Raw genomic sequence first — 55,860 nt, 5'->3', positions numbered from 1 at the left:
TGGCTTTCGACGGCGTCGAGCGGTTCCCCGACCGCTACGAACAGCAGGTCTTGGACCTGTTGACAGAGTGGGGTGGCCCGGACTGGCACAGCGGCGAGCGCGGCGACGAACTCCGGGAGCGCATCCGCGAGATCAAGGAGCGGTACCTCCAGGGCCAGGCCGTCGAGTACGACGAACTAACGGCGCTTGGCTACGCCGTCTACCACCTGCCGGACTACTACGCCGTGGCGAAGTACCTCCTCGCGGACCTCGCCGCGGACGGCCTGCTGCCGTCACAGCTTCGAGTCCTGGATGTGGGGGCCGGTGTCGGCGGCCCGGCGCTCGCGCTGCGTGACCTGCTGCCCGACGACGCCCTGCTGGACTACCACGCCGTCGAACCGAGTGCCGCCGCGGACGTGCTGGAGCACTTGTTGGAGGACAGCGGCCAGAACGTCCGCTGGGAGATCCACCGGGCGCTCGCCGAGGAGTTCGACCCGTCGTCGCCGGGAACCGGCGACGGCAGTGGAGAAGACCTTGATTCCGGCGATACCGATGCCGAGGGCTACGACCTCATCATCTTCGGGAACGTCCTCAGCGAACTCGACGACGCGGCGGCGACCCTCTACCGGTACGTCGAAGCGCTTGCCGACGACGGAACGCTGCTGGCGCTGGCCCCGGCGGACCGCAACACGGCGATACAGCTCCGAACGGTCGAGCGCGAGGTAGCCGACGGTGGCCCGGCGACGGTGTACGGGCCGACCGTCCGGCTCTGGCCCCACCAGTCGCCCGACAGCGAGTCGTGGTCTTTCGACCGCAAACCGGACATCGAGGTGCCGACGATGCAGCAACGCCTCGACGACCCCGCGGGCGGGACAGGCGAGTTTGTCAATACGGATGTGCAGTTCGCCTACAGCGTCCTGCGAACCGACGGCAAGCGAAAACACGACGTGACGCCGGACCGGGGCATCCACGCGCCGATGGCCGACGCCGAGAACTACGTCACGGACCGGGTGAACTTCCTGGGTGTCAAACTCAGCCACGACCTCGCCGAACGGGAGGGAGCTAATCCGCTGTATCTGCTGGGGGACGGGAGCCAGCAGGTCGACCACTTCGCCGTCCTCACCGAGTCGTCGATACTGAACGAGGACCTCCGGAAAGCCGACTACGGCGACCTGCTGTCCTTCGAGAACGCGCTGGTGCTGTGGAACGACGACGAAGAAGCGTACAACGTCGTCGTCGACGGCGAAACGGTCATCGACCGTGCCCGGTAGCGGTGGGCTTTTCTCGGGGACGGCCTGACGGGGCGTATGGACGAGCCGACGATTCTGCTGACCAACGACGACGGCATCGAGAGCGCCGGCCTCCGGGCGCTGTACGACGGTCTCTCGACAGTCGGCGACGTGACCGCGGTCGCCCCGGCGGAGGACCAGAGCGCGGTCGGCCGGGCCATCTCACATGAGGTGACCGTTCACGACCACGAGATGGGGTACACCGTCGAGGGGACGCCGTCGGACTGCGTCGTGGCGGGGCTCGAAGCACTCGTCACGGATGCGGACCTCGTCGTCGCGGGCTGTAACCGCGGGGCAAACCTCGGCGCGTACGTCCTCGGGCGCTCGGGGACCGTCAGCGCCGCCGTCGAAGCGACCTTCTTCGACGTGCCGGCGATGGCCGTCTCGATGTACATTCCGGTCCGCGAGGACGCCGCCTTTTCCGACATCGAGGCCAACGGCGACAGCTACGACGAGGCCGCCCGAGCGACGACGTACCTCGCCGACCACGCCATCGACGCCGGCGTGTTCGAGCAGTGTGACTACCTGAACGTCAACGCGCCCGTCGCGGAGTGGGGCGAGGCACCGATGACGGTGACGCGCCCCTCGCACCTCTACGAGATGGACGCCGTCCGGGAGGGCGACGCCGTGACGCTCCATGACCGCATCTGGGAGCACATGGCCGAGGGCGACATCCCCGACCCCGAGGGAACCGATCGCCGCGCCGTCGTCGACGGACAGGTCAGCGTCTCGCCGCTGACCGCGCCACACACCACCGAACACCACGAGGCCCTCGACGCGCTCGCCGAGACGTACGAACCGGAGGACGGTGAAGCAGCGGACGACGAGTCAGCTGACAGCGAGGCCGCCAACTGACCGGAAATGCGGTTCCGCAACGCCATCCTCTTCGTCGCGCTCGCCGTCGCCTGGGGCAGCGCCTTTACCGCGATCAAGGCCGGACTGGAGTACTTCCCGCCGGTGCTGTTTGCGGCCTTTCGCTACGACCTCGCCGGCCTGCTCATGCTGGGATACGCAGTGTACGTGACAGACCAGTGGGTCCCCCGGAGCCGGGCCGACTGGATCGTCGTGGGTATCGGCGGTTCGCTACTGATCGCGGCGTATCACATCTTCCTGTTCATCGGGGAACAGGGGACCACCAGCGCCGCCGCCGCTATCGTCGTCAGCCTCTCGCCGATTCTGACCACCGGGTTCGCCCGGGCGTTCCTCCCCGAGGAACGGCTCACGCCGCTAGGTATCGTCGGCCTGCTCGTCGGCTTCGTCGGCGTCGGCGTCCTCAGCAACCCCGACCCGAGCAATCTGTTGGACCCTCGAACGGTGTCGCTGTTCCTGGTGTTTCTCGCAGCGGCGGCGTTCGCCCTCGGGAGCGTGCTGACCCGCCGGTTCGACGACGACCTCGAAATCGAGACGATGGAGGCGTGGTCAATGCTTCTGGGTGCCGTCCTCATGCACGGCGTCAGCGCCGGCCTCTCCGAGTCAGTCACCGACATACAGTGGACCGTTGAGGCGGGGCTGGCCCTGCTCTATCTGGTCGTTGTCGCCAGTGCGCTGGGGTTCCTGATTTATTTCGACCTGCTGGAACGGCTCGGCCCCATCGAAATCAACCTCGTCTCCTACGCCGCGCCGGTCGTCGCCGCCGCGACCGGCCTCCTCTTTCTCGGCGAGCGGCCGACGTTCTTCACGGGCGTCGGGTTCGCCTGCATCCTCGTCGGGTTCGCCCTCCTGAAACGGGACGCGCTGCGGGACGAGGTCGCGCGGTTCAACGGAACGCCGAGACAGAGCGACTGATACTGTCGGCTGTAACTATTTCAAGAGATTCTTCACCATGGGGCGACGATATTCTTCACAGACATACAGCCGACAGTATGAGCCCCGTTGCTACTCAGACAGGGTGAAGGGCAGCCAGCCGCTTGGCTGGTCCGGGAGGCCGCGGACGCGGAGTTCGCCATCGTTCGCTCCGTTGTCGGATTCTCTGACCTCGATACGCCCGTCGGCGACCTGGCTCAGTGTGTTGACCGCTTTCGTGTCGTGGGTCGTCGGGTCGATAGCGAACACTCCCAGACCGCCGGCGCTGTCGATGCGACCCGAGACGGTCTGTGCAAACTGGAACAGCGCCCGCAGGTCGACGTACATCGACAGCGACGAGAGGCTTATCAGTCCGGTCCGAACGCGGCCCCCCTCGACAGACCCGTACAGGCCCTCGTACAGCGCCGAGAACTTCATGCCGATACCGGTCAGGTCACTCTGTGTCGAGACGTACTTCACCCGGTCACCGAGCGCGGAGTTGCCGAGATCCTGTCCGCTACAGTCGATGACACCCATTCTCGAATCGTCGAAGGGAGTACGGGTCTCGCGACAGGCGTTCAGGAGCTTCTCAGCGGTCATGTTCGTCGAGATGAACAGCATTCCCTCTCTGGCGGGACTTCCGTCCGCGACGAGCGTGCGGGCGAGCCCTTCGGCGCGGCTGAGTGCCGGCCCCGCGACCAGTACCGTCGACCCGGAGCTGATGGGGTTGATCGGGATACCGTCGCCGAACTCGTACCCGCCGCTGGTCCCTGCGGTCATGGCTCACCCTCCGTCCCTTCGGCGATGCCGTCCAGCCGCGAGTGAAGTTCGATGAGGTCCATCGCCACATCGGCGAGATCCTGGAGGTACGCTTCGTCGGCCGCCGAGAACGCCCGAGGCTCGTCGTCGTACACACACAGCGGCCCGATGACCAGGCCGTTCGACGTAATCAGGTTCGCTCCCATGTACGCCCGGATGCCCATGTCGATGAGTGTCTCGCTTCGGGTTTCGAAGCGGGGGTCTTCCGTGACATCCTCGACGGTCATCACGTCGTCGTCTTCGAGAATCGTAAAGGTACAGATAGAGTCCTCGCGGTCCATCGACTCCCAGTCCTGCGCGTCGCCGTAGCAGGCCAGAAAGTCCTGGCTGTGCTCGTTGATGATGTTTATCGAGGCCCGGTCAACGTCGAAGTAATCGGCGGCGAGGTCAGTGATCCGGTCCAGCGACGACAGCAGGTCCGGATTATCGAGGTCGTACGACCGGAGCGCAGCCAGCCGCTCGGTCTCGGTTTGCGGGACCGGATACGTCGCTTGCACTCGCGTGTCGATAGTCGTGCCCAGCAGTTTCGAGAGGCGCTCTCTTCCAAAAATCGAGTCTTTCCCGACGTACTCTGTGATCGAACCCCGAAGCTCCGCCGTGTCGATAGTGTCCGGGTCGGTGTCGGTGTACAGGATACACCCGGCGTCCGGGCAGGCCGTTTGGGCCGTCCCGATGAGGTCGAACCCCGTTCCGTCGGGGAGTTCGTACTCGGTAACAACGGCTGCGGTGGCCGTCGTGAGCTTGCGCTCCGCGTCGGCCAGCGTTCCGGCCGTTTCGAAGCGGAGGTCTCGGTCCGGCAGTTCCGACTGGAGCTTGTCGACTGTCGTTTCACGGACATCCTCGTCCGGGTCCACGCAGAGAATGCGATGTGCCATCGGTATCTGGTTTGAGATTCCTGCCGGGCGGCATGTACGTACTGGCCCAGCTATCAACCGCGAAAACGGGAGCGAGCCAACCGCGAAACGGACGGATTGAGCGCCCGTGTCACCCGTCTCAGTCTACGCTTCCAGGGAGGGCTTCGAGAAAGGCAACGATGTCGTCCCCGTCAGCACCGAGGCCCCCGCCCTGTGCGACGGTCGGCCGACCGCCGCCACCGCCGCCGAACTCTGTCGTCACTCGGTCGACCACTGTACCGGCGTCGACTGCGCCGGTTGTGCCGACACCGAGGTACTGGCCGTCGGCGTCGACCAGCGCGGCCACGTCGATATCGTCGTCAACGACGGACTCCGCCCGGTCAGCCAGCGCGTTCGCGTCGAGACCTGACACGGTCCCGACAAGCCACGTCCGGCCGTCTTTTTCGACCGTGGTCTCCCGCAGGTCCGCGATGCGGGCCTCGACCATTTGCTCGCGGAGGGCCGACACGGTTTCCCGGAGGTCGTCACGCTCCGACTGCAACGCCTCGACAGCCGCCGGGAGGTCAGCGACGTTCGTGTCGAGCGCTCGCGCAGCGGCCCGCGACTGCTCGTGGTCGGTCGCCCGCTGACCGATGGCCCGCGGGCCGACGGCGAACTCGACGCGAGTCAGCCCCTCGCCGGGATTTGACCGACCGAGTACTGTCACCGGCCCGATCTCCCGCGTGTTCCCGACGTGCGTGCCGCCACAGGCCGCCACGTCCCAGTCCTCGATTGTGACGATTCGAACGGTGTCGCCCTCGATGCCCTCCTCCGTCTTCGTGTTGAACGCCACGTCGTCGCGGGCGAGGGCGTCCGCCCGCGGGACCTCAGTCCAGTTCACGTCGTAAGACTCCCAGACAGCGCGGTTCGTCAGCCGTTCGAGTTCGACGAGCGTCGCGTCGTCGATTTCGGTCGTCGTCTCGAAATCCACGCGCACCTTCCCGCCGATAGCCGGCCCGAAGTCGTCGCCATCGGCGTCGTCGTCGTCCGGGATAGAGGCGCTGATGTCGAAGCCGCCGTAGCCCAGCTCCGACAACAGCCGGCGACCGGCACCGTAGAGGACGTGGCTGGCCGTGTGGGCACGCATGCAGTACGTCCGAAACGCCGTGTCGATGTTCCCCTCGACCGTCTCGCCTGGTTCGAACGCCGGCGGTTCAGACAGTTCGTGGACGATTTCGCCGTTTCGCTGCTGCACATCGGCGACTTCGACGCCATCGAGTGTGCCCAGATCGGCCGGCTGGCCGCCGCCTTCGGCATAAAAGTAGGTCTCGGTTAGCACGACTTCGGTCGTTTCGATCCGTTCGACAGTCGACGTAAACGTCGTCACAGTGGGCTCGGCTGCGGCTGTTCCCGTCATGGGGTGGCGCTACACTGGCGTGGATAAAAATAGCTGCCCGTCACCACGAAACGGGTGAGCAGCCGGGCCCATTCGGGTGGTAACGGGTGCAAGGCGATACCCACACGGACAGGCGGGTAGTGAGGGGTGTAGAGACTGACTTACACCGGACCAGGCGGCTACCGAAGGCTCAATCCGCTGTTTCACATTTTATTCACATTCGGTATAGTGCGATTAATTAAATACTAGAAGAGTATTTTATAAATCATGCTCGGGAGTGGGGTCCAATCGGTACTGCTCTGGCTGGTGGTCTGGCTGTTTGCGATTGGGCTGTTCATGACGTTGCTGTACGCGTCCGGCAAGCGAGACCGCCGAAAGCGGACCCGGACGTGACCGGATCGGATGTGGAGGGCAGACGGCGGAAGTGGTGTCTGACGTTCGGCTGACGCCCCTATCGAAACCAGGCCCCAGTCTTGCGGTTTTCACTTTCACTGTAGATTACCCGGTTATATGCCCCCACGCCCCCTGCCGAAACATATGATCAAGCGATTACGCCAGGTCGTCGGGACTCGACAGCGATCACATCTGGAGTGTCGACGCTGTGGGACCACCCTCGAAACAGGTGGGGCAACCTGTCCGGCCTGCGGCTCCGGCGATATCGCGCAGTACGAACTCTGAGCACGGCATCAACTGGCCGATCTTCGGGTCGGACTTCCCTGCGTTTGCAGGTCTAATACGGGCTTTTTGGCTATCTGTACAGCGAGAACAGACCGGCAACGGAAGCAGAACCTACTGCTCGACGGATTCCCACATGTCAGATGAAATCTTCGCCTTCGGGTCATCGGGATGTGTGACCGTCAGTCGGTCCCCGGATTCGATAGCGATGAGATCGACGGTGTTGCTCTCCGCATGATTCCGCGTCGGATAGGTAAACGGCCGTGATCGGGTCGGAAGGTCACTGACCGGCGGGCACTCCGGCGGTGCGACGACATCGTCAGCGAATCCATCGGTGTGGATCTTCGATTGTGGCTTGTCTCGACCACGTGTATCGAGCCATTGGAGGCATTGCTCCCCAATCGAAGTGGTCTCAATGGCTGAGCGCACGCGATGCCTGGCCCGTTCCAGAAGCGAGGGCGACGACACCCCGCCGTCGTCCGTGCTGCTTCGGGCACCCCGTGGCTCATCCATGGGTGTGAGACTCATGGGCACAGCTAGGGAACCACGGTACAAAACCGTTGTGTCGGTCCCTATCAGAGCTCGATTCGCTCGACGATCTGATTGCCGTCTTCCCGGGTGTTGAGCGCGACGATGCGGACGTGTTCCTCCAGACCGGAATCTCTGAGCTTGGCCTTCAGCAGGTTGTCAACCTGGTAGACGCCGGCGGCGTTGTTCATCGCGATTTCGACGAGGACGGGATAGTCGTCGCCCGGGCTCAGCGTCACCGTCTCGATGGCCTGGCTGGAGACGGTGTCGATACCGCGGCCGCCGCGCTTGTAGGGGATCCGCGACCGGCCCCGCTCCATGTCCAGCGCGTCGGCGACGCGCACGACGCCGGCTTCCAGCGTCAGCGGGTTTTCCTCCGTGTGATGACAGAGAATCGCGTGTAACACCTCGCCTTTCACCTGAACGGCCTGTCGCACGTTGTAGAACTCATCGAGCAGGTCATCGAGGATATCGGCCGCGAGCGGAATCGAATAATACGGGTGTGCATCGCGGTGGACGACGTGGCCGATGTCGTGCAGCGTCGTCGCGAGCGCGATGATGACGGCCTCGTCGGCCTCGTCAAGCCCGTGATCGGCCGCGCCGTTGAACTCAACGCCGCCCTGTTTGAGGAGATCATAGAGGCACAGCGCTCGGTTCCGGACGATACCGATGTGTTTCGCGCCGTGGTCGTTGTACCGCTTCCGCGCAACGGGATTGATGTTCTGTGCTTCGAGATACGCCTGGATCTCCTCGTCGGTCGTGACGGTGTCGAGAACCGCGTTCAGCCGCCCGTCCGGGAACGCATGGTCCTCATCAGGATCATAAATGCGGCCGCCGGTGTCGTCTTTATCAACGCTCATACCACAACCCAGACAACCCACGGCGAAAAATCCCCCACCGGCGCGGTCAGGTGGCGGCGTCGATGACCTCGTCGTAGTCCGGTTCGACGCCAGGATCGTCGCTGACCCAGGCGTACGTGACTTCCTCGTTCTCGTCGATAACGAAGACGGCCCGCTTGGCCACGTTCGGTACGCCGAGGGCCTCGAAGTCCATCGAAATGTCGTAGGCGTCGACGATTTCACGGCCGGCGTCGCTGACGAGGTCGAACTCGATCCCGAGTTCGTCACGGAACGCGTTCTGTGCGAACGGCGTGTCGATACTGATGCCGTACAGCGTCGCCCCCGCCTCCGTGAGTTCGTCGAGTCGGTCCTGGAACGTGTTCAGTTCGTGGCTACAGACGCTGGTGAACGCCCCCGGGAAAAACGCGAGGACGATGGGGCCGGACTCTGTCTCCTCGGACAGTGTTATTTCATCGATGTCTCCGTTTGCGACCGGTGCGGTGAAATCTGGTGCGGCGTCTCCGACTGAAACCATATTTGCGACCTGGGACCTGGCCGGTAAAACCCTTTCCGACACGGTCGAGCTTGGCAGTTCTGTCCGGTCAGAACTGCGCGAACTTCGCTGTGACCTCATCGATCCATTCCGGTAGATCACGATCCGCAAGCGTGCCGTCAGCGTCCCGGGTCGTGACGACATCCGCGATCTCTCCCTCGCGCGTGATATCCAGACGCCAGACCCCGTCAGCCTCGATATCGACCCGGACGATGTCCTCCCCGACGGGTTTAATCGGGCGAATCGTTACCTCTTCCCCGCTTCTGACTTCCATCGTATGACTCTCAGCCGGCATTTACTATCCCTGAGTGCCCGACAGTAGTTATAACTCCGGGCAAGGACGTGTTTCGCCCACTCCAGATCCGGTAAGCCGTGGTTTAACAAACGTATAATAAATTGACACGACAGTAAAGGCGAAACTGCGGGTGCGAACCCGTGTGCGGACAACAGAAGTCATCTACCGGACAGCCACCAGCTATCGGCCTGTTCCCGTGGACACGGAGTGACCTGTCTGTCAATTGCAGTGCCAAGCCAGAGACGCCGTACAGCCAAGGATACGGTGTCTCGTTGCCCCCTCCACCCCACATCCCACTCCCCCCGGTCCGGGCTTCGCCGTGGGTTCCCGGCGAGCCCGGTTCTGCGGCTCTGGACGAACAGTGACACTCGTTTTCTGTCTGGGCTCCAGTCATGGATCGTCACTGCCCGTTTCCCGCCGACCTGTTCGTCGGAACCGGTTCAAAACCCGGCGATGGGACGGGGACGCCACTGGAACGCCGTAGCGCAGTCCCGGGAGTAGCGAATCACCTGGCAGCCCCTCCTGAAGGAGGCAAAAAGGTTATAATAGCAACCACGTAACCTTCGGATACAATGTCAGCGACAATCGGAATACTGTTCCCGGGGATGCCCGGGACGACGGAGATGATGGTTATCCTCCTCATCGCCGTCCTGCTGTTCGGTGCGAACAAGATTCCAAAGTTAGCGCGGTCGACCGGCGAAGCCATGGGCGAGTTCCAGAAGGGACGCGAAGAAGTCGAGCAGGAACTCGAAGAGATGCGTGAGGGCGGCACTGCGGAGGGCGCCGACGCATCCACCGTGGACTCGACCGAGTCCACCGAGACGGCGACGGAAACCGAGAGTAACTGAGGTCACTTTTCCGTTTGCAGCGATCTGTAGTGATAACGAAAGGGCTTTTCGCCGATCTATCGACCATCCAGTAGGGCGTGTGGCCTAGTGGACCAGGGCGAGGGGTTCCTAACCCCTAGAACGCGGGTTCGAATCCCGCCACGCCCGCTTCGTGGTTTCTCGCGTCCGCTCGAAACACACTCGCGGCCGTGGCGACCCTCGCGAAACCTTCGGTTTCGCTCAGTCCCGCCACCCCCGTGCAGTGAGACGACGAGCGAAGCGAGTCGTCGAACGAACCGGCATGGCGGGATTCTAATCAGGGAGGTCGCGCGCAGCGAAGCACGTCCGACCGTGGTTCGAATCCCGCGAGACTCGCTGCGGCAAACAAACTGAACCACAGTATCCACAGCACCTGAGATGCCAACGTATAAGTTTAGGCTTGCCTAACTCCGGCTGAGATGGATCGGGAGCCGTCCGAGCGGGCGGACGTGTGTGTTATCGGGGCCGGGCCGGCAGGGGCACTCGTCGCGAGCCAACTCGCCAGCGACGGGCAGAGCGTGGTCGTGTTAGAGGCCGGGCCGCGGTTCGACAGGTCGAAACGCGAGCAGCAGATGGAGCAGACGATTCGGCCCGGCGACCACGGTTCAGTCTGGGGGATGGGCGGCGACCGCGACGCGTTCACTGCGAGCGGCGAGCGGTACTACCCGCTGAACGTCTCCCGAGTGAAAGGTGTCGGCGGGTCGACGCTGCACTGGCAGGGGATGGTGATGCGGCTGCACCCCTCAGATTTCGACGGGAGCCACGACACCGACGACCCGGCGTGGCCGATCAGCTACGACGACCTGCGACCGTACTACGCCGACGCCGAGCGGGCGCTGGGGGTCGCCGGCGACGCGGACAACCCCTTCGCCCCGCGGCGGGACGGCGCGTACCCCCTGCCCGGCTTTCCGCCGTCATACAGCGACTCGCTGTTCGCGGAGGCCTGCGAGGAACTCGGTATCACGATGCACTCCGTCCCCAACGCCCGCAATTCGGAGCCCTACGACGGACGAGGGCCGTGTGTCGGCTACGGGACCTGCCAGCCGGTCTGTCCCTCCGGGGCGAAATACGACGCCAGCGTGGACATCGAGGACGCCGAAGCCGAGGGAGCCAGCGTCATCGACCGCGCCCCAGTCCAGCGCCTCGTTACCAACGCCGATGGGCGCGTCGAGGCGGCCGTGTATGCGACGCCGGATGGGACCGAACACCGCCAGACGGCCCGCGAGTTCGTTATCGCGGCGGGCGGTGTCGAGACGCCGCGGCTCCTCTTGCTGTCGGAGAACGGCGACCATCCGGACGGGCTGGCGAACAGTTCGGGACTGGTCGGTCACTACTTCATGGACCACCTGTTTGCCGGCGCTGGCGGCACGCTTGACGGGGGAACGCGCCAGAACCACATCGGCTTTCTCACGAGCGAGTGTCACCAGTTCTACGACGACCCCGGACAGGCAGTCGAGCGCGTCGCGGACAGCGAGACGGTCGTCGAGGCCACCGACGAGGCGCTGTCGCCGCTGAAACTGGAGTTTCTGAACTACGCCGGCCCGTCGCCGGTCGAACTCGCGCTTTCCGGCGAAGAGTGGGGCGATACGCTCCTGTCGAGCCTCCGCGAGAGCTACGGCAACAGCATCGCGATGGGGGGCCTGGTCGGCCAGCCGCCACGGAAGGAAAACCGGGTCACGCTGGACACGTCGACGACGGACGACCACGGGAACCCGGTGCCGGACATCCAGTGGTCGTGGGGCGACCGGCTCGGGCGGTCGCTCAGTCGTGCGAACGAGATTCAACACGCCGTGCTGTCGGAACTGGGCGTCGATATCTCCTGGACGGTCGGCCCGGAGAACACTGGGCCGGCGTACCACCACATGGGGACGACGAGAATGGGAACCGATCCAGATGAGAGCGTCGTCAATCCACAGCTACGGACCCACGACGTGGCGAACCTCTCGATTGCGTCCTCGTCGGTGTTCGTCACCGCCGGGTCGATGAACCCGACGTTGACCATCGCCGCGCTTGCGCTGAAGTGCGCGGACCACGTTTCCGAGCGGCTTTAATCCGCAGATTCGGTGAACGCCGCCTTGCTCCGGCGAGTGACCGACCGGAGGCCGGGTGCGCCGTGGGCAAGCCACACGGCGACGGCGAGCCCGAACAGCCCAAACTGGAACAGGACGTACGGCTCGACGGAGAGCGAGGCGAACTGCTCGACGAAGGAGGTGTCGTTGGCATATGGCGGCGGAGGCTGGAGCGGCCAGACGAGAAAGCGCAGCCACTGGACCTGCGTGGGGTCGCCGCCAAGCAGCCCCGCCACCGCCGTCGGGCTCATATCAGTCAGCGTGTGTACGAACGCGCCGAGAGTGAACGCCATCGAGAGGTCCGTTCGGCGATAGCGGACAGCGAGCCAGTGCAGGACGGCGGCGAGCAACAGGAGCGTAAACAGCGAGTGAGCTAGCGACCGCCCGGACGGCAGGACCCCGAAGGTCCAGGCGAACGGTTTGTCTATCAGATCCGGGAACTGCGAGCCCACCGCGAGCGCGGTGAGCGTCGCCGCGGTCTGTCGGCCAGCCGGGTCGATACGGGTGTAGACGACGTAGGCGAGGTAGGCGACGGCGAGATGTCCCCACGGCCACATTACGTATTCGCACGGGGGACGGCGATTTGTATCTGCTGATACAGGACTGTGTGACGACCAGCAGCAAAATCGGTGTGTCGGCCGTTCAGTACAGGCCGAGAATCGCGCCGGCGTCGAGCAGGAGCAGGATCGCGACGACAGAGGCACCGAGCAGGAACGGCCGTGCGTTCCGGGCCGGTTCGCGGACCTTCTGCTGGTCGAAGCCGTCGGCAAGCTTCGATGCTCCGACTTCGACGAGGCCGGCGAGCAGGAACCACAGGACGACCATCGTGAGGACGAGGTGGCCGCGGCCGGTCCCCGTCAGCGATTCGGCGGTGTAGCGGGTCGCTGCCAGGTGGCCGCCGGTCAGGAGGAGGAAGAGCGCGCTCGACCGCGAGACCGTCTGGAGCTTGCCGGTAATCGCTGACAGCGGCCCCGGTGAAGAGTCGCCGTTCAGCGCCGTCGGGAGGACGGCGTAGGTCATGAACAACACAGTACCAGCCCACAGCGCGGCGAATATCAGGTGCACCCCGAAGATAGCCGCGTTTACGACACTCATACACGCCGGTTGGACGCGAACCCCTTCAACGTCGTGGGTTCGGTGTTACTCCGAGGTGTCCAGCGCATCCAGCGCGTCCACGTCACCGGACATGTCGAGCTCTGTGACCGCGTCGGTGTCCGCCGAGATGTGGGTCTCGCGGTCCACGTCGTAGTCCAGTTGGTCGATGAGGTGAACGAACGAGCCGGGATCGGGAATGAGGAAGATGCGAAGGGAAAAGGCCACGTCGCTCTCTTTGATGTCGACCAGCGAGTCGAGTACGATAGTCAGCGAGTCCCGGCGGACGTGTGAGAGGGCCTTGTCGGCGATCTCGGTCGCGTCGTCCTGTACGACCGTCGGCGTCCCCATGTTGATGGTCGCGTCAAGCGTGTTCGCGATGCCGTCGATGAAGCCCGAGGTGAGGATGTTACACATCTCCTGAAGGGCGGACTCGTGCAGCTGTGTGAACCCGTCATCGACGCTGGAACCGGTCATCAGCTCGGCGATTTCGGCGGCCGTCTCGGTCTCGAAGGTCATCAGAAAGACGCCGTAGGGCGGCTCCGTCAGCCGGACCCGAGCGCTGTAGATGGTCCCACCGCCCATCTCCGTGGCGATGTCCTCCGGCTGGACGAACGAGAGGCTCTTGATCTCGACGGCGGCGTCAACGCCGGCCAGCGTCGCCAGCGAGTCGGCGACCTGCTCGGCCCCGTCCTGGATGAGCCTAGTGATGAGTGTGAGTTTCCGGATATCGATGAGAAGCGGCATTGGACACAATCATGGTCTACGGTGTGTTACCGTTTTCGGTGAGGACGGATTCCCGAGACTGAACGGCGGCCCACCGTAACGCTCATTACCACTGACTGACACGGCTTCGACGGGGAGCGTGCTATTCCGTGTCTCACCCGTCATCGACGGGTTTTACACGGGAGGCCGCCAGCGAATTTCTGGGCAGTAGTCGCCAGGGAGCCGTGGCCACGCCCGATGTGAGCACGCTTAAGCCGCCCCGTCCGTTTTGCACAGCCATGGAACCACGGGACCTCTCCGCTCACACTGTCTATCGGGCAGGTCGCGGTATCGAGGAAGTCGCTCGGGAGCTCGGTCTCGACCCGGACGACATGGTGAAGCTGGCGTCGAACGAGAACATGTACGGGCCAAGTCCCAGAGCCGTCGAGGCGATCAGCGGGGCGGCCGAACGGATGCATTCCTATCCGAAGGCCTCCCACGCCGACCTCGTCGACGAACTGGCGGACAGATGGGACGTAACGCCGGAGCAGGTGTGGCTGAGCAACGGCGGCGACGGCGCGCTGGACTGCCTCGCCCGGGCCATGCTCGACCCCGGACAGGACGTGCTCGTCCCGTCGCCGGGCTTTGCATACTACGCGATGAGCGCCCGCTATCACCACGGCGAGGTCGAGGAGTACACGCTCTCGAAGGCCGACGACTTCGCCCAGACCGCCGACACCGTCCTGAAGGACTACGACGGCGAGCGCATCGTCTACCTCACCAGTCCGCACAACCCGACCGGCGCGGAGTTCACGACCGATGCAGTCCGAACTATCGCCGAGGAAACCGACGAACAGACCCTCATCGTCGTCGACGAGGCCTACGGCGAGTTTACCGAAACACAGAGCAAGCGGCCGTTACTGGACGACCGCGACGACGTAGCGCTCCTGCGAACGTTCTCGAAAGCGTACGGCCTCGCCGGTGTTCGGCTCGGCTACGCGGTAGTCCCGGAGGACTGGGCCGACGCCTACGCCCGCATCAACACGCCCTTTTCGGCCAGCGAACTCGCCTGCCGGGCAGGGCTAGCGGCGCTTGACGACGACGAGCACGTCGAGAAGTCCGTCGAGACGGCGGCGTGGGCCCGCGAGTACATCGCTGCGGAACTCGATGCCCCGACCTGGGACAGCGCCGGGAACTTCATCCTCGCAGAAGTCGGCGACGCGTCGGCCGTCGCGGACGCCGCACAGGAGCAGGGCGTCATCATCCGCGATTGCTCCTCGTTCGGGCTGCCCGAGTGTATCAGAATCACTTGCGGGACCCGCGAGGACACCGAGCGCGCGGTCTCGGTACTGAACGAGGTCATCGAGGTGGTCGAGGCGTGAGAGTCGCTGTCACCGGCACGCCGGGCACGGGCAAGACCACGGCGACGGAGCGCCTCGACACCGACCTCGACGTGCTCCACCTCAACGAAGTCATCAAAGGAGAGGGGTTCTCGACGGGTATCGACGAGGACCGCGGGAGCCTCGTCGCGGACCTCGACGGCCTATCCGAGTGGCTCGACGGCCGCGACGGCGTGCTGTTCGAGTCCCATCTCGCCCATCACTTCGACGCCGACCGCGTGATTGTCCTGCGTGCCCACCCTGAGACTATCGTCGAGCGGCTTCGGGAACGCGGCGACGACGATTCGAAGGCCTACGAGAACGCGGAGTCGGAAGCGCTCGATGTCGTTCTGAGTGAGGCCGTCGAGGAACACGGCATGGAGTCCGTCTACGAGATCGAGACGACGGACCGGGACCCCGACGCAGTGGCGAGCGAAATCCAGGCGGTCGTGGACGGTGAGCGCGAACCGAGCGCGGGCACCGTCTCCTACATCGACTGGCTATGACACTGGATAAGTTCCGCCCGCTGGCCGACCGCGCGCTCGGCCCGTTCGTCAGCGCCGCCAAGGTCGCCGGCCTGTCGCCCAACGGCGTCAGCGTCATCGCGTTCCTGCTCGCGCTGGGGGCCGGTGGGGTGTACGCCGTCGCGACACGGGACCCGCTGCTGTATCTCGGCGGGGCCGTCCTCGTCTTCCTGAACGGCTGGCTCGACCTCGTGGACGGCGCACTCGCGCGGGAACTGAACGTGGCCTCCTCCGGCGGCGACCTGCTCGATCACGTGCTGGACCGCTACGCCGACATCGGCATCATCGTCGGCCTCGCTGCCGGTGTGAGCCAGTGGGAACTGGGCATCGCCGCCGTCACCGGCGTCCTGATGACCTCCTATCTCGGGACCCAGGCGCAGGCGGTCGGCCTCGACCGCGTCTACGGCGGCCTGCTCGGTCGCGCCGACCGGCTTGCCCTTGTCGGCATCGTCACGGGCATCGCGGCATTCGTCCCGACTGCGCTTGCCGGCCTGACGCTTGTGGGCTGGCTATTGGTCGTGTTCGCCGTCGTCGGCCACGTCACCGCCGCCCAGCGGTTCTATCACGCAATGGGTGCGCTGGAGTAGTCAGCGCACCATTTATACCGCGCCCCGTCCAAGCCGTCGGTATGGTTCAGTGCGAGATGTGCGGAACGGAGGTTTCATCTCCGAACCGCGTCAAAATCGAGGGGGCCGAACTCGACGTTTGCGACGAGTGTACCGACTTCGGCACGGAGGTCAAGACGGAGGAAACGTCGTCCACGTCGACGAAGTACTCAACGTCGTCTTCGTCTTCATCGTCGAGTTCGTCCTCGACATCGAGTTCGTCGGGCGGTGGCGGGTCCGGCGGCCGTCGCCGGGACATGTTCGACGAGATGGACGAAATCGCACAGGATTACCACGACCGAATCCGCAAGGGTCGGGAATCCCAGGGCCTCAGCCAGGAGGAACTCGCCAAGCAACTCAACGAGAAGGCGAGCCTCATCCGGAAGCTCGAACAGGGCAACTCCCTGCCCAGTGACGAGGTGCAGTCGAAACTCGAAAACGCGCTCGATATCTCGCTGAGCGCCGGTGGCAGCGCCGACGAGACCGAGTGGTCCGGCGGCAGCAGTGACGGCGAATACACGCTCGGCGATGTCGTGAAGCGGAAAGACTAGATTATAGCTGCAGGTCGTCTTTCTCGACATCGAGTTCGTCCGCAAGCGACTCGACATTCGCCGAAATGGTTTCGATATCGTCCTGGAGCTCCTGATACCGCGTGCTGTCCTGCAGTTCTTGCTCGGCCTTCTCGACGCGGAGGACGTTGCGCTTGAGTTTCTTCGAGGTGAGCTTCTGGAGGCGCTCGTTGTACTCCCGGATCTTGTACAATCGGTCGACAACCTCCTGAAGGTCGTCGCGGGTGACGGGCTTGACGAGGTAGTCGTCGACGCGCATCTCGATGATGTCGAAATCGGGGTCGACAGCGGTCACCATCGCGACGCGACAGCGAAGGCCCCGCTCCTCGATCTGTGCGAGGACTTCGTTGCCGGAGACCACCGGCATCCGGCGGTCCAGCAGCACCACGTCGATGTCGGACGACAGCATCTCTAATCCCTCTTCACCGCTGTAGGCCGTCTGGACGTGATACTGGTCGCTGAGGTAGTCGGTGTACAGGTCGGCCAGGTGTTGCTCATCCTCGACAATCAGAACGGTCGGTGTGTCGTCATCCCCTGCTGTCACGGCTTGTCTCGTTTCCCCTCTCGTCTGGACAGTAATAATTGTCATCCCCGAGCGGCGGACCGGGACGGGCGAGGCTATGGGAACGTACGCCGCCGCCCCAGCCGCGGCTTCGCAACCTATTTCCCGACAGCAGCCGGTGGCTTCGGTATGTTCGTCCTTGTTAATCTGAAGGCGTACCCGTGTGACCCGGTCGAGGTAGCGACGGCTGCTGCCGACGTGAGCGACGACTCCGGCGTTCGCGTCGCCGTTGCACCACAGGCCGCACAGATCGGCGCTGTCGCGGAGACAGGCGTCGAGACGTGGGCACAGCACGTCAGCGCCGTCGAGCACGGCAGCCACACCGGCAGTACCCTCGCCGAGGCCGCTGCAGACGCCGGCGCTGTCGGGACGCTCCTGAACCACTCCGAGAACCGACTCAAGCTCGCGGATATCGACGGCGCGCTCGACGCCGCCGACCGCGCGGACCTCGAAACCATCGTCTGTGCGAACAACCCTGCACAGATCGGCGCGGCCGCCGCGCTCGATCCCGACGGCGTCGCCGTCGAACCGCCGGAACTCATCGGCACCGGGACGCCCGTCAGCAAGGCCGACCCGGACATCGTGACCGGCGCAGTCGACGCCGCCGCCCGTGTCAACGGCGACGTGGACGTGCTCTGTGGCGCTGGCATCTCGACCGGCGAAGACCTCGTCTCGGCGAGCGACCTCGGCGCGAGCGGTGTCCTGCTGGCCAGCGGCGTCGCGAAGGCCGACGACCCGCGTGCAGCGCTCGAAGACCTCGTCGAACCGCTGCTGTAAAATCGCTGCTATCGCAGTCCTACTGTTTCAGTCGTTGTCTCCGTCCAGAAACGCTGATTCGAGTCGAGAGATAACCGACTCGACTTCGTCTTCCTCAAGCTGGGGGTCGCTCTCCTCTCGGACCAGCGCGGCCAGCCGGGCATCGTACTTCCCACGGCCGACGTGTTCGACCAGCCCGCGGAGACGTAGTTCTCTGTTTCTCGCGTAGGCTGCCGTCCGGTCCCCAGAGCCGCCCGCCGAGAAGTGGGCGTTGAGTGGCGTTCCGGGTCCCTGTTCCCGGTAGTACGCAAGCATGCGACGGGTTTTCCGGTCTAACTCCTCGATGTCATCTCGGAGGGTGCCATAGACAGCGGGGCCATCGAAGTCGTCGCTCTCGTCAGTAGGGGCTTCGGTCTCCCCGCTCGCTTCCTCGGCTTCGACGGCCTCAGCGATGGCCGCTTTCAGCGCGGCGTCGTCCGCGTCAGCGGTGTCCGTCTCAGCCTGTCCGTTTACTGGGACGGCCACCGCACCGTCGTCCGCGCTCGCTCCGTTCGTCGCTACGTCGGCGTTTTCGGCGTGACCGTTCGACGCCGGTTCGCCGTCCACGGGACTGTCGGCCGTCGCTATTTCGTCATCCGCGCTACCGCCGTTCATTGCGGCCCCGTCCGCGGCAAAAGCGCTGAACGCGTCACCGAACCCGCCGCCGGACGTGGCGTCGGCGGTCTCGTCCGGTTCCGAGGGCTGTTCTCCGTCGGTATCCGCGCTGTCGTCCGGTTCCGAGGGCTGTTCTCCGTCGGTATCCGCGCTGTCGTCCGAATCCGACGAGCCTGCAAACCGCTCGCGCTGGCGGCGCATCTTCTCCTGTTCCGTTCGGCCGGGGTTGTAGTCCTCGGCCTGGCTCAACATGGCTTCGGTGAACTGCTCGGCCATCCGCGAGAGGTCCCGGGCGTCCTGTAGTTCGGCCTCCAGTTCGGCGATGCGGGAGTTCTTCTTGTCCAGTTCCTCGCGGAGTTCCTTGATACGGTTCTCCGTCGCCTCCTGTTCCTCGCTGATGGTCTCCAGTTCGGAGACGAGGTCGTCGCTGACGGATTTGAGTTCCGGGCGCTCGAAGTCGTCGAGGCCAGGCGTCGCGCCGGCGTCGAACGTCTGCTTGCGGTGGAACTGCACCCGGCGGACCTGCTCGGCCCAGTCGTTCATCATGAACGCCTCGCCGTCGTCTAAGTCCTCGACGGCATCGGCGTACTTGTTGTCGAGAATACGCCCGACCACCTTCGTGTCGTTGTTCCAGGTCAGGCGGTGCCAGACCAGCCAGTCACACTGGGTGATGTAGTCCTTCTTCACGTCGGCCGGACGCTGGCTGATGCCGACGATGCCCAGCCCGTGTTTCCGGCCGCGTTTCCCGATCTTGATGAGCATCTTCCCGACCTCACCCATCGACCCCTTCTCGGGCATCCACTCGTGGCACTCCTCGACGAGCATCAGGAACGGCTGTTTCTGCTTTTTCGCTTTGGCGAACAGTTGCTTGGCGACTTCCGTCAGCAGCGTCTCGGCCTCCTCCTCGTCGAGGAACGAGGAGATGTCCAGAATGATCGGGACGTTCTGCTCCAGCGCCAGCGAGGCGATCTTGCCGGCGTGGTCTTCCGTGACCTGAATGTCACACTCCTCGTCGCCGCCGACGTGAAGGATCTCGTACTCCTCTTTCAGGCCGTAGTACTCGCCGTCGATATCGACGATGAGCAGGCCAAAGCCGTTGTCCAGCAGTTTCTCGGCCACCACGCTCGCCGTATTCGACTTCCCGGACCCGCTCTTGCCGGTGATGAACCCTCGGCCGGTCAGTAGTTCCACCACCGGGAGATTGACCGTCTCGCCCGGTTCCCCGGTCCCACCCGGCCCCGCGCTCGTTGTCGCGACAGTTATCTGTTCGGTCTCTGCCATGCGTTTCTGTACGGAAGGAGACGCGCAGGCCCCATAACTCTCCGTCAGACGACCATCAACTGTGGAACAGGTTCCACAGCAAGGGCAACGGCTATTGTGGTGGCACGCCTTGACATACACGATTGGTGGCTGGGGACAGATACGAGACGTTCGTCGAGGACGGAACGGTGTACGTCGGGAGTGACGACGGCCCGCTGGAAGTGGCCCCGCTCGACGACATCGTCGCTGCTGCCGGCGGCCCGGCCTGGACGATCACCTACTCCGAGGCCGAGAAGGAGCGCTATGCCGGCATGGACACCAGCGACGAGGGACTGGTGGTCGACGTAGTCGACATGTTACACGCGATGACCCACAGCCAGCGGTTCGTCGAAACGCTGGCAGCGCACCCCACTGAGGTCTCGGCCGAGGACACCATCTCACCGCGAGCGGGTCTGTTCGTCGGGAAACTTCTGGAGAATCTAGAACACGGTGTCGCCTGAGCGAACTCGCCGAAGGAGCCCTTAGAAATCCGCGAGTGTGGTCTGGCCGGACGGGAGCGTGATGTGAGTATCACGGCTGTCCGACCCCTCGTTTGCCGTCTCTCCGGCGGGCTCGCCACCCCCGCCGTTCTCGGCGAACGTCCCGAGACCGACCTGTCCCTCGCCGTCCCGTCTTTCGGCCGTCTCCGCGCCGTTGGTCGCGGTGGTGCTACGGGCCGTCTCCTCGGTTCCGGCGTCACCGCCGAATCCGTCCAGATTGGCCTGTTCGCCGGCCGAGAAATCAAGGTTCGAGACCCGAACCCCGACCTTCCGGACCGGGTCGTCGTCGAACTCTCCGAGCAGGTCCAGCGCGACGCGCCTGACCAGGTCCGGCTCCTCAACTGGGCCGGGGAGCGAACGGGCGCGCGTGTTCACGTCGAACGGTGGCGTCACGACCTTGATACCGATGGTCTGGTAGCGCGCACCCTTCCGCTGGGCGCGGTCGGCGACAGCGTCGGCGAGCGTGCGGACCTGCCGGCACTTGACCTCCGAGTCGGTCGTCGCGTCGGTGAACGCGGACTCCCGCGAGAGGCTCTTGGGGTCGCCTTTCGGCGTCACTGACCGCTCGTCCTCGCCGCGGGCGTAACGGCGTATTTCGCGGCCGCGCTCGCCGAAGCGCTCGGCCAGCAACTCCGGGTCGGCGGCCGCCAGATCGCCCGCAGTCTCGATGTCGAGCGAGTCGAGTTTCCTGGCGGTGACCGGGCCGACGCCGTGGACATCCTCGACGGGCAGGTCGGAAAAGAACTCACGGACGGTCCCGGGTTCCACGACAACGAGGCCGTCGGGCTTGTCCCGGTCGCTGGCTACCTTCGCGGCGCTCATCGTCGGCGCGACGCCGACGCTCGCCGCCACGCCCACCTCCGACTCGATGCTGTTTTTCAGGTCTTGTGCCCACGACTCGACTGTCTCCCAGGCGACGTGCTCGGTGACATCCAGATACGCCTCGTCGATACTCACCTCGCGGACGACATCCGCCTCTGCGTGGAGGATTTCTCTGACAGTCGCGGCGACGGACTCGTAGAAGTCCATATCTACCGGGCGGTAGTACCCGGCGTCTTCGACATCCAGGTCCGGGTCCTCGACGGCCTCGACTTTGCGGGGGAGCCGCTCCAGCGCTTCAGAGATCGCCATCGCCGATTCGACCCCATAGGCCCGCGCCTCGTAGCTCGCGGTCGCGACGGCCCCGTGGGTTGCCCCGTTCTCGTAGCCCATCCCCACGACGAGGGGTTCGCCCCTGAGTGCCGGCTCCCGCCGCTGTTCACAGGCGGCGTAGAAACAGTCCATGTCCACGTGCGCGACGATCTGCTCGGGGCCGCTGGTCCCGGGGAGCCGCGCGGCGTCCATACCCGAAGCTACGCGTACTGGTAGAAAACCCCTCCGGCCTCGCCGGGACTGTCACGTCAGTACCGACCCAGTGTGTCAAAATACGGCGAAAACGGAGGCAGGGAAGGTAGTGGGGTGGGGGTGTCAAATGCTCCGTGCGCCGTTGGTTTACGAAACGATGCGTAATCGGTGGAGTGGCCATTGCTCCACCGACTAGTTGTCGTCCGCCGATGCCAATCCCGGATGGTACGACGGTCGTTCCCGCCGGGAGCGTCGGAAGCTCCATGTTAACAAAAGACATGGTAACACTTCAATGTTGTCCGACATCACAATTGAATTACATTTCTCGGCGACACCAAGGCGTACTCGTGCTCGAAACGCTTTCGGTCCCCTCTCCACGACTACGACGTAATGACAGAGCTGACGGACTCGCTGCCGGACAGACCACTCTCGACGAGCGAGATCTCGGCCCTCGAAGCCCAGCACGACGACTACGGGTTCGCGCCGGTCGGGTTCTTCCCGGACCTCGATGTGGTGGCCGCGTTCGTCGTTATCATCAACGACGACCGGGGGTACAGCCTCGGCTACGACCGCGACGGCGACGGCTGGGTCGTCGTCGAATCCTTCGAGGATGGCGAGGACTTCGCCGGCGTCACTGATCGTCTGCAAGAGTGGCTGGGCGACGACTGGGCGGAGTTCGACCAAGCCGCTGTCGAGTCGGCATAACGGCGTCTGGTGGCACGATGCCGGCCAGAGAACGGACGCAGAGAGCTTCAAGAGGCCGGATCGCCTAGGGACTGGTCGATGTTGTTGACGGAGACTGCGGCAGCCGGGATTTGAACCGAACCAAGACGGTTGTACTCGCTCACTTCATTCGCTGCGTGCACTGCGACTTGTAGGGTTCAAATCGCCGGATTGAGCATCCGCTCGTCACGTACGTTCCTCGCATGATGCGGCGACCGGGATTTGAACCCGGGCCATGAGCTTGGAAGGCTCAGGTCCTCTAATTGCCGTTTTTCGGCCTGCATCCGGCAACATCACCCTCTTTCTTCCTGTCCGAATACCGATATACACATCTACGTTCGACTCACGGTTTAAAGCTTTGGTCTACCCCACCGTATGATACATAGAGAATCCTCGCATAAACGCCAAAACTCCATGCATTGAGTCGTCTGCTATCACCAAAATGGTCCTAACTACAACCAACAGTCACCTCGTTTAAATACCTGACAGTTGAGTAATATTACATAGAATTTTACCCTCGAATCCTTACCTTACTTCAGTACGAAATGAAGCAAATCAAAGAAGATCCCAGGCGTGACAATGAAGATCGACAACACGCCTCTACCGTATTGGGTGCATTGAGGGAGAATTAGTATATCGAGAAGAACAGAACATTAACCGAATTCCCAGCCCCGAGGGAATATCGGTTGAACCAACTTTTTAATACCTGACTGTCTCAGAGGGGGTATGGTTGATACGTCGGCATTTCTTGAGGCCCTCCACGGAATCGGTTCCCGCCTCGATGCAGATATGAGTGAAAAGGACGTTGAAAATGCTTTCCTCAACGAAAACTTCTACAAGCTTCTTGGGTACGGTGGTGCGGGGTTTGATCTCCGAAGCGAATGGTCGCTCCCTGACAACAAGCGTCCAGACTACGTCACTCTTGATGAAAATGAAACAGTCACCGCAGTCTACGAGTTCAAGACCACCGGTGAAAGTCTCGGATCTCACGAGGACCAACTGTTCCACTACGTCGATGAACTGAAAGCTGACTATGGCGTTCTGACAAATGGTGAAGAAATACGACTGTATCGTCGTGACGGTCATTCTCGACTTCTCACCACAAGTCTTGAAGATGCTACGCAAGGTGATTCTGCAGATCTCGAAGCGGCACTTCGGAAACCAGAATGGGACATTACTGACCCAGATAGTGTTAACGACTTTCTCAGCCGTCTTGATGAAGTGGAACTTGATAGCGAACTCGGGCGGGACCACTTCTTCGATACGTTCCGGTTAGAAGAGGACAGTCCCTTCGCAAATCTTGTGACTGCGATGATGGACCTCCTCGAAGAACTCCGCGACGAACAACATGCCAAGTTCGTGGAGGGCGCGTACGACTTCTGGGAAGCCAGCTACGCCAGCGAGCCTGACGAGACACCCGACTCGTGGGAGTCGTTCATCGACGGGAAGCAGTCTCTCCGTGACTTTATGTTCTGTCTGGAATCCGGACACGCCTTACTCGCTCGTCTCCTCTTAGCAAAGGCAACTGACGATCACGACTTCTTCCCGACAGAAAAGGGCCTCCGGAGGTATTTCGATGAACTGGGAGGGTTCAATGGGACAATCGATCTCGATGCCTACCCGATTGCGGCGAACGGAATGATCGAAGATATGCGGAACCAGCTTGTTCAAAGTCTCTTCGAGGACGATATATTCATTTGGTGGGCAGACGGTTATGGCGAGCAGACCGCCAGCCAACACAAGAATCCCTACAATCGATTCGAGACGGTCGCCAAGGAAGGAAGCGAAGTGAGTCGCGTGACGCCGGCGACACGGGAACGGTTCAGTCGTGCTATCGCACAGGTTTCCTTTGCGGTTCTCAAGTTCGACTTCTCACGGATTGAGGGCGATCCGCTCGGGAACCTATATCAGCGGTATTTCGACCCGGAGACACGGAAAGCTCTTGGGGAGTTCTACACGCCTCAACCAGTTATCGATTACATTATGGACGGCGTGGACTACAATGTCGGCGTTTCACAGGAACGCCTCATCGATCCATCCTGTGGGTCTGGTACGTTCCTCGTAGAAGCAGTCAACCGCTATCTCGAAGATGTGCGACGGTACAATGACGATCCAGACTGGGAGGAGCACCTCACCGAACTCTGCACCACACCCCATATCGTCGGCCTCGACATTCACCCATTCGCGGTGTTGATGGCGCAAATTCGATTTATGGTCGCAATCCTTCCAGAGTACCGGGAAGCCAAACAAGCTAATGATGATTTCACTATTCGTCGGCTCCCGATCTTCCGGACCGACTCCTTGCGAAACGAGCGTGAGCTAACGGGAATTGACATTGGTGATAACGAACAGACGCAGATGACACTGGACTCAATCACCGAGGACAGCCAAGATGTTAAGATTCCCGTACCGCTCCCAATTGAGGTAGATGAAGAAGAAGTAGCTGACACTGAGTTGGAAGATGGATTCCTCGTTCAGCGAGTGCGGATGCCGAAGTACAACACGGCGAAAGTGAATGCTGGAGTTCGTAACTTTGGGGAATATTATGCGGCCTTACAGGGCGTGTTGGACGTGGTGAAATTCCATATGCACGAAAATTGGTGGGAGTACGGTGGCGGTCTCAAAGAGGGTGTACACCGCTACACGACCCGTGAGTATGATGGTGTGGAGGATTTCTTTGAGCCGTATGTCAACGATATTCTCGGAACTGTGCGTTACCTTCGAGAAGACCACGGCGACGGACGGCTGTTCAAAATATTTGAGGATACCGTTCTTGCACTTGTCGTTAAGAATTACATGGACTACGACTACGTTGTTGGAAACCCACCATATGTCAGGGTTCAGTATTTGCCCGACCGTCAAAAGCGATTTCTTGACGACTTATATGATTCAGCGATAGGAAACTACGATTTATATTGTCTATTTACTGAACGGGGGATTGATATGCTATCTGAAGGAGGGCGTCTCGGATATATCACACCCAATCAGTTCATGAATACAGAGTATGGAGAGGGGATGCGACATGAAATCCTCCAAAAGACAAAATTGGAGGAAATGTATGACTTCCGTAATTCAGGTGTTTTTGAGGACGCAATGAATTGTCCTACGATTTTTATTTTGGAGAGAGAGGACTCTCCAGAAGAACGTCAAAATAATGACGTTCGATGCATTCGAGTTAAAGCCAATGTTGACGAGGAGAGTGGAAACCAAGTCGATAAGAACATAGTAAATGCAGTTAGTGAACACCGAGGAACCCCTGGATATTCCGACCAATATATTGACGTGTTCGATTTTCCTCAATCAGCTCTTGACGGGGGGTTCTGGTCTCTTATGCCTGAGGATGAACTGGCAATATTCAAGAAACTCGAAGCAAATTCTAATCAAACAGTCGGGGACGTAACTGATGCAGTATTCCAAGGTATCCGTACCAGTGCCAACAAAATATATATCGTAAATGTGCAGGATGCTGATCGTGTTGAGTCAGCAGATACTGGCGATATAGTGACTGTAGTCCCTCTCGGTGAAGAAAAAGAATACGAAATTGAAACCGACCTTCTCCGACCATTTTTACAGGGAGACGAGGTGCAACGATGGAGGGGAGAATGGTCGGGACAGCACGTTATCCACCCATACTATGCTGAAGATTCAGACGGTGATTCCGGACTTTATTCTCCAGAATACCTCAAAAAAGAACTCCCCCTCACGTGGGAATATTTCAACACACACAAACAGGAATTAGAGGATCGTGAAAGTGGTCGAATGAGAGACAAGCCGGATTGGTATGGATATATTTATCCCAAAAACTTGGATAAATTTGAACAGCCAAAGATAATTCAACCCGCAATCTCGAAAGGACGCTCCTCATTTATGTTAGATGAGTTTGGTACTTGGTATTTTACGACTGCATACGGTACGGACTTAATAGAGTCTTATCAGGACAAAGCTGAGATTATTGCATCGCAACTAAACTCAAAACCGGTGGAATTCTACTTTAAACACATTGCCGCACTGAAGATTTCAGGAGCACACGAATATCGGTCACAATTTGTCGAGAAGCTTCCCGTAGTTACTGCAGTAGAAGATGGGAGTCAGGAAATTTTGACGAACCGAGTAAATAAAATAGTCAGTTCAATAGATCTGAGAAATAGGACAGAGCGGTTCCCTGAGGCCTATCTTGGGGAATTCGACGGCGATCTTAGATATATAGATTACGAGTGGCAGACTCGGCGCTATCCAGTCAACGCGGATATACAAGAAAAAGGGACTGGGGGTCGGTTCGCTGTTACGGCTGGACGCTCTGACGAGATTACGAATCCTCTGATGGATAGAGGAGATAGAAAAGAAAGGAAGCTTCGAGCGCAGTACGTCCACGCTACAGTTGATGGACGAAACATGAAGAAGGGCGAGGAACAGACGATCCCCATTCCTCAGTCTCGTGACGGAGTGGAACAGCTCATGGAGGAATTAGAAGACGACCAACAGACTATCGAAGACACCAATATCGAAGACCTGGAAGCGGAGATTGACCAAACGGTATATGACCTATTCGAACTTAGCGAGGATGAGCGGCAAGTCGTTGAAGACTACCTCGAAGTATTCTAAAAGTCTCACCTAAAACCAGGATTGTACTTCTTATTATAATAAGAAATGCATTGAGTCGTGTTAGAGACTAATACATAATATTATTGAAAAGAAACTGATCGGGATTTGAATAGGGTACAAAATAGGTCACCAATTTAGCCGCGTCAATGAATTAATATTAGAACTACTATTTGACGATGTTTTCCGAAGTTCTACGTATGTATATTGTACGTGAAATATTGGAAAAGATTAGACTACTTCACCGTATTCAGCTAATGATTCCAATTTCACATTCGACCAATGATACGCATTCCCACGGCCAGCACGGCAATGTGACACATATCCTTCTTCGTCTAATTCCTTCATCAAATCACAGACCTGTTTCTTGCCGATTGAAATCCCTTCTGCAATCTCTTTGTTCGTCCATTCTCCATTCGGCCACTTCTTTGAACTTTTGATTGTCTCCACAACTTCCTGCATTCCATTGGACCAAGTTGTCACCTCCAAGTATGTTTCAGGATTCACCCATTCAGGGAGTCGAGAAGTGTGAACGTACACTGTCGCTCCATGAACTGGTTTATCCGGGGTTCGTCCAAATCGCATCACGGCTTGTAGAACTTCGTATTGGACAACATCTTGAAAGAGGGCATTTCCAAGTGGCCCGAGATCGAGGTCAACTCCACGAAGGTCTTGACCATCTTCATCCGTTGCCCGTTCTACTGATTCCCCATCAAAAGCGGCCCACCGTTCGACAGCTTCGTTTTCTGGAGGGTGTGGACTACCAATGACGATTGCGAGGTCTGTGTCTGCAAAATCATTACTTCCTTTCAAATCGCCATAATGGCCTATTCTTTCAATATAGTCGTCCAATCCAGAGGACCTATAGATCTCTTTGGCTGTTTTTGATGTGATTACGGCAGGTCGTGTTCCCTCACGTTCCGGAACACTTTCCAAGAGTGCGCCGTCGGATTGGGTATTGACGTGAACTCCACTTTCGTATGGTTTCGTACCAGCGTCGGTTTGGATGATTCTGAGGCCAAGAACTTCGCTAAGATATGTTCGTTTCTCCTGATCATCCTCAAGGACAGTCTCGTGATTTACCCAATCACCTCCAAGGACGAGTCGCCATTTGTTGATCATGGGTGTGCCATCAAGCGCAACTACGCTCTCTGCCGCGTAGAACGGCGGTGGGATGAGTACTGTCCACTCATCTTCTGGACTACGAACCGCCTTGCGACCTGAACCCAGTTCCGCATATTCCCACTCGTTCCCTAACAACTCAAATTCAAGCCCGGCGTGAGTCAACAATGGTGCGTGAGCGTGAAAACCAGGGTTCTGCTGTAGCTGGACACGTGTGTCCCGGTGGGAATAGAAGCCGAGTTCATCCTTCCACTCCTCTACTGTATCTTCATACTCGTCCTTGTGTCGCCTGTAACGCAGGTCTTTCCAGTTTTCGAAGGGAAGATTATCTTCGGCTTTCAGATAGTTGCTTACAGCTCTCGTAGCTTCGTTGTGTGTCGGATCAAAAAAGTAAGCATCACTGGGAAATTCGTCTATGGCGACATAGCGATCTTCGAGATAGTCTCGATTGTGTGCCTGGAGATAATGACCAATCAAAACATCGTAGTCTTCAGGATTAAATTCCCGCGCATCCATGTACTGACAGGGACCATCGTGCTGGCAGGGAAGTTTGCTCCCAAAGTACTGTTTGGACTTTCGATGGATTTCTGCTCCTGAAATCCCTGCATCATAGACTTCACTCACATCATTCTCGATGGAATAACCTTCACCCATGGTATCACACAGATGGTGAAAAGCAGGTAGAACGTGGAAATCCAACTCCCGATTTATGCACCACTGTTCATACTGTCCGTAGAGTTCACGACGTGATGTGAAGACTGAGAGGTGCTTCCCGGTTGTCTCTGCCCACTTGATTGCGTGATAGCTTTTCCCCATCGCAGGAAGTGCTTCAACGAGAGTTGAGCCGTCTTGCTCAAACGCGGTATGAATAGTACTTTCGAGGCGATCTCGAACATCATCAATGCTAAGCTCTGGTGCCGATTTCGTCAACAGACTATCGTTGGAGATACTATACTCAAAGGAAGGACGTACAAATCATTGCTGGGTCGCAAGCCGAATCAGATGATATTCAAGCGACAGTACATACCAGTGCCACCAGGTTTTCTTCCATGCTCTCTCTTTTAAAATACTCTTCACATCTAATGTAAGCCTTCTAAGCTACCTCCAACTTCTCACTTCTAACCGAATATATCTGAAAGAGACTTGTCTACCTATTTCGTAGCCAGGTGCGGCGAATATTCCAACCGAAATAATAGCTCATTGACTTCCTCCACGTACGATCTATACATAATGATTTAACTTTGTGGTTAGATTGAACTTTTTACTCCGTTACCGACTACGAATCACCCCCTGATTTCGTGTGGAATGTTGACGCGGAGTCAAAGCTGGTAAGATCGTCAATGCGTTGTTCCAGTTCTTCAATCTCCTGCTGAAGTTCGTCGGTATTTTCGTCTGTCGCCGCAAGTCTATCTTTCAGTCCTTGGAGTCGAGACTCTTTCTCGTCCTCGTCTACCTCAGCTTTGCGAACGTATTCACTCTCCTCGATCTCATACACATCCGATTCCGCGATCTCCGTCACCTCCAAGGCTTCATCAACCTTGCTGGTGTCCACACTGGTCACGCGCTTCCGGTCGATACCCGCATCTTTCAGTGTCTCAAGCACTTCATCCTCGTCCCTCAATGAACGGTTACGTCGAGACGTGCGCTGAACTGAGCCGTACTGACCGGACACTGGTTGGTCGTGATGGAGACGGCTGAGCAGAACGCTCCGAACATCTTGTCGCAGGTCATTAGCATTCCGTTGTACGTCGGAGAGAAGTGTGTAGAGGTTCACCAGTGCGGGTGTTTCCATCCCTTCCAAGTCGGTCGGATCATGGCGTTCGAGCGCGTCAATGAGTAGTAGTGCGTCAGCATAGACTGGAATATCAGGTTCTTCTCGCTGACTTTCGTCACTATCTACCTCGTAACCATCAACCAGTGGCGAACCTGTTGGCGTGTCACTCTCTGTTAGCGTCCCTTTCCGATCATCAATCTCAAACCGTGGGTGGAGACTCAGTACAGTCGCGTAGGGTTCGGCGTCCGGTGGGAGTCGGTCAAGATCGAAGTCACCATTGCTATCCTGGACACGCTGAAATAACGTCTCAAACTGATCACGCTGGAGTGGGATGGTTTCGTCACCATCCCGGAACGAGATGAGTATACGATGCTCCTGAGCGGCTGATACACGGAAAGGCTTTCGTGAGAGTGGAGCCAGGAGTGTCGCGTCAGAAGGGAGTTCATCCACGTTGTCGAGAAGATTATGCCAGGTTGGACTGAATGACATATCTGATCTTCCTCAGCACAAGGGCAAAAACTCATGGACGGCTGAGATGGAGAGGGGAAATACGAGTAGTCAATTCACCCCCTATTCCTGACCTTAGACGAGAAATTTCTCAGACGAAGCTACCTATATGTGAGCTGTGGAGATGGTACGAATGTTTTAACCCCTCTACTTAAACACTAAAATATCTGGTGTGTTCCTTATAACATAATATATATTATATTATGACATTGCGAGACTCATTACGGTCATAAATCCCACTAATACTAAAAGCTCCTCAGTTAGTCCATATGAGGTTTTTCGTCCAACATGACCAAGGGCACTTGGAAGATTATAAAACACACTCAGGACTGTGTCAGATGCCTTAGAATCTACCGTGGCTATATTACTCTGCCCCTTTGCTCCAAGCATTCTAAATGCATTGTTTTGAAATATGTATCATAGTATTTCATTCTACTAATTGAATTAGAGAATTCTAATGCATTGAGGGTGTTAGAGTTGGTTAAGATTATTCTGTAACTCTAATGCATTGAGTCCCGCTGTAGTGGTAGCTGTTGCTGTGCGTTGCTGTAGTGGTAGCTGTTGCTGTAGCGGTAGCTGTTGCTGTGCGTTGCTGTAGTGGTAGCTGTTGCTGTAGCTGTAGTGGTAGCTGTTGCTGTAGCGTGTGACGCTCGCGTGTGGCGCATGAAGACTGCGGATGGTTTGGTCACCAGAGTATAAAACATAATATTCCAATGTATTACTAAAGTCTGATAAGAAACGGCCGCCACTCAATGAAGATCAGCTTACCACTTCTCGTTCGCGTGGTTCTTGTTAGTCCGGTCGTTGGTCCGTAGGTAATTCTTCGTCGTCTTGAGGTTGGAGTGTCGAACCTGCTCCGCCGCTTTCCCGATACCCTCCTTCTCGGTCCAGAGTGACGCTACGCCATGACGGAAGGAGTAGTACGAGAGATTGCGATTACCTTCTTGGAGATCGGCTTCTTCCATGAGCTTGTCCAGCACCTTGTTGAGAGAGCGAGAGTTGTACTGGTTGCCGTACTTCGTCAGCCAGAGGTAGTCACTATCGTCGTACTTCTCATACGACTGCCGCTGTTGCATCCAGTTCTCCAGCGCGTTGCGCGTGGTGGATGAAATCTCACAGTTCCACGACTCCTTGTTCTTCGTGGAATCCTTCGCGGGGATGTTGATTTCGTTGTGTGGCAGGTTCACCCAATCGGCTTTCATCTTACCCACCTCAATGGGTCGAAGCCCCAGGTCGGAAGTTACGGCGATGATTGAGGGATACTTCCACGACGAAGCCTTTTCGAAGTGTTCTTCGCCTACATCTTCGATGTTAACCCCTTGCTGTTGGGAGACGAAACGCTTCAATTCTTGCCGCTCGTCAGGATTCAGACTCCAGTAGCTCCGTATCGAGTAGACTTGTATGCTGATTTCGTACAGGCGATTCATCTCCTCGGGATAGAAGCGGTCTTTGATATGCTCGCTACTGTCGGACCCTCGGGACGGTTCGACGGGAATGTCATGCTCCCATTCATCGAGGGGGCGGTTTTTGTGTTCGCGGAGGTACTTGTAGAGTCGGCGGATTGCTTTTTCGACGTTCCAGATGTAGCTATCGGGATAGTCCGTGTATTTCATCAGGTCGTCAAGTAGCTCGGTCGCGCGGTCTTGTGGGATGAACTTGGTGAACTCCCCATCTTCTTCCCACAGCCAACGGAAGGCGGATTCGAGCTTGTAGTGGGTGGTCTTGACGGTGGATTCCGCGAAGCCTTCCTGACGGTAGGTGTCCTTGCCGCACTCAATGAGCCAGTGTAGGAAGTCTATCTTGAACTGCTTGAAGTCCTGCTGAACCATTGGAGAATATGGTTCAAGCGCGTCTTTGGTGTCTTCGGAGATCGGCGGAACGGGCAGTTCGGTGGTCTGATTTACGCTTTTGTCGATGTTCATTGTGGTAGTGTTTTTGACAGTTGTAGCAATCAGCCCGCCGTCTTGCGATTTGGCTTATTGTGGTTAGGACTGATTTACTTCTATTTTCTTTCTTAGGTATTCAGACCGGAATTACCCGTTTTCGGGGAGTAGAAGGTTGTATGCGGCGACCGGGATTTGAACCCGGGCCATGAGCTTGGAAGGCTCAGGTCCTACCACTAGACCACCGCCGCTCACTCACTGCGTTCGTTCGCGGCGTCGTTCGCAAATCCGACGGATTTGCTCACCACCGCCGCTCACTCGCACGGACACAGACCAGAAAGGACTGTGTTTCGCCCGAGTGCGAACGTACACGTCCATAGATGGAAGGCAATTAAGTGCGTTTCCCTTCCGGCTCGACGACGCCGTAACAGTTGCCGCTTGACAGCTCTAGCGAGACCAGCCGAAGGTCGCTCTCGGCGACATCGCGCTCGAACTCGGCCGGCGCGTAGATGTGATAGAACCGCGGGACCGTCTCGCCACCGGGAAGCGTCCAGTCGACGGTCGTATCGAACCCCTCGTGGGCGTCGGGACTGGCGTCGAAGCGGTCGTGGGCCGTGCTCCACGCGCTGACGAGCGCCCGGCCGTCCGGTGTAAGCACGCGGGCCAGTTCGTCCAGACTGGCGCGGCGGGCGGACTGGGACGGGAGGTGATGCAGCGTCGCGACGTACACCGCGAGATCGACGGACCCGGCCACGAGCGGTAGTCGGGTCGCATCGCCCTGCAGCAGCGCCACGCTGTCGCCGACGCGGTCGGTCGCCGCCTGCAGGAGCGCACGGCTGGCGTCAAGGCCGACGACGGTGTCAGCGACCCCTGCAAGCAGTTCCGCGTGGCGGCCGTTGCCACAGCCGATGTCGAGTGCCGTCTCGACACCGCCGGACTCGTCGACGAACGATTCGACCTCCGGCCAAGCGTACTCGCGGGTCTTCGAGAAGTGGTCGCCGATGTCCTCGTAGGTCCGGCGGACGGCGGCCCGCGAGCGCGCCGGGTCGTCACTGTCGGCGCTCGGGTCGGGGGACGGCATCGGTCGACCGCCTCACTCCGCGCCGTACTTCTCGGGGTAGGCCTCGGCGAGCAGCTCCTCCTCGTCGGCCAGGTGCTCCCGGACCGGGTCGATAGCGTCCGAGATGGCGCTGGCGGCGGCGGGCTTCAGATCGGCGGGGTGGAGTTCGCCGCTGAGGAAGTCCGCTTCGACCTCGTCGTAGCTCTCGTAGATGAGGTCGCCGCCGTACTCCTCCGGGCGCTCGACGACGAAGGACTCGCCGCGAACGTCCAGAATCGGGAAGACGAGGTGATCGAGGTACTCCAGCACGCCGTTCTCCTCGACTTCGCCGGCCGGGCAGTACGCCTGCCCGATCTTTTCGTCGACTTCGTCCGGGCTGTCGGTGAGGTTGACCTTCGACGCTTCGTCGGAGGCACTCATCTTGCCACCCGCGAGACCGGACAGCAGCGGCGCGAACAGACAGATCGGTGACTCGCCGCCGTGGTCCGGGAGGATCTCACGCGAGAGCATGTAGATGCCGCGCTGGTCGACGCCGCCGTAGGCGATGTCGGCGTCCAGTGCCTTCACGTCGAGCGTCTGCATCAGCGGGTAGATGAGTCCGCCGAGGTTCGGGCTCTCAGACTCGCGGACGACCTCGCTGGCGGCGCGCTGGGTGCGCGAGATGGTTGTCTCGGCGGCCATCCGGTACATCTCAAGCGTGTACTCCTCGTCGAGCTGGAAGTCGGTGCCGCGGACGAAGGACACGTCCTCGGGGTCCGCACCCGCCGCTTCGATCATGCCCTCGATAGCCGTCTCGTAGTAGGCCGAGCGGGCATCCAGCAGGTCAAAGGGTGATTTGTTGTCGTCGAGATGGGCGTGCAGGTCGGCGATGAGGACCGTCACGTCGACGCCGGCCCGCAGGAAGTCCGCGAGCTTTCGCATCGTCGTGAAGTGGCCGATGTGCATCTCGCCGGTCGGCGCGTAGCCGATGTACGCCGACGGGTCGCCCTCCTCGAACAGCGTCCGCAGTTCCTCCTCGGTGACGACCTCTGTGGTGTGTCGCGTCACCAGATCGAGTCGCTCGGCGATATCCATACCGATGTGTGGCCGGTCCGGCGATTAAAACGTTCCTGTCCGGTGTGACGGTCTGTCGGGGTTGGCCGTACTATTTTATAATAGTTGCCGGCCAGCTACCGCTCTCCTGCGATGGGTCCAAATACGTCCGGCCCAACTGTCTCACATGTACACGGGGAAGACGGAGAAAGCCTGCTGTCTGTGTGGAAACCCGGACACTGCGACCCGTCTGGACCTGCCGCCGCGGGCGGTCCCGCTGCTGAAACACGCCGACCCCATCGCCTGGCAGGACATCGTCGGGGAGGTGTCGATTTACTTCTGTGATTCGGACTGGGAGACGGTGCGTGACCTCGTCTTAGAGACCGGGATGAGTCCGCTGTCTCGGTGCAACGCCGCCCGCGCCTCCTTCGACCTCCGGGAAGACTTCGAAGCGCTGCTGAACGACATCCGAGACGAGCCGGACCACACGGAAATCGAAGCCGAGATGCGGACCGAGGCCGAGGAGGCGCTGGCGAACCGCGACGACCCCTACGTGGAGGAACGGGATCTCGTCGAGGCCCGTGTCATCGAGTGGGTGTTCGAGGACACCGAGGCCGAGTAATCCTATGAAGGCAGCGGGATCGGTCCGTATCCAAACTGTTTTGACCACCCACAGCCGTGTGTCAACCGATGACTGTACGCGTAGGTGTGCTCGGTGCGACGGGCGCAGTCGGGCAGCGACTTATCCAACTGCTTGACCCCCATCCCGAGTTCGAAATCGCCGCATTGACCGCCAGCGCATCGAGCGCCGGCGAGACGTACAAGGACGCCGCCAAGTGGCGCGTCGACTCCCCGATTCCCGAAGACGTGGCCGAGACCGAAGTCCGGGCGACCGAGCCCGAGTCGGTCCCGGACGACGTTGACCTCATCTTCTCCTCGCTCCCGTCGAGCGTCGGCGAAGCCGTCGAGCCCGAGTTCTGTGAGGCCGGCTACGTCGTCTCCTCGAACTCCTCGAACGGCCGGATGGACGAGGACGTACCCCTCGTCATCCCCGAGGTCAACGCCGACCACGTCGACCTCATCGAGGTCCAGCGCGACGAGCGCGGCTGGGACGGCGCGCTCCTGAAGAACCCGAACTGCTCGACGATCACGATGGTCCCGCCGCTGGCGGGCCTCGACCGCGAGTTCGACCTGACCGACGTGCGCGTCTCGACCCTGCAGGCCGTCTCCGGCGCGGGCTACTCCGGCGTCTCGTCGATGGAAATCATCGACAACGCCATCCCGCACATCGGCGGCGAAGAGCAGAAGATGGAGAGCGAATCGCGCAAACTGCTCGGCTCGTTCGACGGCGCGGAGGTCCATCTCAACGAGATGGACGTTGCCGCGTCCTGTAACCGCATCCCAACGCTCGACGGCCACCTCGAGAACGTCTGGGCCGACACCGCCGAAGACATCTCCACGGCCGACGCCGAGGCCGCGATGGAGTCGGTTAGCGGTGTCGATCTGCCGTCCTCGCCGGAGAAGCTCATCACGGTGTTCGAGGAACCGGACCGCCCGCAGCCCCGCCTCGACCGCAACATCGACAACGGCATGGGCGTCGCAGTCGGCGGGTTCCGCGAGACGACCGACGGCGTCCAGTTCAACTGCCTCGCGCACAACACGATGCGCGGTGCTGCCGGCGCGAGCGTGCTGAACGGCGAACTGCTGAACAAGCGCGGCTACCTGTAACGGTCGCAGTCACCGACCGCTGTTCATTTCAGACCGTAGGGAAACTCGTAATCAGTCCGATATTTTTTCACGCCCAGACTCGACTTCTGGCACATGGTCTCCCGCGATACGAAGCTTCAAATCGGGCTGGTGAGCGTGGTCCTAGTTCTCTCAATGCTCAGCCAATTCGTGGTTCCGCTCGGACGGCTCAGCTCACTCGCGTTTTTTGCAGGTACGTATTTCCTCATCTTCGGCGGTGTACACCTGTACCTCGCTCTTGTGGGTGATGGCGAGACGATCCCGGTCGCGGCCCGCTGGCGGTTCGTCGGACTCGCGGCGATGATTGCTGTGGGTTTCGTCTTGCAGGAAACCGTCGGACAGACTACCGTCGGGGGCGTCACGGTCGTACAGCTAGTGGGAGCGGTGTTCGCTGTGACGCTGGTATTCTATCTGGTGTACGAGGTACGGGCTGGCTATCTCGCCAGCCGGCAGTAATCAAAGGTCGATCTGGTTCCTGAGCCCGTCCCACTCGCCGGTGCGTTCAGCTTGCCGGACGTTCTCGGCGACGATATCGGCCAGTCGCTCGTAGTAACTGGGCGTGTGACCGGCGTTGTGCGGTGTGATGAGGACGTTCTCGAAGTCCCACAGCGGATGGTCGACGGGCAGCGGTTCGGGATCGGTCACGTCTAGGGCCGCGCCGTCGATGTGGTTGCGCTGGAGCGCACCGACCAGCGCGTCGGTGTCGACCACCGGGCCACGAGCGACGTTGCTGAGTACCGTGTTGGGGTGCATCGTCTTGAACACCTCTTCATCGATGAGGTGGTGCGTCTCGTCAGTGAGCGGACAGGCGAGGCCGATGTACTCCGTGTCCACTACGGCCTCGTGGATCTCGTCGAAGCCGTACACCTCGTCGGTCGGCCCGCCCTTCTCCGGCGAGTAGCGGACGCCGACGGTCTCCACGTCGAATCCCTGGAGACGGTCGACGATGGCCTCGCCGATCTCGCCGAGCCCGATCACACAGACGCGGCTGCCGGCAAAATCGTCGGTGTGGAACGACTGCCAGACGTGGTTGCGCTGGTGGCGGTGGGCGGTGAGGAAGCCGCGGGCGAAGGCGAGCCACGACCCGACGACGTTCTCGGCGACGTTCGGACCGTGGACGCCGGAGGCCGTCGTCAGCGCGATGTCGCGGTCGGCCAGTTCCGAGAGCGGGAGGTGGTCGTATCCAGCGTATGTCCCTGCAAACAGTTGCAGCGAATCGGCGGCATCGACCAGTTCCGGCGAGAGATCGTTGCCGGTCAGGACCGTCGCGTCCGCGATCAAGTCCCGCTCGGCTTCGGGCGTCTCCGCGAGGGCGATGTCCCACTCCGGCAGTCGCTCCCGAAGCGCTGTCACGTACTGGTCGACCGGCATTCCGTGGACATCGTATCGCGTCACGACGATGTCAGCCATCGAACCCCTCCTGTAGCGTGGGAAACCATATCATCTGATCCACACGGCGGCCCCAAAACAATGCCGGCGTCGTCGCATGGTAGGCTACTGATTAGCGCCGTGACATCTAATTCGTGAATCCTGTCCGCAGTGTGTAAGTATCACGAAAAGTGCACTACTGAAATAGTTAATATATTTGTATGACCTCACTGTAGGGCACGCAAGGAATGGGGAACGGAACGACTGTCGCGGTAATCGACGACAACAGGGACTACAGACAACTGTACAAGCTCTGGCTCCCAGAAGAATACGACGTTGTCGAGGCCGCGGACGGCCTCGAAGGATTACAGCGAATTGATGACTCAGTCGACGCGGTGCTGCTCGACCGACAGATGCCGGAACTGGACGGAGCGGCGGTTGCCTCGAAGCTTCAGAGCCGGTCGGTTACGCCCGGTCTCGTGATGATAAGTGGCATCAAACCGGACGTTGATATCCTCGATATTCCCGTCGATACGTATCTCAGGAAGCCGGCCGACCGAGACACGCTGGTGGCCGCGCTGTCGATGGTTCAGGACCGGTGTGAGTGCGAGCCTGAGCGCCGGGAACTGCTCGGACTCGCGGACCGGCGGGCCACGGTGGCCGAGACCGTGCGGGCGATGGCGCTGGCCGAGAGTGAGGCGTACCAACGGGCCGTCGAAAGACTGGAACAACACGGTATGGCCTTCGCTGATACGGTGACCGAACCGTAACTCGGAGAGGACCCCAGTCCGGTCACGCCAGGGAGTCAGACCGTTGATTCGACCGAAGACAATAGGTTTTAGCGGGCGCGGGACACCGTAGCGGGTATGGAACACGTAGATGTCGCCATTGTGGGCGGCGGCCCGGCCGGGTCGTCGGCGGCCGAGGCTGCAGCCGACCACGGGGCCGACGCCGTCGTCCTCGAAAAGGGGGTCCCTCGGGCCGACCGCGAGGGGACGGGGCCGGACTCGACGGACGCCGCCGGACTGTTGGACTACTGGTTCGACATCATGGGTATTCCGCGGTCGGAGTTCCCCGAAGACGTAGTGCTGAGCGAACTCGACGGGGCGAAGTTCTACGGCCCCTCGACGGAGATGACGCTCACGGAGACCGGTATCGGTTCCAGCGCCGACGGCTTTGGCATCACGTTTCACCGAGCGCGGTTCGACGACTGGCTCCGCGAACGGGCGACAGATGCAGGTGCGGACTACCGCGTCGGCGTCAGCGTCACGAGCGTCGAATCCGACCTGACGAGTTCACCCCGCCACACCGTGCGCCTGGCCAACGGCGAGGACATCGCCGCCGAATACGTGATTCTCGCCGATGGCCCACAGCGGACCGTCACCGGCGGCACCCTCGACCAGTTCCTCCCGGCCGGACAGACAATGGGCGACATCATGCCGTCGAATACGGTGAACCACATCGCCTATCAGGAGCACCGCCGTATGCCCGAGGAGCTGTTCACGCCGGAGTTCATCGAGTTCTGGTGGGGCCTCATGCCCGGCCACACGGCGTACCCGTGGATCTTCCCGAACGACGCCCCCGTCGCGCGCATCGGCCTGACGATGCCCATCGGACTGGATATCGACGCCTACGACCCCAGCGAGTGGGACCTGCTCAGAGAGAGCGACGACAGTATCCCGCAGGGCAGACAATACATCGAGCGGCTGCTCGAACGAGAGTTCCAGGCGTACGACCTCGACGACTTCCCGCTGGTCGAGGACCGTGGGAAATCGAAGGGAACGGAGACGTATCCCATCTCCTCGACTCGACCGATCGAGTCGCCGGTGGGTGCTGGCATCGCCGTGGCCGGCGGCGCGATGGGGACCACCTCGGCGTTCCACGAGGGCGGCGATCACGTCGCCGTTCGCACCGGGCGAATCGCCGGCCGCCTAGCCGCGACTGACCGCCTCGAACGGTACAACGACGCCTGGCACGACGCCATCGGCGACGAAATCCTCCGGAACGTCACCTTCGCGGACATGGTGCGGGACTGGCGACCTGACGACTGGGACCGGGCCTTCACCACCGCTAACGACCTGATGGACGCCCGCGGCATCAAGGCCGACGCGGCGCTCCGGGGCGGCCTCAACGGCATCAAGATGGTCCTCACTTACAAGCGGGGGAAGTTCTCCTACCGCAACGGCAAGTACGTCCAACTGCGCGAGGACGACTACGCGGTCTGAACGTCAGCCTTAGGTGTGCGAGCGGCGAACTACGGATGCGTGCCTTTAATCCCCGGCTGAGACCCGTTACCGGGACGATGACGACCCGGAGAACCCGGGCACGCGACATGACCGCGGATCACACCGCATCTGGTCGCCGTATCCGGCGACCCGCGCTCGCGGCTACCGCCGCTCGCGCACTGAGTCGTCATACCTGACGACTCGCCAGACGGTGACACCGTCTGGGCGTTCGGTGATTACGCCGTAATCACCCGCCCGGCACGAGGGTTTGCCGGCTGACGTGGCACACCGCCGAGGATGATGCCGGACGTTAGTGTTCCGGGCGTACATTTCGGAGAAACGGTTAGTCGACGGGCTATCGGACCGGCAGAGCGAACGAGCGGACTGGCGGGTGTTTCAATCGGCCGCCGGGGCGGGTGCCGATAACGTTCACACTCCGAGAGTGTCAAGACACCAATGGGACTATGAAATGACGCCTCGAAGCGAGAGTGAACGCGTGATGGTTCTATCGACAGTACGACAGTTCTCTCGGAGGAGTCGATGAGTGAGACAGCGTCGACGGCGAGTTCGGTCCGGAATATCGAGGGGATCGGGGAGCGATCCCTGCATTGGCTCGTCTTGAGCGGGAATCGGATCGTCGTCGCTGGCGCTCTCGTCGGCGCTGTCGCGGCGCTGTTTTTCACGCTCGCCGGGCTCGGACTGGTGGCTATCGGGCCAGACAGTGCCGCCGCGTCAGCCTTCGCAAGCGGATTCGTCTCCGGGACGGTGACACTCGTCACCATCGCGCTCTCGATCAATCAACTGGTCCTCTCGCGCATGTTCGGGTCCCCCGGGGAACTGTTCGACCAGATGGACGGCACGCGTGACCTCCGCCGTCGGGTCCGTGAGCACGCCGGCGAGTCGTCGGTGCCGAACGATCCAGCGGATTTTCTCGGGCTGATCGCCGAGACACTCACCGAACGCGCGAACCGCCTCGATGCAGCGTTGCGGTCCGGTGACGACACGCCCGCGGAGGCCGAAGAGTACGCGGAGGGTATCGCCGCGTACGGCGAGAGCATCGCCGACAAGATAGAGAGTCAGACGGCCATCGTGAACGTTCTGGCGGTCGTTCTGGGTACCGAATACGCACAGAACATGACCGCGACAGAGCACCTACAGAACGAGTACGACCAGCTCCCCCCGTCAGCCGAGTCGGAACTCGATGCGATAGACGACCTCTTAGAGACCATCGCTGTCACGCGCCAGTTCTTCAAGACGCTCTCGCTCCAGCAGGACTTCGCTCGGCTCTCCCGCGTGGTCGCGTACAGCGGCCTCGTCGCCCTCGCCACGAGCGTCGCGATGGCCCTCGTCTACCGGCCTGATTCCGTCACCGTTCCGGAGCCGTATCTCCCGCTGGTGTTCAGCCTCGCCCTCGGAATCATCATCACGCCGCTCGCTGTGTTCATCGCGTACATGTTCCGGGCGGCCACCATTGCGCGCCATACCGTCTCAGTCGGCCCGTTCGTCCCTCCCGAGGACCGAACCGACAGTGAGTGATCCTCCAGCGGTTCGGCTCCGATACTTGTGTCGAGGGGACTTACGGTTCCGCCGACGAGAAGCCCGTAGAGAGAGACCGAATCACATGCCACCCGAAACTGCATCATGACACGGCTCTCGAAGGAGTGGATTCAGTACAATCAGGTCGGCCTGTACGCCGTGGCCGTCCTGCTCGCGATCGGTGTCGGACTGGGACAGCCGGGGGCAAGCACCGCGCTGGAGACGCTCATCAATCCGGTCCTGGCGGTGCTGCTGTACGTCACCTTTCTGGAGATTCCGTTCGTCCGTATCCGGCGGGCGTTCCGGAACAGACAGTTCATGCTGGCGGCGCTGGGGCTGAACTTCCTCGTCGTTCCGGTGGTCGTGTTCGGACTCACGCGGTTTCTCCCACAGGAGCCGGCGATTCTCGTCGGCGCGTTCATGGTGTTGCTGACGCCGTGTATCGACTACGTCATCACGTTCACCGAACTCGCTGACGGTGACGCCGAGCAGATCACCGCCGCGACGCCGGCGCTGATGCTCGTCCAGTTGCTCCTGCTCCCGCTGTATCTCTGGCTGTTCATGGGCCAGCGGGTCGCCGAGTTCATTGAGGCCGGGCCGTTCGTCGAGGCGTTCGTCGTCATCATCGCCCTCCCGCTGACGCTGGCGTGGGGTACCGAACTCTGGGCGGACCGGTCCGAGCGGGGCGACCGGTTCCAGCAGGCGATGGGGTGGCTCCCGGTGCCGATGATGGGCGCGACGCTGTTCGTCGTCATCGCCTCGCAGCTGCCGCGCGTGCAGGACTCCATCGGACAGATCGCCGTGGTCGTGCCGGTCTACGTCGCCTTCCTCATCATCATGCCAGTACTCGGGCGGGCCGTGTCCGGATTCCTGGGGATGGAAACCGGCGCGAGCCGGGCGCTCGTGTTCACGTCCGTGACTCGGAACTCGCTGGTCATCCTCCCGCTGGCGCTGGCCCTGCCGTCCGGGTACGCGCTCGCACCGGCAGTCGTCGTCACGCAGACGCTCGTCGAACTGTCAGGGATGGTCGTTCTCACGCGAGTCGTCCCCGGCTGGCTGGTCCAGGACAAGCACGCGCGGGCGTCGGGTCCGACCGCGGAGGGAAGCAACTGAGCCGCCGAAAGGCGGTCACCGCGTCGCTCGCTGCTGGGTGCCGCCTCATCGGCGTCGCTGCCACCGGGAGGCGTTTTTCGAACCAAAACCAGACAGGTCGGCCGGAATTACGGCGTCAGCGGCCACTGAATCTGTCCGTCGCGCCGGTCCAGTTCGTGTTTGAGCCAGCGCGTGAGCTGGTCGACAAAGGCCTGTTCGTCCGGTCTGAACGGGTCCGACCGGGGCTCGCGGGCGAGGAAACAGACTGTCCCGAACAGGTCGCCGCTGACTTCGAGTGTGGCACCGAGGTAACAGCCGAGACCGTCTCGCTGGTATGCGGGATCATCAGCGAGGTCCTGCGTCTCGGCGTTGTAGATAGAGAGCATCCCGTCGGATTCGATCGTCCGTCGGCAGTACGTCTCCGAGAGCGGAGTGGTGTCACCGGGCGAAACAAGAGACGGATCACCGCTGATGGCGATTATCTCGTGTGTCCCCGCCTCTGGGTCGACGGCGGCGAGGTGGCCCTGGTCGACGCCCAGATACTCGACGCCGAGGTCCAGCGCATCGATCACTCGCTGTTCGAATCTGCGGTCCGTATCGTTCATGACCTCGAAGAGTTGCTCCCGATAGCGTTCGTTCCGGGCCTGGAGGCGTTCCCGCTCGATCTGGTCCGTGATGTCTTTGGTCACCTTCGCGAAGCCGCGGATGTCGCCGTTTTCCCGGAGCGCCGTAATCGTCACGTCGGCCCAGAACGTACTCCCGTCTTTTCGAACCCGAAGCCCCCTGTCGGTCGCCTGCCCGGTCTCTCTGGCTTCGCGTAGCAGTCGCTCCGGGATGCCGTCGGCCACCTGTTTCTCGGTGTAGAACGTCGAGAAATGCTCTCCGAGGATCTCGGACTCCTCGTACTGCTTGATCTGTTTCGCGCCGGCGTTCCAGGACTGGATCCGACCGTCGGGATCGAGGACGAACATCGCGTAGTTCTCGACCGCATCGACCAGCAGCCGGAACCGCTCGCGCTCGTGTCGCAGTTGTGTATCGAGTTCCTCACGGCCAGTCCGGTCGCGAACCACACAGACCGCACCGTCATCCCCGATGCTCCCGACGGTGTGTTCGCCGACGAACTGCGTCCCGTCGGCGCATTCGAGCAGTGTCTCGCCCGTCCACGTCCCGGTCTCTCTGACGGCCGGCAGTATCTCGTTCTCGACGGTGTCGAGGCTTTCCGCCGAGTGAATCGTCTGCCAGTGCTCGCCCAGAAGCGCGTCGCGTTCGTAGCCGAACGTCTCCGCGTAGGCGTCGTTCAGATAGGTGAACCGCCCCTCGTGGTCCAGCGTGCTGATACCGTCCCAGGCCGCGTTCATCGCGCGGTGACCCCGTATGACCTGCTGTTCATCCCGGCGGGCTTCGACGGCGTTTTGTACCCTGTTCGCCAGAATCGTGTACTGGGTCGTCCCCGGTTCCTTCTGGATGTAGTCCGTAACGCCGGCAGAGATGGCTTCGGCGGCGATTTCTTCGCTTCCCTTGCCGGTGTAGAGGATGAACGGGAACTTCGGCGCGTCCGCCCGAATCATCTGGAGGAACTCAAGGCCGTCCGTGCCGGGCATGTCGTAGTCGCTGACGATACAGTCGTACGTGTCCTGTGGGCGGTCCGCGATAGCGTCGTCGATCCGCGTCGCGGTGTCGACGCTGAAACAATCCATCATCCGTTCGAGATATTCCGCAGTGAGATCAGCGAAGTCCGGTTCGTCGTCGACATGAAGTACGCGCACTGACCCAGCCATCAGTCAGTACATTGTGCAAAAGCGGTAATAAGAAATTTGTCACTGCAAATGAACGATGTCGGAGTGATATAACAGTCACAGACAGGAGCGTCAGATCCACGAGACACACGCTATCGGTGCGGAGACAGGGCTGTAGCTGTCAGGATAGCTACTACTATCGCTACCGTCCCTGTCTGTGCAAGTTCACGGGAGCTGAGGTCTCTCATTAGGCACAAATATGCTGTCCGGAAACGCCGACACGCAGTGCCCGGTCAGAGGAGGGTGCCTGCGGCCGAGGAGAGTTCACCGCTGTATTTCACGCTGACGTACAGGCCGGTAAACAGCGTCGCGTTGTACGCGCCGTGGATGAGCGACGGCACGACGATGTTGTCCGTGTACTCGTAGGTCGCACCGAGGATGAGTGCCGGCAGCAGAAGGGCGCATATCGAAACAAGTCGCCCCGTGACCGAGCCGCCGCTGAGAGCGGGGTAGTGGATGCCGGCGAAGATGACGCTCGCGATGCCGACGCCCGTGAGGGGACCGAAGTGGTCCCGGATGCGGCCCTGAACGACGCCGCGGAACAGCAGTTCTTCGCCGGGGCCAATGAGGAGGAACGAGGCGGGAATCAACAGGAGGAGGACCTCGGGGTTCGCCATCCCGACCTCGGCCGCCTGGTTCGCGGCCGGTTCGACCCCGTACATCGAGACGAGCACGGAGATGATGGCCGCCACCACCACGAGCCCGCCCATTGCACTGAAATACCCCAGCACGATGATACCGACCTCACGGAGACTCGGCACAGAGATGCCGATAGTGAACGTCCCGGTCTCTGGCGGGTAGGAGAAAACCTCGCGTAGTTTCGATCTGAGTATCGGCCTGAGCTTGATATACGTGAACGCGATAGCCGGGCAGCCGATCCCCTGTATCGTTATCAGCCCCAGTACGAGCGTCTGTACTGTCGATATCTGGATTCCGGCACCGAAAGACAGGACGACAGCGATGATGGCCAGCAAGATCGAACCGAACCCGAGTCCGATCACACCCAGCAAGAGCGCCGAGAAGAGCGTAAAACCGTACTGGAGGACCTGCAAGACGGGTCGGTCGCGGGTCGCCGTTGCCATAGGGTGTCTTGGTCGTGGCGATGTGTAAACAATTCGTTTGGTATCGACGCCATGGCCGCCGACAGTCAGTTAGTCGTCCCGTTCCCCAGCCGTCACTGCAGTGTCGAGCCAGTTCGACTCCGGCGGCAGCGGGCAGGAGAAGGTGTCGCTGTAGGCACAGAACGGCGAGTACGCGAGGTTGAAATCCAGCGTGATCTCGTCGCCGTCGCTCAGGTCGCGGTCGGGCTCCAGTTCCATGTATCGGCCGCCGTCGTAGCTCTGCTGACCGGTCGTTTTGTCACGGATCGGAACGAACAGCGTCCGGGACTCGTCGGCGGCCTGCCGGAAGGCATGCAGGTCTCGGGATTCGCCGTCGAGGTCGAACGACAGCGTCGCAACGTGGAGATAGCGGACCGTTCGGTCGTCGCTCGTCTCTAAATCGACCGACTCCGGCGTATCGTGGACAGTCACCGTCGCGTCGACCCGATAGTCGGGGTCCGGGTCGAAGTAGCTGAGTCCGTCGAAATCGTCGCGCTCGTCCGGCGGAATCGGTGACTGGCGGTGCTCCGCGAAGAAGCGGTCCTTCTCGGCCCGGTTCTCCCGGAGTTGCGCCGCCCACTCCTCGCTGTCTATGTCCATACTGGAACCGTGGGGTCCGGAGAGTTTCAGTCCGGCGACTCGGCAACGGTGAGTGACAATATCGAGCCGTGAGGGAGTGACTACTTTATTATATACCTAGTTTGACTGTATGAATACACAGGGGTGTGTATGGAAGCGACGTTCTACGGTATTCTGGGGGTGACCCCAGATGCCACTGAAGAGACGATAGTCCGCGCCTACCGGGAGCAGACGAAGACGCATCACCCGGACGTGAGTGACGACCCTGACGCCGAAGAGCGGTTCAAGCGACTCACACAGGCAAAGGACGTACTCACCGACGAGGTCGAGCGAGAGCGCTACGACCGGCTCGGCCACGACGCGTACGTCAGCGAGTACGTCGACGGCGGCGCGGACGACGGAACAGCCACAGGCGGTGTCAGCGACATCGCACAGCAGTACGTCGATCAGCGGACCGACACGGAAACCACGAGTGGGGCAACGGCAAAAGCGACACAGCGGCCCACACAGACTCGCGGCGGAAGCACGGGCTACGGGACCGCAACGGACTACTACAAGCCCGGCCAGCGGGTCCGACCGACACAGCCGACGGGCATCGAGACGCTGGGTGCGTCGCTCCGTCGCGTCGGCCCGTGGCTGTTCGTCCATCTCGCCTTGCTAGTCTGTTCCGTCATCGCCGCCGTACTGCTCGCAGTCGGCGGCCTCGTCGGGGATCTCCCGCCGGTCGTCGCCGTCGTCATGGCTGTCTCAATGATGACGATATCGGTGGTCATCTCCGCGACGCACGTCCTCACGCGGATTTCGGGGTAATCGACCGGTTGTGGTTCCGACGGGAGCGGGTTCGAACGGCGTTGCCCTCAGGCCAGTGGTCGGAACCAGACAGCGGTAACGAGGACGGCCAACAGGAGATAGGACCCACGAATCAGCAGCATCGTCGCGGTTTCGGGGTCGCCCCGCTGGGCGATAGCCGCGACCACCCCGAAGACGAGTGCGGCCGCCGCAGCGCTTGGTGGAATGCCAGGTAGTGCCACGGACAGGCCGACGATGCCGAGCAGACCGGTCCCGAACAGGCCGAGCGCGAGCTGTCTGGCGCGAGTCCGTCCCAGCACAACCGCGACAGTCCGTTTCTGTATCGACCGGTCGTAGTCGTAGTCCTGCTCGTCGTCGATGATCTTGATGCCGGTCAGCAACAGGAGGAACACGGCCGCGAGGCCGACAGCCCGCGGAGACAGCGTTGTCACCTGCGCGTAGTACCCGCCCAACAACGCTAGCGCGATTCCCGTTGGGTAGCCCATCGTCGCCCCGACGGGGTTCATATCCAGTTGCGGCGCGTGGGTGTACCCGATGACCCAGGTCGGAACCGTCAGCAGCGCCGCGACCGGACCGACTAGCAGCCAGATGGCTGCCGTACAGAGCGCGAACCCGAGTCCAGCACCGACTAAGGCCATGCGACAGCCCGACCCGGTGAGCGGGTGGTCGTCGTCCTCGCCGCGGACGTGGAAATCGACGTAGCCGTCCTTGACGTGGGCGGTGTAGACGGCGAAAAACATCGCGCCCGCGTGGAGCACGGCGACCGGTGGCCAGAACCCGCCGGAGAGCAGCCCGCCGAACAGCGAGGTAGCGAGTGGCGGCAGCATAAACACCGGATGGACCTGCGAAGCAAGGGCACTCACGGCCGCGAACGGACCGGTTTCGTGTCGGGCGACTGCCATACGAACCCAAGGCACGGCTGTGGGAAAAATCCCCATCCGCGTTGTTTCGGTACTACCGCCAGTTCGACCGGTCCAGGACGAACCCCGAGATGTGCGAGGCCAGTTCTCTGGCGGCTTGTTCGGTGTCGGCGTGGAGTTCACCGGACACCGGACCGGCCTCGCCACCGACGCCCTCGGTTTCGGAGATCGGGTCCGTCGTCGTCGGGTATGGTCGGCGGGACCGGACCCGGTCACGGAGCTCTTGGACGGTGGCGTCCGAAAGCTCGTAGGACAGGTGTTGGAGGTCGTACCGGACGATGAATCCCCGGGTCGCGTCCCGAACAGCGAGGACTGGGTGCCCCCGGTCCCGACAGCGCTCCCAGATCTCGCGCTGGCGCTCTCGGGTGGCGTACACCGGCACGTTCGACGGTGCGAGGTGTTCCATTGCCCGTTTGTAGGGACTGGAGGCGTATTATCCTTCGGCAGCGGTCCACGAACCTGGCGTCCCGTATCCACGCGTCTCGCTCCCAAGCCAGGTGCCACGCAGGAAACGTTTAGGGGGAGGGCCGTGACCCCCAGAACGCTATGGCAGACATCGAAGTCGAAAGTACGTGCGAAGAGGGCTACACAGTAGAGAGCGTTATCAACGGCGAATGGGAACTCATCGTCGACGCCCTGAGCGAGAACGGGCCGTCACCCAACGAGGTGCTAGCCGCCGACTACGCTTCCTGTTACATCCCGGCACTTCGGGTCGCCGCAGACAAGTACGGCCACGAGGACATCGGTGCCGTCGATGTCGAGGTCGCCGCGGGTCTCGACGAGGACGACGACCTGGAGTACATCGACTTCCACATCGAGGTCGAGGAATCACTCGCCGATGAAGAGCAGGACATCGTCGAACTCGCCGAGGACATCTGTCACGTCCACTCGGCGCTACAGGACGAACTCCACGCGGATATCAGCATCGAATCCGGCGTCTGAGCGGGCAGAAACAGGGAATAGCATTGTTTTTTCGCCAGCTCTGTAGTCGTCACTCCGGGAACAGCAGTATGACCGAGGACGTGTTGTGATAGCCAGTGTAATCCTCGTCGGCCGAGCAGACTTCGCCGTACGTTTCGAAGCCGGCGAAGGGCGCGTCAATGGCGCTGTGAATCGTGTCGACGGCGTCATCGAAGTCGTCGCCGAGAATCATCGCACGGCAGGCACAGTCGTACACGAACCCACCCGCGACGGTTCCCCCGCCGAGTTCATTGACGGCGTTGGTCGCGGCGTTTCGCACTGCATACACCTGATCGGATTTATTGCTATGTGTCACCCGGACCTCGGTTCCCTCGGGGACGGTAACGGCGAAATCAAGCGGCCCCTCGGTGTCAGTTGTATGACCCGGCCACCGGATGTTGTACCCTTTCGTCGAGATCAGCTTGCTCTCGATGAAGCTCTTGATGCGGGAGGCGAGTCCGTCCACGTCCGCCTCCGGTTCCGACTCGATACCGAGTTCGTAGCGGCCGAGCAACAGTACGAGGTCGTCTGACCCTGCTTCCAGTTCATCCACGTCAATGTCGTACGTCTCCATCGCGTCTTCCCGGATCGCGTCGCACCAGGCCTCGAAAGCCGGGCGGCCGTCGAGTTCGTACACCGTGCTGCCCTCGGCGCGGGTCACCGTCATCGATTCGGAGATCGGTTCGTGACCGTGGTTGACCGTCACCGGAAGCGGGTCTTCGGAGGCGATCAGCACGAGGACGACGGCGTCGGTCTCGACGCGGCCGTTCCGGAACACGTGGGTTTCCTGTAACTGGAGGTCGTCACCCGCCGAGCCACCGACGACCGGCGTGTCCTCGCCGTCGAGGTACTGCTCGGTGAGCCTGGTGACTTTGTTCCCGATCCCGGCCATTCCGTCGTGGAGGTTGATAACCGTCCGGTGTGGATAGCCGTCGACGGCGGGGTCGTCCTTCGCCGGGAGGTCGTGGACGGCCTCGAACAGGCAGCGCTCGGGATCGGCACCGAGTTCCGTCGAAATACTGGAGAAAAACCGCATCGAGTCCGACGAGACGACGCCGACCGTGACGGTGCCGTTCCCCGACCCGGACTCGGTGAACTCGCCGGAGGACGAACACCCGACGATTTCGGTTTCCGAGCCGATAACGCTCCGAGCGCCCCACAGCACCGCATCGTAATCGTACGCCGGCGAACAGAAGACCTGACAGAAATCCGGCTCATCGGCCGAGATACCGGCCATCGCTTCCCGTATGGCGTCCATCGCGGCGGCGTCACCGGTGTCCCCCGTGGCCTGCCCCGTCCCAAACTCTGTAGTCATCGACCCGAGTTCTTTCGGGGAATCGTGTTAATCTGTTGGAAGCGTTATGACTAGCATTATAATTTCTATTGGTACGCTGTCACTAGCTTTGTTACTGCCAGCTAATTACCACACAGTCATAGACCACGACGCCGCTCGGCGCGGGAAACGCTCATACCGCCGGCCCGCAAACACCCGGGTATGAGTGATTCAGACTGGACCGACCGCATCGCCGGCGAGCGGATGGCGGTCGATCAACGGTTCAACGAGCATGTCAAAGCGTCGTCGTTCTCCAGCCAGCAGTGGGGGCTGGTGATGACCGCCGTCGAGTTCGAGATCGAGGACCCGGACGATCCCGACGCCGCTCGGATCGTCGCCGATACGTCGAAGCTGTCCAGCGTCATGCCGGAGATGGAACGGGTCGCGAACCAGAGTCCGATGGGCGGCCCTGGCGGGGACAGCGGCGGCTCGGGCGGCGGTGGCTTGCTCTCGGGCGTGAAAGACGCCCTGGGCCTGGGCGGGTCTGGCGGCGGGGACAAACAGCAGGAAGAGGAGGCGGCACGCCTGGCACAGGAGTACGCAGAGAAGTTACAGGAGAAACTGGAGTCCAACGGGCGCTGGAAAGCGGTCTGCAAGCAGGCCCGGAGTTAGTATTCTTCGCCGCCGTGGAACAGCGTTAGCTCTTCGGCCTCGTAGATGTTGATCAGTTCCGTCACGATGTCGTCGTACGATTCCGCTTCGACCCGGAGATCATCGAGACGGTCCACCGTTTCGGCGTCCAGTTCCACGGATGGCATACGCGAACCTTTCAGTGGAACACACTTAATTCCCGTCCCACGATCAAAAACGAACGCGAACAGTAGTAACAAATCAGAACCGAAAACGGTTAATGGTCGTTCTCGGTAGAAACACGATACATGCGACCACTGGGTGACTCACCGCTCGTACGGAACGACAAGACGCTCGTGCTGGCTCACGACCACGGGCTGGAACACGGTCCCAAGCAGTTCAGCGGCGTCGAGGAGCGCCTCGACCCCCGCGAGGTGTTCGAGATGGCGACCCACGACGCCGTGACGGCCCTGGCCGTCGGCAAGGGGCTGGCCGAGACGTACTACCCGAGCTACGAGGACGACGTGAACCTGCTGGCGAAGCTCAACGGCGGTTCGGACCTCTGGATGGGCGACCCGTACTCGCCCCAGAACTGGTCGGTCGACTACGCCGCTGAACTCGGTGCCGACGCCATCGGGTACACCATCTACCCGGGCGTCAACCGCGAGACCGACATGTTCGAGGACTTCCGCCCGGTCCAGGAGAACGCCCGCGACCACGACCTGCCGATTGCGATGTGGTCGTACCCGCGCGGCCAGGCCATCAAGGAGCACCGGAGTCCCTCGACTATCGCCTACGCGGCCCGCATCGGCCTCGAACTCGGGGCCGACTTCACGAAGGTCAAGTACCCGCGTGACAAGGAGGCGATGGCCCACGCTGTCCGCTCGGCCGCGGACAACCGCGTCCTGCTCTCGGGCGGGTCGAAGACCTCCGACCGGGACTTCCTCGAACTCGTCGAGGACTGCATGGATGTCGGCGTGGCCGGCCTCGCGGTCGGCCGCAACGTCTGGCAGCGCGACGATCCCTACGACATACTTGACAAGCTCGAAGGCGTCATCTTCGAGGACGCGACGGCCGACGACGTGCTGTAGGGATGGACGAGCAGACGCGCAGAGCCGTCGCCACGGCGGAGGAGGCGTTGCCCGCCAGCGACTCGCTTCCCGACGCGTTCGACACCGGACCCGTCGTGTTCGGCTTCGACGGCTATCTCGACCGCGTCCGGGAAGTCGTCGCGGACCGCATCGACCCCGAGAGCCACGAGCGCCTCGCCACGCTGGAGGGCTTTGGCGACCGCATCGAGCGCTCCGTCGCCGCCGACAGCTCCCTCTCTTTCGAGTGGCTCCAGCAGGGCAGCCGGACCGGCGGCCACACCAGCCACCTCGCGCGGGCCTTCGGCACCTGGTCGTTCGACCCGGTGATGGTCGGGATGTACGGCGACCCGATCCACGACGCCTTCGAGGCGGAGTTCGGCGAGTACGACCTCCACTCGCTTGGCGAGCCCGGCGTCACCGACGCCGTCGAGTTCGACGACGGGAAGCTCATGCTCACCGAGATCGGCGACACGATGGCCCTGGACTGGGCCGAACTCGACGCGGCCTTCGGCCACGACCGACTGGCTGAAAAACTGGACGGTGCGAGCCTGCTGGGGACCGGCTACTGGTCCGAGACGCCGGACCTGCCAACCATCTTCGACGGCCTCCGTGACCTGTGGGGGGACATCGACGACCCGCCGAAAACAGTGCTCGTCGACCCCGGCGACGTGCGAAAACTCGACGCCGACCGCCTGCGTGCCGGCCGTGAGGCCATCGGCCGGCTGGACGAGGTGACCGACGTGGTGGTCTCCTCGAACCGGGCCGAGACCGGCGTTCTGGCCGACGCCTACGCCGGCGAGGCCGAGCGGTCGTTCGCCGAGGACGCCAAGGCGGTGTACGACGCCCTGGAGCCGACCTGGTTCGTCGGCCACGGCGTCGAGCGCTCGGTCGTCGTCTCCCCGGCCGGCACCGACAGCGTCGCCGTTCCCGCCGTCTCGGACCCGGAGTTGACGACCAGTTCCGGCGACCACTTCAACGCCGGCCTGGGGCTTGCGCTCATTGCCGACCTCCCGCCGGCGGCCGCCGTCGTCGTCGGCAACGCCGTCGCCGGCTACTTCGTCCGGACCGCGGCCCAGCCGTCGCTGACTGACGTTCGCGCGTTCGTCGACGACTACCTCGACAAGTTCTGACCGCCGGCGCTGTTTCCGATTTCTACGACGCTTTTTTGCCCGCTACAGCTGCCGAACCGTCACGTTCTCCCGAAGCGTTTCGATGTCGTCCAGGTCTGGAACGGCCGTCCCGGCCCGCTGGACGACCTGCGAGGAGACTGCCACGCCGGTCCGAAGCGCCGTCTCGTCGTCCGCGCCGGCTTCCCAGGCGCTCAGGACGCCCGAGAGGAGCGCGTCGCCGGCCCCGACAGTGTCGACAACGTCGATATCCAGCGCTTCGGCGTACAGCCGCCCCGCGTCGCCGACGAGGACCGCCCCGTCCGCGCCCAGAGAGGCCAGCACCCGGTCGAAGCCCCGGTCTCGGAACGTGTCAGCCGCGTCCGCACACCCTTCGACGGTGGAGACATCGGCTCCAGTCGCGTCACCGAGTTCCGCGCGATTCGGTTTGCAGAGGCCGTACTGACCGTCGAGTTCCCGAAGAACGTCGCCACCGGTGTCGACGATAGTCTCCCAGTCGCCGCCGGCCGCGATGCGGTCGATAGCGTCGGGGGACAGCCCCGGCGGCAGGCTCCCACCGACGAGCACGCGGTCGGGAGACTGCGCACGCACCTGTTCGAGCAGCGCGTCGACGACCGACGCGCCGACGGTCGGGCCGGACTGGTTCAGTTTGTATTCCTCCGCGGCCGCGATAGCGGTGGTGTTGAGCCGGGTCGTCCCGTCCACATCGACGAAGGCCGTCTCGACGCCGTCCTCCTGTAGCGTCTCCCGGATGAAGGAGCCGGTGAACCCGCCCAGCAGGCCCGTCGCGACGCAGGGACAGTCCATCGCGGTGAGCAACTGCGCGGCGTTGATGCCTTTCCCACCCGCGTCGAACTGTGCGCTGTCGGCCCGCATGACGCGGTCCGGGGCCATCTGTTCGTCGAACTGGATCGTCTGGTCGACTGCGGGGTTGTACGTAACGGTGACAATCATGTGCTGACCTCTTCGACGTTTACCTCTGCGTCCGCGAGTGCTGCGGCGAGTGCGCCCGACGGGCTGGCGTCGGTAACGAGCAGGTCGACCTGGTCTAAATCGGCGAAGCTGACGAAGCTCCGGTCGCCGAACTTCGATGCGTCGGCGACCAGGACGACACGGCGGGCGCGCTCGACCATCAGTTCTTTGACGGCCGCCTCGTCCTCGTTGGGCGTCGACAGCCCGGCGGCGCTGTCGAGGGCGTTCGTCCCCAGAAACAACAGGTCGAAGTTCATTCGCCCGATGGTTCGCTCGGCCATTGGGCCAACGAGCGCTCGGGTCCGCGGTCGGAGGCTCCCGCCGGTGAGCTTTGCATCGACATCTCGCTCGGCTACCTCAGTGGCGAGTTCCGGCATGTTCGTCGCTGCGACGTAGTCGGTGTCCGGAATCGCGCGAGCGACCTCCATCGTCGTCGAGCCCGCATCGAAACAGACCACATGGCCCTCGCGGACTTCCTGTGCGGCTCGTTCGCCGATGGCCTGTTTCTCCGTGTAGTGGTCGACCTCGCGCTGGCCGTACGGCCGTTCGGTCCCGGCTGAGGACGCCGGCACTGCGCCGCCGTGGGACCGCTTTATCCGTCCTTGTGACTCTAAGTCTCGGAGGTCACGGCGTATCGTCGCCTTCGAGAACTCAAGTTCCGCGGCCAGCTCTGACACTGAGCAGCCGTCTCGCTCGGTCACCAACTGGACGATAGTGCGCTTTCGCTCGGCCGGGAGCATTCTCTCGAGTGTGATTGTTTCGCTTCGGTTTTACCTCTTTCTATTGGGGTTGTGCTTGTTTCTGACCAAATACGGGCCGAGAAAACCGTCTACAGTTCGTCGATGACCGCAGCGGTCACGTCCGCAGTGGACGCGTCTCCGCCCAGATCCGGCGTCCGGGGACCCGAATCGAGTACGGTCTCGACAGCCGTCCGGACGGCGTCGCCCTGCTCGTCGTAGCCCAGGTGGTCGAGCAACATCGCGGCGGAGAGAATCATCGCCGAGGGATTCGCGACGTCGTCGCCGGCGATGTCCGGCGCGGAGCCATGCACCGGTTCGAACAGCGCGTTCTCCTCGCCGATGTTGGCCGAGGGCAGCAGGCCGAGGCCGCCGACGAGGCCGGCGGCGAGGTCCGACAGCATGTCGCCGGCGAGGTTCGGACAGATGACGACGCCGTAGTCCTGCGGGGTCATCACGAGGTGCATCGCGAGCGCGTCCATGAGCGCGGTGTTGTAGGACGCGTCACGGTCCTCGCCGACCGCCGAGGCCGTATCGAGGAATAGTCCGTCGGTGGTGCGCATGACGTTTGCCTTGTGGGCGATGGTCACGTCGTCGTAGCCGTTCTGCTTCGCGTAGCTGAACCCGTACTCGGCGATCTTCTCGGAGGCGTCTTCGGTGATGACCCGCGTACAGGTGGTGACGCCGTCGGCGATCTCGCTCTCGATACCCTTGTAGACACCCTCGGTGTTCTCCCGAATGAAGACGATGTCGGTGTCCGGCTGGACGGCGTCGAGGCCGGGGTAGGATCGAGCCGGGCGGACGTTGGCGAAGGAGCCGACGACCTGCCGGAGCGGCAGGATAACGTCGGCCGCCGTTTCGCCGGCCGCCCCGAATAGGGTCGCGTCGGCGTCGGCCGCAAGTTTCCGCGTCTCTTTCGGGAGGGCCTCGCCGGTTTCTGCCTTCACCGCGTCGCCGGCCTCGCCCTCGACGAAGTCGAAGTCGACGGCGTCGATGGCCTCCAGTACCTCGACCGCAGCGGGGGTGACCTCCTGTCCGATTCCGTCGCCGGGGATGACGGCTATCTCGTGTGTCATGGCCGATGAGACGGCGGCGCCCGGTGAAAGTCGTTCGGTTCCGGCGTAGCGGGTCCGAACGACTCCGTGGGGCCGATGCGGTCTGTACTGTTGAACGCAAGACAGCGGCGTGATTGAAATTTTGACATGCAGATTTCTGCCAGTATCAACCCTTTGTCGGCATAATCTGAGACCAGACGATTCAATTTCAGGTCTCCTTCTCGGTATTCA

The 55,860-nt window shown here is 61.4% G+C and carries 56 protein-coding genes and 2 tRNA genes (1 of these 58 only partly in view); 28 read left to right on the top strand and 30 right to left on the bottom strand.

Features of this window, described 5'->3' with window-relative positions; translation table 11 throughout:
* The 3 genes in view from NDI54_RS07365 to NDI54_RS07355 are tightly spaced (at most 36 nt apart) and all read left to right on the top strand, a layout consistent with a single transcriptional unit that may run on beyond the window.
* Positions 1-1,250, top strand: the 3' portion of a protein-coding gene (locus NDI54_RS07365; protein ID WP_310895811.1) for a small ribosomal subunit Rsm22 family protein. It extends 211 nt beyond the left edge of the window; the window shows 1,250 of its 1,461 coding nt (coding positions 212-1,461); its start codon lies off the left edge, out of view; its stop codon occupies positions 1,248-1,250.
* A 36-nt stretch (positions 1,251-1,286) separates the two neighbouring features.
* On the top strand, positions 1,287-2,123 hold the full coding sequence (gene surE, locus NDI54_RS07360; protein ID WP_310895810.1) for a 5'/3'-nucleotidase SurE: 837 nt from the start codon (positions 1,287-1,289) through the stop codon (positions 2,121-2,123).
* Positions 2,124-2,129: 6 nt separating this feature from the next.
* Positions 2,130-3,053 carry a DMT family transporter gene (locus NDI54_RS07355; RefSeq protein WP_310895809.1) on the top strand — a complete coding sequence of 308 codons (924 nt, stop codon included), beginning with the start codon at positions 2,130-2,132 and terminating at the stop codon, positions 3,051-3,053.
* A 90-nt stretch (positions 3,054-3,143) separates the two neighbouring features.
* Here NDI54_RS07355 and NDI54_RS07350 read toward each other — a convergent pair whose 3' ends face one another.
* From NDI54_RS07350 to NDI54_RS07340, 3 genes are all read right to left on the bottom strand, one after another.
* Entirely contained in the window at positions 3,144-3,830 is a 687-nt protein-coding gene (locus NDI54_RS07350) for a DUF7504 family protein (RefSeq protein WP_310895808.1), read from the bottom strand.
* Positions 3,827-4,723: a GAF domain-containing protein gene (locus tag NDI54_RS07345; RefSeq protein ID WP_310895807.1), complete on the bottom strand. Its 897-nt coding sequence runs from the start codon at positions 4,721-4,723 to the stop codon at positions 3,827-3,829. Before NDI54_RS07345 ends, NDI54_RS07350 begins: the two co-directional genes overlap by 4 nt.
* A 139-nt stretch (positions 4,724-4,862) precedes the next feature.
* Positions 4,863-6,119: an alanyl-tRNA editing protein gene (locus tag NDI54_RS07340; RefSeq protein ID WP_310895806.1), complete on the bottom strand. Its 1,257-nt coding sequence runs from the start codon at positions 6,117-6,119 to the stop codon at positions 4,863-4,865.
* Between the two features lie 246 nt (positions 6,120-6,365).
* Here NDI54_RS07340 and NDI54_RS07335 point away from each other — a divergent pair, with 246 nt between their 5' ends.
* Both NDI54_RS07335 and NDI54_RS07330 read left to right on the top strand, forming a co-directional pair.
* A complete protein-coding gene (locus tag NDI54_RS07335; RefSeq protein WP_310895805.1) occupies positions 6,366-6,491 on the top strand; it encodes a hypothetical protein in 126 nt (41 codons plus the stop codon).
* Positions 6,492-6,635: 144 nt separating this feature from the next.
* Positions 6,636-6,776 carry a hypothetical protein gene (locus NDI54_RS07330; protein WP_310895804.1) on the top strand — a complete coding sequence of 47 codons (141 nt, stop codon included), beginning with the start codon at positions 6,636-6,638 and terminating at the stop codon, positions 6,774-6,776.
* Between the two features lie 111 nt (positions 6,777-6,887).
* Here NDI54_RS07330 and NDI54_RS07325 read toward each other — a convergent pair whose 3' ends face one another.
* From NDI54_RS07325 to NDI54_RS07310, 4 genes are all read right to left on the bottom strand, one after another.
* Positions 6,888-7,301 (bottom strand): hypothetical protein, encoded by a 414-nt coding sequence (locus NDI54_RS07325; protein WP_310895803.1) that lies wholly within the window; start codon positions 7,299-7,301, stop codon positions 6,888-6,890.
* Between the two features lie 47 nt (positions 7,302-7,348).
* Positions 7,349-8,161 (bottom strand): HD domain-containing protein, encoded by an 813-nt coding sequence (locus NDI54_RS07320; RefSeq protein ID WP_310895802.1) that lies wholly within the window; start codon positions 8,159-8,161, stop codon positions 7,349-7,351.
* Between the two features lie 46 nt (positions 8,162-8,207).
* A complete protein-coding gene (locus NDI54_RS07315; RefSeq protein ID WP_310895801.1) occupies positions 8,208-8,675 on the bottom strand; it encodes a redoxin domain-containing protein in 468 nt (155 codons plus the stop codon).
* 67 nt (positions 8,676-8,742) lie between these two features.
* Positions 8,743-8,967: a hypothetical protein gene (locus NDI54_RS07310; RefSeq protein ID WP_406600172.1), complete on the bottom strand. Its 225-nt coding sequence runs from the start codon at positions 8,965-8,967 to the stop codon at positions 8,743-8,745.
* Between the two features lie 626 nt (positions 8,968-9,593).
* On the opposite strand from NDI54_RS07310, the gene NDI54_RS07305 reads away from it, so the two are divergent.
* The 3 genes from NDI54_RS07305 to NDI54_RS07295 all read left to right on the top strand — a co-directional run bounded on the left by NDI54_RS07305 (position 9,594) and on the right by NDI54_RS07295 (position 11,905).
* Positions 9,594-9,836, top strand: coding sequence for a twin-arginine translocase TatA/TatE family subunit (locus NDI54_RS07305; RefSeq protein WP_310896323.1), 243 nt, complete (start codon positions 9,594-9,596; stop codon positions 9,834-9,836).
* A 73-nt stretch (positions 9,837-9,909) separates the two neighbouring features.
* A tRNA-Arg gene (locus NDI54_RS07300) sits at positions 9,910-9,983 on the top strand.
* Positions 9,984-10,273: 290 nt separating this feature from the next.
* Complete coding sequence (locus tag NDI54_RS07295; RefSeq protein WP_310895799.1) at positions 10,274-11,905, top strand: GMC family oxidoreductase; 1,632 nt, start codon at positions 10,274-10,276, stop codon at positions 11,903-11,905.
* Here the strand turns inward: NDI54_RS07295 and NDI54_RS07290 are convergent.
* The 3 genes from NDI54_RS07290 to NDI54_RS07280 all read right to left on the bottom strand — a co-directional run bounded on the left by NDI54_RS07290 (position 11,902) and on the right by NDI54_RS07280 (position 13,762).
* Positions 11,902-12,480: a metal-dependent hydrolase gene (locus NDI54_RS07290; RefSeq protein WP_310895798.1), complete on the bottom strand. Its 579-nt coding sequence runs from the start codon at positions 12,478-12,480 to the stop codon at positions 11,902-11,904. The genes NDI54_RS07295 and NDI54_RS07290 overlap by 4 nt on opposite strands.
* An 85-nt stretch (positions 12,481-12,565) precedes the next feature.
* Complete coding sequence (locus NDI54_RS07285) at positions 12,566-13,018, bottom strand: transporter (RefSeq protein ID WP_310895797.1); 453 nt, start codon at positions 13,016-13,018, stop codon at positions 12,566-12,568.
* Between the two features lie 45 nt (positions 13,019-13,063).
* Positions 13,064-13,762, bottom strand: coding sequence for a chemotaxis protein CheC (locus NDI54_RS07280; protein ID WP_310895796.1), 699 nt, complete (start codon positions 13,760-13,762; stop codon positions 13,064-13,066).
* A 257-nt stretch (positions 13,763-14,019) separates the two neighbouring features.
* Between NDI54_RS07280 and hisC the strand changes: the two genes are divergently transcribed.
* Genes hisC through NDI54_RS07260 form a run of 4 tightly spaced genes read left to right on the top strand, consistent with a single transcriptional unit; the run spans position 14,020 to position 16,779 of the window.
* Complete coding sequence (gene hisC, locus NDI54_RS07275; RefSeq protein WP_310895795.1) at positions 14,020-15,102, top strand: histidinol-phosphate transaminase; 1,083 nt, start codon at positions 14,020-14,022, stop codon at positions 15,100-15,102.
* The gene (locus tag NDI54_RS07270; protein WP_310895794.1) at positions 15,099-15,605 is read left to right on the top strand and encodes an adenylate kinase family protein; all 507 of its coding nucleotides are present in this window, start codon (positions 15,099-15,101) and stop codon (positions 15,603-15,605) included. Before hisC ends, NDI54_RS07270 begins: the two co-directional genes overlap by 4 nt.
* Positions 15,602-16,210: a CDP-alcohol phosphatidyltransferase family protein gene (locus NDI54_RS07265; protein ID WP_310895793.1), complete on the top strand. Its 609-nt coding sequence runs from the start codon at positions 15,602-15,604 to the stop codon at positions 16,208-16,210. The genes NDI54_RS07270 and NDI54_RS07265 overlap by 4 nt, the downstream gene beginning before the upstream one ends.
* 41 nt (positions 16,211-16,251) lie before the next feature.
* A complete protein-coding gene (locus NDI54_RS07260) occupies positions 16,252-16,779 on the top strand; it encodes a multiprotein bridging factor aMBF1 (RefSeq protein ID WP_310895792.1) in 528 nt (175 codons plus the stop codon).
* A gap of 1 nt (position 16,780) precedes the next feature.
* Here the strand turns inward: NDI54_RS07260 and NDI54_RS07255 are convergent, their stop codons facing one another.
* Positions 16,781-17,386: a response regulator gene (locus NDI54_RS07255; RefSeq protein WP_310895791.1), complete on the bottom strand. Its 606-nt coding sequence runs from the start codon at positions 17,384-17,386 to the stop codon at positions 16,781-16,783.
* Positions 17,387-17,488: 102 nt separating this feature from the next.
* On the opposite strand from NDI54_RS07255, the gene tpiA reads away from it, so the two are divergent.
* The gene (gene tpiA / locus NDI54_RS07250; RefSeq protein WP_008309909.1) at positions 17,489-18,136 is read left to right on the top strand and encodes a triose-phosphate isomerase; all 648 of its coding nucleotides are present in this window, start codon (positions 17,489-17,491) and stop codon (positions 18,134-18,136) included.
* Between the two features lie 27 nt (positions 18,137-18,163).
* Here tpiA and NDI54_RS07245 read toward each other — a convergent pair whose 3' ends face one another.
* Positions 18,164-20,050, bottom strand: coding sequence for a helicase HerA domain-containing protein (locus NDI54_RS07245; protein WP_310895790.1), 1,887 nt, complete (start codon positions 20,048-20,050; stop codon positions 18,164-18,166).
* 125 nt (positions 20,051-20,175) lie between these two features.
* On the opposite strand from NDI54_RS07245, the gene NDI54_RS07240 reads away from it, so the two are divergent.
* Positions 20,176-20,529 (top strand): hypothetical protein, encoded by a 354-nt coding sequence (locus NDI54_RS07240; RefSeq protein WP_310895789.1) that lies wholly within the window; start codon positions 20,176-20,178, stop codon positions 20,527-20,529.
* A gap of 21 nt (positions 20,530-20,550) precedes the next feature.
* Here the strand turns inward: NDI54_RS07240 and dinB are convergent, their stop codons facing one another.
* Positions 20,551-21,912, bottom strand: a complete 1,362-nt coding sequence (dinB, locus tag NDI54_RS07235) for a DNA polymerase IV (RefSeq protein WP_310895788.1) — start codon at positions 21,910-21,912, stop codon at positions 20,551-20,553.
* 390 nt (positions 21,913-22,302) lie between these two features.
* On the opposite strand from dinB, the gene NDI54_RS07230 reads away from it, so the two are divergent.
* Both NDI54_RS07230 and NDI54_RS07225 read left to right on the top strand, forming a co-directional pair.
* Positions 22,303-22,617: a hypothetical protein gene (locus NDI54_RS07230; protein WP_310895787.1), complete on the top strand. Its 315-nt coding sequence runs from the start codon at positions 22,303-22,305 to the stop codon at positions 22,615-22,617.
* Between the two features lie 744 nt (positions 22,618-23,361).
* Positions 23,362-27,237 carry an Eco57I restriction-modification methylase domain-containing protein gene (locus NDI54_RS07225; RefSeq protein WP_310895786.1) on the top strand — a complete coding sequence of 1,292 codons (3,876 nt, stop codon included), beginning with the start codon at positions 23,362-23,364 and terminating at the stop codon, positions 27,235-27,237.
* 228 nt (positions 27,238-27,465) lie between these two features.
* On the opposite strand, the gene NDI54_RS07220 is transcribed toward NDI54_RS07225, so the two are convergent.
* The 6 genes from NDI54_RS07220 to NDI54_RS07195 all read right to left on the bottom strand — a co-directional run bounded on the left by NDI54_RS07220 (position 27,466) and on the right by NDI54_RS07195 (position 34,654).
* On the bottom strand, positions 27,466-29,286 hold the full coding sequence (locus NDI54_RS07220) for a hypothetical protein (protein ID WP_310895785.1): 1,821 nt from the start codon (positions 29,284-29,286) through the stop codon (positions 27,466-27,468).
* A gap of 346 nt (positions 29,287-29,632) precedes the next feature.
* Positions 29,633-30,619 (bottom strand): PD-(D/E)XK nuclease family protein, encoded by a 987-nt coding sequence (locus tag NDI54_RS07215; protein ID WP_310895784.1) that lies wholly within the window; start codon positions 30,617-30,619, stop codon positions 29,633-29,635.
* 782 nt (positions 30,620-31,401) lie between these two features.
* The gene (locus NDI54_RS07210) at positions 31,402-32,559 is read right to left on the bottom strand and encodes a tyrosine-type recombinase/integrase (RefSeq protein ID WP_310895783.1); all 1,158 of its coding nucleotides are present in this window, start codon (positions 32,557-32,559) and stop codon (positions 31,402-31,404) included.
* Between the two features lie 141 nt (positions 32,560-32,700).
* Positions 32,701-32,771: transfer RNA gene (locus tag NDI54_RS07205), tRNA-Gly, on the bottom strand.
* Positions 32,772-32,911: 140 nt separating this feature from the next.
* Positions 32,912-33,601, bottom strand: coding sequence for a class I SAM-dependent methyltransferase (locus NDI54_RS07200; protein ID WP_310895782.1), 690 nt, complete (start codon positions 33,599-33,601; stop codon positions 32,912-32,914).
* A 12-nt stretch (positions 33,602-33,613) separates the two neighbouring features.
* Positions 33,614-34,654 (bottom strand): tyrosine--tRNA ligase, encoded by a 1,041-nt coding sequence (locus tag NDI54_RS07195; protein WP_310895781.1) that lies wholly within the window; start codon positions 34,652-34,654, stop codon positions 33,614-33,616.
* A gap of 145 nt (positions 34,655-34,799) precedes the next feature.
* On the opposite strand from NDI54_RS07195, the gene NDI54_RS07190 reads away from it, so the two are divergent.
* The 3 genes from NDI54_RS07190 (at position 34,800) to NDI54_RS07180 (ending at position 36,814) form a co-directional block, all read left to right on the top strand.
* The gene (locus NDI54_RS07190; RefSeq protein WP_310895780.1) at positions 34,800-35,234 is read left to right on the top strand and encodes a hypothetical protein; all 435 of its coding nucleotides are present in this window, start codon (positions 34,800-34,802) and stop codon (positions 35,232-35,234) included.
* Positions 35,235-35,302: 68 nt separating this feature from the next.
* Positions 35,303-36,340 (top strand): aspartate-semialdehyde dehydrogenase, encoded by a 1,038-nt coding sequence (gene asd / locus NDI54_RS07185; protein ID WP_310895779.1) that lies wholly within the window; start codon positions 35,303-35,305, stop codon positions 36,338-36,340.
* Between the two features lie 93 nt (positions 36,341-36,433).
* On the top strand, positions 36,434-36,814 hold the full coding sequence (locus NDI54_RS07180) for a hypothetical protein (protein ID WP_310895778.1): 381 nt from the start codon (positions 36,434-36,436) through the stop codon (positions 36,812-36,814).
* Here NDI54_RS07180 and NDI54_RS07175 read toward each other — a convergent pair whose 3' ends face one another.
* Complete coding sequence (locus NDI54_RS07175; protein ID WP_310895777.1) at positions 36,815-37,768, bottom strand: D-2-hydroxyacid dehydrogenase; 954 nt, start codon at positions 37,766-37,768, stop codon at positions 36,815-36,817. It abuts the gene before it with no gap.
* Between the two features lie 206 nt (positions 37,769-37,974).
* On the opposite strand from NDI54_RS07175, the gene NDI54_RS07170 reads away from it, so the two are divergent.
* From NDI54_RS07170 to NDI54_RS07155, 4 genes are all read left to right on the top strand, one after another.
* Positions 37,975-38,496: a response regulator transcription factor gene (locus tag NDI54_RS07170; RefSeq protein WP_310895776.1), complete on the top strand. Its 522-nt coding sequence runs from the start codon at positions 37,975-37,977 to the stop codon at positions 38,494-38,496.
* A 96-nt stretch (positions 38,497-38,592) separates the two neighbouring features.
* Positions 38,593-39,951, top strand: coding sequence for an NAD(P)/FAD-dependent oxidoreductase (locus NDI54_RS07165; RefSeq protein ID WP_310895775.1), 1,359 nt, complete (start codon positions 38,593-38,595; stop codon positions 39,949-39,951).
* Between the two features lie 540 nt (positions 39,952-40,491).
* Complete coding sequence (locus tag NDI54_RS07160; RefSeq protein WP_310895774.1) at positions 40,492-41,487, top strand: hypothetical protein; 996 nt, start codon at positions 40,492-40,494, stop codon at positions 41,485-41,487.
* A 105-nt stretch (positions 41,488-41,592) separates the two neighbouring features.
* On the top strand, positions 41,593-42,600 hold the full coding sequence (locus NDI54_RS07155) for an arsenic resistance protein (RefSeq protein WP_310895773.1): 1,008 nt from the start codon (positions 41,593-41,595) through the stop codon (positions 42,598-42,600).
* Between the two features lie 107 nt (positions 42,601-42,707).
* Here the strand turns inward: NDI54_RS07155 and NDI54_RS07150 are convergent, their stop codons facing one another.
* The 3 genes from NDI54_RS07150 to NDI54_RS07140 form a co-directional block, all read right to left on the bottom strand.
* The gene (locus NDI54_RS07150) at positions 42,708-44,345 is read right to left on the bottom strand and encodes a PAS domain S-box protein (protein WP_310895772.1); all 1,638 of its coding nucleotides are present in this window, start codon (positions 44,343-44,345) and stop codon (positions 42,708-42,710) included.
* Between the two features lie 263 nt (positions 44,346-44,608).
* A complete protein-coding gene (locus NDI54_RS07145) occupies positions 44,609-45,457 on the bottom strand; it encodes a CPBP family intramembrane glutamic endopeptidase (RefSeq protein WP_310895771.1) in 849 nt (282 codons plus the stop codon).
* Positions 45,458-45,526: 69 nt separating this feature from the next.
* Entirely contained in the window at positions 45,527-46,075 is a 549-nt protein-coding gene (locus tag NDI54_RS07140; protein WP_310895770.1) for a DUF1684 domain-containing protein, read from the bottom strand.
* Between the two features lie 129 nt (positions 46,076-46,204).
* On the opposite strand from NDI54_RS07140, the gene NDI54_RS07135 reads away from it, so the two are divergent.
* Positions 46,205-46,864 carry a DnaJ domain-containing protein gene (locus tag NDI54_RS07135; protein ID WP_310895769.1) on the top strand — a complete coding sequence of 220 codons (660 nt, stop codon included), beginning with the start codon at positions 46,205-46,207 and terminating at the stop codon, positions 46,862-46,864.
* Between the two features lie 47 nt (positions 46,865-46,911).
* Here the strand turns inward: NDI54_RS07135 and NDI54_RS07130 are convergent, their stop codons facing one another.
* Complete coding sequence (locus NDI54_RS07130) at positions 46,912-47,766, bottom strand: UbiA family prenyltransferase (protein ID WP_310895768.1); 855 nt, start codon at positions 47,764-47,766, stop codon at positions 46,912-46,914.
* 52 nt (positions 47,767-47,818) lie between these two features.
* Entirely contained in the window at positions 47,819-48,190 is a 372-nt protein-coding gene (locus tag NDI54_RS07125; protein WP_310895767.1) for a hypothetical protein, read from the bottom strand.
* 140 nt (positions 48,191-48,330) lie between these two features.
* Between NDI54_RS07125 and NDI54_RS07120 the strand changes: the two genes are divergently transcribed.
* Positions 48,331-48,726 (top strand): OsmC family protein, encoded by a 396-nt coding sequence (locus tag NDI54_RS07120; RefSeq protein WP_310895766.1) that lies wholly within the window; start codon positions 48,331-48,333, stop codon positions 48,724-48,726.
* A 49-nt stretch (positions 48,727-48,775) separates the two neighbouring features.
* On the opposite strand, the gene NDI54_RS07115 is transcribed toward NDI54_RS07120, so the two are convergent.
* The gene (locus NDI54_RS07115; protein ID WP_310895765.1) at positions 48,776-50,059 is read right to left on the bottom strand and encodes an FIST signal transduction protein; all 1,284 of its coding nucleotides are present in this window, start codon (positions 50,057-50,059) and stop codon (positions 48,776-48,778) included.
* Between the two features lie 180 nt (positions 50,060-50,239).
* Here NDI54_RS07115 and NDI54_RS07110 point away from each other — a divergent pair, with 180 nt between their 5' ends.
* Positions 50,240-50,689, top strand: coding sequence for a DUF5799 family protein (locus NDI54_RS07110; RefSeq protein WP_310895764.1), 450 nt, complete (start codon positions 50,240-50,242; stop codon positions 50,687-50,689).
* Here NDI54_RS07110 and NDI54_RS07105 read toward each other — a convergent pair.
* On the bottom strand, positions 50,686-50,835 hold the full coding sequence (locus NDI54_RS07105) for a DUF7557 family protein (RefSeq protein WP_310895763.1): 150 nt from the start codon (positions 50,833-50,835) through the stop codon (positions 50,686-50,688). The two genes, NDI54_RS07110 and NDI54_RS07105, sit on opposite strands and share 4 nt — an antisense overlap.
* Positions 50,836-50,955: 120 nt before the next feature.
* Between NDI54_RS07105 and NDI54_RS07100 the strand changes: the two genes are divergently transcribed.
* Both NDI54_RS07100 and NDI54_RS07095 read left to right on the top strand, forming a co-directional pair.
* Positions 50,956-51,738: a class I fructose-bisphosphate aldolase gene (locus NDI54_RS07100; protein WP_053968421.1), complete on the top strand. Its 783-nt coding sequence runs from the start codon at positions 50,956-50,958 to the stop codon at positions 51,736-51,738.
* 2 nt (positions 51,739-51,740) lie between these two features.
* Positions 51,741-52,868 carry a hypothetical protein gene (locus NDI54_RS07095; RefSeq protein WP_310895762.1) on the top strand — a complete coding sequence of 376 codons (1,128 nt, stop codon included), beginning with the start codon at positions 51,741-51,743 and terminating at the stop codon, positions 52,866-52,868.
* Positions 52,869-52,910: 42 nt separating this feature from the next.
* Here NDI54_RS07095 and pfkB read toward each other — a convergent pair whose 3' ends face one another.
* The 3 genes from pfkB to NDI54_RS07080 all read right to left on the bottom strand — a co-directional run bounded on the left by pfkB (position 52,911) and on the right by NDI54_RS07080 (position 55,650).
* Positions 52,911-53,819: a 1-phosphofructokinase gene (gene pfkB / locus NDI54_RS07090; protein ID WP_310895761.1), complete on the bottom strand. Its 909-nt coding sequence runs from the start codon at positions 53,817-53,819 to the stop codon at positions 52,911-52,913.
* A complete protein-coding gene (gene glpR, locus NDI54_RS07085; protein ID WP_310895760.1) occupies positions 53,816-54,577 on the bottom strand; it encodes an HTH-type transcriptional regulator GlpR in 762 nt (253 codons plus the stop codon). The genes pfkB and glpR overlap by 4 nt, the downstream gene beginning before the upstream one ends.
* Positions 54,578-54,666: 89 nt before the next feature.
* Positions 54,667-55,650, bottom strand: coding sequence for an isocitrate/isopropylmalate dehydrogenase family protein (locus NDI54_RS07080; protein ID WP_310895759.1), 984 nt, complete (start codon positions 55,648-55,650; stop codon positions 54,667-54,669).
* Positions 55,651-55,860 lie beyond the last annotated feature (210 nt).

Origin of the sequence: Haloarcula terrestris (assembly GCF_031624315.1) — an archaeon.
Taxonomy (GTDB): domain Archaea; phylum Halobacteriota; class Halobacteria; order Halobacteriales; family Haloarculaceae; genus Haloarcula; species Haloarcula terrestris.
The sequence above is the reverse complement of the archived record's forward strand: the minus strand, read 5'-3'. Positions and strand labels throughout refer to the sequence as shown.

Bases quoted from the DNA above. Each gene is read 5' to 3' on its own strand.
- dinB (WP_310895788.1), bottom strand. From the start codon at position 21,912: ATGGACGCCGCGCGGCTCCCCGGGACCAGCGGCCCCGAGCAGATCGTC.
- NDI54_RS07135 (WP_310895769.1), top strand. From the start codon at position 46,205: ATGGAAGCGACGTTCTACGGTATTCTGGGGGTGACCCCAGATGCCACT.
- NDI54_RS07265 (WP_310895793.1), top strand. From the start codon at position 15,602: ATGACACTGGATAAGTTCCGCCCGCTGGCCGACCGCGCGCTCGGCCCG.
- NDI54_RS07130 (WP_310895768.1), bottom strand. From the start codon at position 47,766: ATGGCAGTCGCCCGACACGAAACCGGTCCGTTCGCGGCCGTGAGTGCC.
- NDI54_RS07255 (WP_310895791.1), bottom strand. From the start codon at position 17,386: ATGACAATTATTACTGTCCAGACGAGAGGGGAAACGAGACAAGCCGTG.
- NDI54_RS07325 (WP_310895803.1), bottom strand. From the start codon at position 7,301: ATGAGTCTCACACCCATGGATGAGCCACGGGGTGCCCGAAGCAGCACG.
- NDI54_RS07105 (WP_310895763.1), bottom strand. From the start codon at position 50,835: ATGCCATCCGTGGAACTGGACGCCGAAACGGTGGACCGTCTCGATGAT.
- NDI54_RS07125 (WP_310895767.1), bottom strand. From the start codon at position 48,190: ATGGAACACCTCGCACCGTCGAACGTGCCGGTGTACGCCACCCGAGAG.
- NDI54_RS07100 (WP_053968421.1), top strand. From the start codon at position 50,956: ATGCGACCACTGGGTGACTCACCGCTCGTACGGAACGACAAGACGCTC.
- NDI54_RS07170 (WP_310895776.1), top strand. From the start codon at position 37,975: ATGGGGAACGGAACGACTGTCGCGGTAATCGACGACAACAGGGACTAC.
- NDI54_RS07315 (WP_310895801.1), bottom strand. From the start codon at position 8,675: ATGGTTTCAGTCGGAGACGCCGCACCAGATTTCACCGCACCGGTCGCA.
- NDI54_RS07340 (WP_310895806.1), bottom strand. From the start codon at position 6,119: ATGACGGGAACAGCCGCAGCCGAGCCCACTGTGACGACGTTTACGTCG.
- NDI54_RS07215 (WP_310895784.1), bottom strand. From the start codon at position 30,619: ATGTCATTCAGTCCAACCTGGCATAATCTTCTCGACAACGTGGATGAA.
- NDI54_RS07310 (WP_406600172.1), bottom strand. From the start codon at position 8,967: ATGGAAGTCAGAAGCGGGGAAGAGGTAACGATTCGCCCGATTAAACCC.
- NDI54_RS07280 (WP_310895796.1), bottom strand. From the start codon at position 13,762: ATGCCGCTTCTCATCGATATCCGGAAACTCACACTCATCACTAGGCTC.
- NDI54_RS07295 (WP_310895799.1), top strand. From the start codon at position 10,274: ATGGATCGGGAGCCGTCCGAGCGGGCGGACGTGTGTGTTATCGGGGCC.
- NDI54_RS07210 (WP_310895783.1), bottom strand. From the start codon at position 32,559: ATGAACATCGACAAAAGCGTAAATCAGACCACCGAACTGCCCGTTCCG.
- NDI54_RS07290 (WP_310895798.1), bottom strand. From the start codon at position 12,480: ATGTGGCCGTGGGGACATCTCGCCGTCGCCTACCTCGCCTACGTCGTC.
- NDI54_RS07230 (WP_310895787.1), top strand. From the start codon at position 22,303: ATGACAGAGCTGACGGACTCGCTGCCGGACAGACCACTCTCGACGAGC.
- NDI54_RS07350 (WP_310895808.1), bottom strand. From the start codon at position 3,830: ATGACCGCAGGGACCAGCGGCGGGTACGAGTTCGGCGACGGTATCCCG.
- NDI54_RS07355 (WP_310895809.1), top strand. From the start codon at position 2,130: ATGCGGTTCCGCAACGCCATCCTCTTCGTCGCGCTCGCCGTCGCCTGG.
- pfkB (WP_310895761.1), bottom strand. From the start codon at position 53,819: ATGATTGTCACCGTTACGTACAACCCCGCAGTCGACCAGACGATCCAG.
- NDI54_RS07115 (WP_310895765.1), bottom strand. From the start codon at position 50,059: ATGACTACAGAGTTTGGGACGGGGCAGGCCACGGGGGACACCGGTGAC.
- NDI54_RS07190 (WP_310895780.1), top strand. From the start codon at position 34,800: ATGTACACGGGGAAGACGGAGAAAGCCTGCTGTCTGTGTGGAAACCCG.
- NDI54_RS07110 (WP_310895764.1), top strand. From the start codon at position 50,240: ATGAGTGATTCAGACTGGACCGACCGCATCGCCGGCGAGCGGATGGCG.
- NDI54_RS07335 (WP_310895805.1), top strand. From the start codon at position 6,366: ATGCTCGGGAGTGGGGTCCAATCGGTACTGCTCTGGCTGGTGGTCTGG.
- NDI54_RS07245 (WP_310895790.1), bottom strand. From the start codon at position 20,050: ATGGCAGAGACCGAACAGATAACTGTCGCGACAACGAGCGCGGGGCCG.
- NDI54_RS07200 (WP_310895782.1), bottom strand. From the start codon at position 33,601: ATGCCGTCCCCCGACCCGAGCGCCGACAGTGACGACCCGGCGCGCTCG.
- NDI54_RS07195 (WP_310895781.1), bottom strand. From the start codon at position 34,654: ATGGATATCGCCGAGCGACTCGATCTGGTGACGCGACACACCACAGAG.
- NDI54_RS07165 (WP_310895775.1), top strand. From the start codon at position 38,593: ATGGAACACGTAGATGTCGCCATTGTGGGCGGCGGCCCGGCCGGGTCG.
- NDI54_RS07080 (WP_310895759.1), bottom strand. From the start codon at position 55,650: ATGACACACGAGATAGCCGTCATCCCCGGCGACGGAATCGGACAGGAG.
- NDI54_RS07160 (WP_310895774.1), top strand. From the start codon at position 40,492: ATGAGTGAGACAGCGTCGACGGCGAGTTCGGTCCGGAATATCGAGGGG.
- NDI54_RS07225 (WP_310895786.1), top strand. From the start codon at position 23,362: ATGGTTGATACGTCGGCATTTCTTGAGGCCCTCCACGGAATCGGTTCC.
- NDI54_RS07285 (WP_310895797.1), bottom strand. From the start codon at position 13,018: ATGAGTGTCGTAAACGCGGCTATCTTCGGGGTGCACCTGATATTCGCC.
- NDI54_RS07305 (WP_310896323.1), top strand. From the start codon at position 9,594: ATGCCCGGGACGACGGAGATGATGGTTATCCTCCTCATCGCCGTCCTG.
- NDI54_RS07260 (WP_310895792.1), top strand. From the start codon at position 16,252: ATGGTTCAGTGCGAGATGTGCGGAACGGAGGTTTCATCTCCGAACCGC.
- NDI54_RS07175 (WP_310895777.1), bottom strand. From the start codon at position 37,768: ATGGCTGACATCGTCGTGACGCGATACGATGTCCACGGAATGCCGGTC.
- asd (WP_310895779.1), top strand. From the start codon at position 35,303: ATGACTGTACGCGTAGGTGTGCTCGGTGCGACGGGCGCAGTCGGGCAG.
- hisC (WP_310895795.1), top strand. From the start codon at position 14,020: ATGGAACCACGGGACCTCTCCGCTCACACTGTCTATCGGGCAGGTCGC.
- tpiA (WP_008309909.1), top strand. From the start codon at position 17,489: ATGTTCGTCCTTGTTAATCTGAAGGCGTACCCGTGTGACCCGGTCGAG.
- NDI54_RS07095 (WP_310895762.1), top strand. From the start codon at position 51,741: ATGGACGAGCAGACGCGCAGAGCCGTCGCCACGGCGGAGGAGGCGTTG.
- glpR (WP_310895760.1), bottom strand. From the start codon at position 54,577: ATGCTCCCGGCCGAGCGAAAGCGCACTATCGTCCAGTTGGTGACCGAG.
- NDI54_RS07120 (WP_310895766.1), top strand. From the start codon at position 48,331: ATGGCAGACATCGAAGTCGAAAGTACGTGCGAAGAGGGCTACACAGTA.
- NDI54_RS07330 (WP_310895804.1), top strand. From the start codon at position 6,636: ATGATCAAGCGATTACGCCAGGTCGTCGGGACTCGACAGCGATCACAT.
- NDI54_RS07140 (WP_310895770.1), bottom strand. From the start codon at position 46,075: ATGGACATAGACAGCGAGGAGTGGGCGGCGCAACTCCGGGAGAACCGG.
- NDI54_RS07145 (WP_310895771.1), bottom strand. From the start codon at position 45,457: ATGGCAACGGCGACCCGCGACCGACCCGTCTTGCAGGTCCTCCAGTAC.
- NDI54_RS07320 (WP_310895802.1), bottom strand. From the start codon at position 8,161: ATGAGCGTTGATAAAGACGACACCGGCGGCCGCATTTATGATCCTGAT.
- surE (WP_310895810.1), top strand. From the start codon at position 1,287: ATGGACGAGCCGACGATTCTGCTGACCAACGACGACGGCATCGAGAGC.
- NDI54_RS07155 (WP_310895773.1), top strand. From the start codon at position 41,593: ATGACACGGCTCTCGAAGGAGTGGATTCAGTACAATCAGGTCGGCCTG.
- NDI54_RS07180 (WP_310895778.1), top strand. From the start codon at position 36,434: ATGGTCTCCCGCGATACGAAGCTTCAAATCGGGCTGGTGAGCGTGGTC.